We start from the raw sequence: 55,794 nt of genomic DNA, 5'->3' as shown, positions 1-55,794 counted from the left end.
CGAGGGGCCGGAGGCCGAGGCGGAGTGGTTCAACTTCGACGCGCTCAACTTCCTGCCCGACCACCCGGCCCGGCAGATGCAGGACACCTTCTTCGTGCAGGGCCCCAAGGGCACCGAGGAGTCCGGCTCCGGCGTCGTGCTGCGCACGCACACCTCCCCGGTGCAGGCGCGCGCCCTGCTCGACCGTGAGCTGCCGGTCTACATCGTCTGCCCCGGCCGGGTGTTCCGCACCGACGAGCTGGACGCCACGCACACGCCGGTCTTCCACCAGATCGAGCTGCTCGCGGTGGACGAGGGCCTGACGATGGCCGACCTCAAGGGCACCCTGGACCACATGGTGCGGTCGCTGTTCGGCGCGGACATGAAGACCCGGCTGCGGCCGAACTACTTCCCGTTCACCGAGCCCAGCGCCGAGATGGACATGCTCTGCTACGTCTGCAAGGGCGAGTCCGTCGGCAATCCCGACCGTTCCTGCCGCACCTGCTCGTCCGAGGGCTGGATCGAGCTCGGCGGCTGCGGCATGGTCAACCCCCGCGTGCTGCGGGCCTGCGGTGTCGACCCGGAGAAGTACAGCGGCTTCGCCTTCGGGTTCGGCATCGAGCGGATGCTGATGTTCCGCCACAACGTCGAGGACATGCGAGACATGGTCGAGGGTGACGTCCGGTTCACCCGGCCGTTCGGGATGGAGATCTGATGCGGGTCCCGCTTTCTTGGCTGCGGGAGTACGTCGACCTGCCGGCGACGGAGACCGGCCGGGACGTCCAGGCCAAGCTCATTTCGGCCGGTCTGGAGGTCGAGACCGTCGAGCAGCTCGGCGCCGACCTCAAGGGCCCGCTGGTCGTCGGCCAGGTGCTGACCATCGAGGAACTGACGGAGTTCAAGAAGCCGATCCGCTTCTGCACCGTCGACGTCGGCCAGGCCAACGGCACCGGCGAGCCCCAGGAGATCGTCTGCGGCGCCCGCAACTTCGCCGTCGGCGACAAGGTCGTCGTGGCCCTGCCCGGCTCCGTCCTGCCCGGTGACTTCCAGATCGCCGAGCGCAAGACCTACGGCAAGATGTCGCGCGGCATGATCTGCTCCAGCGACGAGCTGAACATGGGCGACGACGGCACCAAGGGCATCATCGTGCTGCCGCCGGAGACCGAGGTCGGCAAGGACGCCGTCGAGCTGCTGGAACTGGTCGACGAGGTCCTCGACATCGCCGTCACGCCCGACCGCGGCTACTGCCTGTCCATCCGCGGCGTCGCCCGCGAGACCGCCATCGCCTACGGCCTGCCGCTGCGCGACCCGGCGCTGATCGACGTGCCCGGCCCGAACGCGTACGGCTACCCGGTGCGGATCTCCGACCCGACCGGCTGTGACCGCTTCACTGCCCGCACGGTCACCGGCCTGAGCGCCGAGGCCCGCTCGCCGATCTGGCTCCAGCGCCGGCTGCAGAAGGTCGGCATGCGCCCGATCTCGCTCGCCGTCGACGTCACCAACTACGTGATGATGGAGCTCGGCCAGCCGTTGCACGCCTACGACCGGTCCCTGGTCCAGGGGACCATCGGTGTGCGCCGGGCCGAGCCGGGCGAGAAGCTCACCACCCTCGACGGCGTGGAGCGCACGCTGGACGCCGAGGACCTGGTGATCACCGACGACCGCGGCCCCATCGGCCTCGCCGGTGTCATGGGCGGCGCCGACACGGAGATCGCCGACCACGACGACACCGAGAACGCCACCGCGGACGTCGTCATCGAGGCGGCGCACTTCGACGCGGTGTCCATCGCGCGCACGGCCCGCCGGCACAAGCTGTCCTCCGAGGCGTCCCGGCGCTTCGAGCGCGGCGTCGACCCGCAGGCCGCCGCCGCTGCCGCGCAGCGCACGGTCGACCTGCTGGTCCTCCTCGCCGGCGGCACCGCCGAGGCCGGCGTCACCGAGGTCCTCGCGCCGAGCGCGCCGCGCACCATCACCATCCCGGCCGACCACCCGGACAAGGTCGCGGGCGTCGCCTACGGCCGCGAGACGGTCGTCCGGCGGCTGCAGGAGATCGGCTGCGACGTGTACGGGCAGGACGAACTCCTCGTCACCGTGCCGTCCTGGCGGCCCGACCTGACCGACCCGAACGACCTGGCCGAAGAGGTCATCCGGCTGGAGGGCTACGAGAACCTGCCCTCCACGCTGCCCAAGCCGCCGGCCGGCCTCGGCCTGACGGACCGGCAGCGGCTGCACCGCCGCGTCGGCCGCGCCCTGGCCGGCGCCGGCTACGTCGAGGCGCTGAACTACCCCTTCATCGGCGAGCCGGTCTTCGACCAGCTCGGCCTGGAGAAGGACGACCCGGCCCGCCGCGTCGTGAAGCTCAGCAACCCGCTCAGCGACGAGGAGCCCGCGCTGCGCACGACGCTGCTGCCGGGCCTGCTCGCCGCGCTGCGCCGCAACGACGGCCGGGGCTCGCACGACCTCGCGCTGTTCGAGTCCGGCCTGGTCTTCCGGCCGCGCGAGGAGCAGCGCATCGCCGCCGTGCTGCCCGTCGACCGCCGCCCGACCGACGAGGAACTCGCCGAGCTGAACGCGGCACTGCCCGAGCAGCCGCGGCACGTCGCCGTCGTGCTCGCCGGTGCGCGCGAGCAGGCCGGCTGGTGGGGCAAGGGCCGTCCGGCGGACTGGGCCGACGCCGTCGAGGCGGCGCGGTCCGTCGCCCGTGAGGCCGGTGCCGAGCTGATCATTCGCAAGGGCCAGTACGGGCCGTGGCACCCGGGGCGGTGCGCGGAGCTGGCCGTGACCGTGGACGGTGCCGAGCGGGTCGTGGGGCACGCCGGCGAGCTGCACCCGCGCGTGGTGAAGGCGCTGGGCCTGCCCGCGCGCACCTGTGCGATGGAGCTCGACCTGGACGCGGTGGAGTCGGCGGGCGACGCCACGGTGGGGGCACCGCGGATCTCCACGTTCCCCGTCGCCACGCAGGATGTGGCCCTGGTCGTCGACGCGTTCGTGCCGGCGGCCGAGGTCGAGACGGCCCTGCGGGAGGGCGCCGGTGAGCTGCTGGAGTCGATCCGGCTGTTCGACGTGTACGAGAACGCCGAGCAGCTGGGCGAGGGCCGGAAGTCGCTCGCCTACGCGCTGCGGTTCCGGGCGGCCGACCGGACGCTGACCGTGGACGAGGCGTCCGCGGCCCGGGACGCGGCCGTCGCCCTCGCCGGTGAGCGCGTGGGGGCCGAGTTGCGGAGTTAGCGCCGTGGGGCTGGCTGTGCGGTGACGTCGGCTGCGGGTTCGTTGCGGCAGATCGCGCAGTTCCCCGTGCCCCTTGCGGGGCGGGTCACCTCACTCGTTCGAGTGGTAAAGGTGGGTGATCCCGCCTTTTCGGGTGGACTGTCCCACAGAATCGGACCGGCCTTCTCGGGCCGGTCCGATTCTGTGTGTCAGGGGCCTGATGGGGGGCCATCGGCATGATCCGCGTCAGGGGCCGGATGCGTTTCCTCGGACTGCCGACGGTGTGGGGCGCGGCGGCCGTCACGTACAAGCTGGCCTGCCCGCTCGCCCAGCAGGACGATCTTCCGGCGCGCATCCTCACCAGCGCCGTCTTCTTCGTGGTCGGCACCGGGCTGATCCTCCACGCGCGCCGGTCGCTGACGCGTGAGCTGCGGCAGCTGCGCCGGGTCGCGGGCGCCGCGCAGAACGCGCTGCTGCGTCCGCCGCCGTCCCACGTCGACGGGCTGGACGTCGCCGCCGCCCAGGTGTCGGCGGAGCGCGGTGCCGCGATCGGTGGCGACCTGTACGAGGTCGTCGCCACCGAGTACGGCGTCCGGGCCGTGATGGGAGACGTCCGCGGACACGGGATCGGAGCGCTCGGCACCGTCGCCGCCGTGCTCGGCTGCTTCCGTGAGGCGGTGCACGACGAAAAGGACCTCGGCGGAGTGCTGCGCCGGCTGGAGCGCGCCCTGGACCGGCACCTGCGTCAGGAGCACCCCACCGGTGACCTCGAGGAGTTCGTGACCCTGCTGCTGGTGGAGATCCGGCCCGACGGCGAGATCCTCGCGCTGAACTGCGGTCACCCGTGGCCGTACCGGCTCAGCGGCACCGAGGTGGAACAACTCGCCGCCGCAGACCCGTATCCGCCCCTGGGGATGTTCCCTCTGCCGGAAACCGACCTGCCCACCGTCGGCCTGGGGTGTCTGCGGCCCGGTGACGGCCTGTTCCTCCACACGGACGGGGCCCAGGACGCGCGGGACGGGCGTGGCCGGTTCTTCCCCCTGCCGGCCGTGCTGGAGAGCGCCGTACGGGACGGGCCGTCCTCGTCGCGGACCGTCCTCGGCCGGGTCTCCACCGCTCTCCGGCACCACACCCGGGGCGCACCACAGGACGACATGGCCCTGCTGGTCCTCACCAACGGCCGGCGCGCGATCCTCAAGGGCGCGGGGAGCCGCGCGGCCGGCCACGAGGGACCCGCACCCGGCAGCGCACCCGGGCGATAGCGACCCGGCCGGCGATGCCGTCCGCCCCGCCACGGAGTGTCGGGCAGGCGGCCGGGCGGACGGCGGAAGCGGGCCGCCGCACTGTGTGAGGGGGAGCCGGCGGCCCGGCCGGCCTCTTGCGAGGCATTTCAGTCAACCGGCCCGCCACGCAGAGCGACAGCGTGCACACAGTGCGGATTCGAGCACTCCGTTCACACCCCGTGTGAACGCGGAACCACTAATCTGTCCGCACCGAGCCACCCGGGGGGCCCACATGCAGCCCAACACTCTGCTGGACGCGATCCTTGACGAGGCGGGGATCTCGCACGCGGGGCTGGCCGCACACGTCAACCAGGCGGGACGGGCACGAGGTCTGTCCCTGCGTTACGAACACACCGCCGTCGCCCGGTGGCTGAAGGGGCAGCGCCCCCGGGGCCAGGTGCCCGACCTGATCTGCGAGGTGCTCGCCGCCCGGCTGCAGCGGCAGGTCACCCTCGACGACATCGGCCTCGGCGTGCCCGGCGAACCGTCCGCCCCGCACACCGGCTCGCTCTCCGGGTTCGTCGAACGGGCCACCGCCCTGTGGCGCTCCGACCAGCAGCAGCGCCCCCACATCCTGGACGCGCCCGCCCTCACGGGCACCCCCGCCGTGATGCCCGTGTGGGAGTGGGAGAACCCGCCCGAGGACGTCGACGTCTCCCGGGGCGGCAGACACCGGGTCACCCCGGGCGACCTGGAGATGCTGCGGGCGGCCCGCACCCACTACGAGCAGATGTACCGCAAGGCCGGGGGTATCGCGACGCGCGCCCGGATCGTCGGCTTCCTCAACGCCGAGGCCGCCCCGCTGCTGCGCGGCAGCTACACCGACGAGACCGGCCGCCAACTGCACCGGGCCACCGGCGGGTTGGTGGCGGTCGCCGGCATCTGCGCCTACGACTCCGACGCGCACGGGCTCGCCCAGCGCTACTTCCACCAGGCGCTGCGTCTCGCCAAGGCCAGCGGCGACCGGGGGCTCGGGGCGTACGTCATCGCCCTGCTGGTCAACCAGTCGCTGTTCATGCGGGAGTACCGGCAGGCGGTGGCCTTCGCGGAGGCCGCGCTGCGGGCGGCCGGCAAGCACATCACCCCGGCGCTCGCCTCCGACCTCTACGCGATGCAGGCCAAGGCGTACGCGCATCTCGGCGACGGCGGCAGCGCCCTGTCCCGCATCCGGCGCGCCGAGCAGGCCGCCGAGCGCATCCGGCGCGGTCACGAGCCCGACGAGACCGGCTATGTCCAGCCGGGCCTGGTCAACGTCCAGGTGGCGGAGGCGCTGCTCAGCCTCGGCGAGATCGCGGCCGCGGGGGAGCACGCCGCGGCGGCCGTCGACAACCCGGCGCACGACCGGGGGCGTGTGCACCGGCTCGCGATGCTCAGCACCATCGAGCTGCGGCAGGGCAACGCCGACAAGGCGGTCGCCATCGCCGTGCAGATGGCCGAGCAGGCCCGCGGCATGGAGTCCCAGCGGTTGCGCGACCGGCTGCGCGCGGTGCGCGAGCACCTGGTGCGCAGTGGGTGCGCCGGCACGACCGATGCCGCCGAACTCATCGACGGAGCCCTGCGCGTACCGTTGTAGATCCCGGGCTGCGTCGCCCGCCTGATCCCGCGCCGCTTCCTGTGCGCCTGCTGTCCCCACGTCCCTGCTGCGATATTGCCCCTTACCCGACGGAAGGTGGCAGAACCGTGCAGTGGACGAAACACAACGAACAAACTGTGTACGCAAACCGCTGGTTCAGCGTCAATCTCGCAGACGTCGAACTGCCGGACGGTCAGCACCTCGACCACTTCCTCATACGGCTGCGGCCGGTCGCCGTCGCCACGGTGGTCAACGGGGCCAACGAGGTGCTGCTGCTGTGGCGGCACCGCTTCATCACGGACAGCTGGGGGTGGGAACTCGCGGCGGGGGTCGTGGAGGACGGCGAGGACATCGCCCGCGCGGCCGCCAGGGAACTGGAGGAGGAGACCGGCTGGCGGCCGGGACCCCTGCACCACCTCATGAGCGTGGAGCCGTCCAACGGGCTCACCGACGCCCGGCACCACGTGTACTGGTCCGACGAGGGCGAGTACGTCGGGCACCCCGTGGACGACTTCGAGTCGGACCGCCGGGAATGGGTGCCCCTCAAACTCGTCCCCGACATGGTCGCCCGCGGCGAGGTCCCGGCCGCCAACATGGCGGCCGCGTTACTTCTGCTGCACCATCTCAGGCTCGGACAGGACCCGTTGCCCTGACCCGGTGTGGCCTACCGTCCGAACGCCTGCCAGATCGCCACGACGAGGGCACCCACGGCGGTGAGGGCGGCTACCGCGGGCAGCGGCCAGCGCGCGTGTTCCAGTGTGTGGATCCGGGTGTTGAGTTCCTCGATCTCCTTGGCGGTCTCCTGGGTGCGGTGACTGAGCAGTGCCAGGCCGCCCTCGACGCGGGCGCACGCCACATCGAGGCGGCGTCGTAACTCTGCGAGTTCTCCATGGACGACGGGATGCTCGGGATCGACGGTCACGAGTCCGCTCCTTTCCGTAGTCATGACACATCCCTGGTACGTGCACAGGAGTCAACTCCCCTGGTGGGTGCCTGGGGAGAGTGTGCGAGGGGCATATGCGAGCCCGGCCCGCACACGGTGTGTGAATGCTGCGGGCCCGGCACCAATCCGGCTGCCGGGCCCGCCGCTTGGCCGAAATCTGACCGTCCGTAATCGGCCTCCGAGGGTACCCGGGACGTCATGACGAAGTGGCAGAAGAACGCGGCGTACGCGCTGGCGCTCTACGCGGTCATGGCCGTGGTGATCCGGTACTCCTCCGGCGGTACGGGATGGGGCACGGCGCTGCTGGTGGCCCTCGTGGCCGCTCCGCTCGCCCTGTGGACGGGATGGCTGCGCGGCCGCCTGAACGAGCAGGCGGTGGAATGGGGACGCCGCCGCGTCCGGCCGTGGCCGGAGGAGCGGCGGCGTTGAGGTGCGGCGCGCGACCGGGCGGTCAGCCGTACGTGTAGAAGCCCGAACCCGTCTTGCGGCCGAGGCGGCCCGCGTCGACCATGCGCTGCAGCAGCGGGGGAGCGGCGTACAGCGGCTCCTTGTACTCCTCGTACATCGACTGCGCGACGGAGGCGACCGTGTCCAGGCCGATCAGGTCGGACAGCTTGAGCGGGCCCATCGGGTGGGCGCAGCCCATCTCCATGCCGTTGTCGATGTCCTCGCGGCTGGCGATGCCCGTCTCGAACATGCGGATCGCGGAGAGCAGGTACGGGATCAGCAGCGCGTTGACCACGAAGCCGGACCGGTCCTGCGCACGGATCGCGTGCTTGCCGAGCAGCTTCTCGGTGAACAGCTGGGCGCGGCTGATCGTGCCCTCGGACGTGGTGAGCGCCGGGATGAGCTCGACGAGCTTCTGCACCGGGGCCGGGTTGAAGAAGTGGACGCCGATGACCTGGTCCGGCCGCGAGGTCGCCACCGCCAGCTTCACCAGCGGGATCGAGGAGGTGTTGGAGGCCAGGATGGCGTCCGGCCGGGTCACGACCTGGTCGAGCACCTGGAAGATCTCGGTCTTGACCTGCTCGTTCTCGACGACCGCCTCGATCACCAGGTCGCGGTCGGCGAACTCGCCGAGGTCCGTGGTGAAGCTCAGGCGGGCCAGCGTGGCCTCCTGCTCCTCCTCGGTGATCTTGCCGCGCTCGGCGGCCTTGGCCAGGGAGGTGAACAGCCGGGTGCGGCCGATCTCCAGGGCTTCTCCGGTGGTCTCGGCGACCATGACGTCCAGGCCGGCCCGGGCGCACACCTCGGCGATCCCCGCGCCCATCTGACCGCAGCCCACGACTCCGACGCGTGCAATGTCTCCCGCTGGGGTGTCCGTCACATCGTCCCTTTCGCTGCTGATCCACGACCGGGCAGGCCGGCCGGGTCCCGGCGCCTGCTCCGTTCGTGCACGTTACCGCCAAGTATCGATGATCGATCGCGGGGGGCGGGTGCGGTTCGGGCATGCTGGGCGCGGAGCGATCCGCGACCGGGCGGATCCGCGGCATTTGGGGCATGCGCATGGGACGAGTCTCACGCAGGGCGTTCGCCGTGGCGGCGCTGTCGGCTTTCGCTATGACGCCCGCGGCATCGGCCGCCCCCGGGCGCAGGGGCGGCGCGCCGGTCCCCGAGATGCGGGGTGTGTGGCTGGCGACGGTGGCCAACCGGGACTGGCCGTCGAAGCCGGGGCTGACCGCGTCGCAGCAGCGCTCCGAGCTCCTCACCCACCTCGACACGGCCGTCCGCAACCGGCTCAACACCGTCGTCTTCCAGGTCCGGCCCACGGCCGACGCCCTGTGGCCCTCGCCGTACGAGCCGTGGTCGCAGTACCTCACCGGCACCCAGGGCAAGGACCCCGGCTGGGACCCGCTGGGCACTGCCGTGGAGGAAGCGCACGCCCGGGGCCTGGAACTGCACGCCTGGTTCAACCCCTACCGGGTCGCCGCCCACGCCGACCCGACCCGGCTCGCCGCCTCGCACCCGGCCCGCCGGAACCCCGACTGGGTGGTCGCCTACGGCGGGAAGCTCTTCTACGACCCGGGGCTGCCACAGGTCAGGGCCTTCGTCGAGGACGCGATGCTGGACGCCGTGGCGCGCTACCCCGTCGACGGGGTGCACTTCGACGACTACTTCTACCCCTACCCGGTGGCCGGGGAGACGTTCGACGACGACGCGGCCTACGAGGAGCACGGCGGCGGGTTCCCGGACCGGGCCGCGTGGCGGCGGGACAACATCGACCGGCTGGTGCGCGAGACCGCGGACCGCGTGAAGGAGACCCGGCCGGGCGTCCGCTTCGGGATCAGCCCCTTCGGCGTGTGGCGCAACGCCTCGACGGACCCGGCCGGTTCCGACAGCCGGGCCGGCGTGGAGACGTACGACGATCTGCACGCGGACACCCGGAAGTGGGTGCGCGAGGGCTGGATCGACTACATCGTCCCGCAGCTGTACTGGAACATCGGCTTCGCCGCCGCCGACTACGCCAAGCTGCTGCCCTGGTGGACGGAGGTGGCGCGCGGCAGCTCGACCCAGCTGTACGTGGGGGAGGCGCTGTACAAGGCCGGCGACCCCGCCCAGGCGGCGCCCTGGCAGGACCCGGCCGAACTGTCCCGGCACCTGGCGCTCGCCAAGGAGCACGCGCAGGTGCGCGGGCACGTGTTCTTCGGCGCCAGGGACGTGGCGGCCGACCGGACCGGGGCGATGGCGAGGGTGGTCGCCGACCACTACGGGCAACCGGCGGAGCCCCCGCGCTGACGTCACGGCCCGGTGGTGGTCTCCCGGTGGCGGATCTCGGTGTCGGGCCCCGGCGAGCACACGCCCTCGTGCCCGTCCTCGAACCGGACGCGGTACGGCGGGTTGCCCTCCTGGCCGAGCACCTCGACGATCTCGCCGACCTTGTCGTGCTGACCGACCACCCTGCCGTGCTGGACAAGCTGGTCGCCCACGGTTGCGCGCATCTGGGGCCTCCTCACAGGGAGCGGAGCAGCGGTCCGTGGCCTCGAAGCCCACGGCCGGGTACGCGGGTCGGCAGGGGCCGTGCACCGCCCTGCTCAGCCGCGCGCCCGTTGTGTCACGGCGATGCAGACGAGCACCGCCGCCGCCGTCAGCGGGGCGGCCACCGTCAGGTGCTCGCCCAGCAGCAGCACCGACCACACCAGTGTGAGCAGGGGCTGAGCGAGCTGCAACTGGCTGGCCTTCGGGATGCCGATGGCCGCCATGCCCCGGTACCAGACGACCAGCCCGAGGAACTGCGAGCCCGCCGCGACCCACAGCAGCCCGGTGACGCTGTGCCCGGTCAGCTGCCACGGTTCGTGGGCCAGCGCGAGCACGGCCACGGGCACGGTCAGCGGCAGGCACAACACCAGCGCCCAGCCGATCACCTGCCAGCCCGGCATGACCCGGGCCAGCCGGCCGCCCTCGGTGTAGCCGGCCGCGCACACCAGCAGCGCCGCGAAGAGGTACAGGTCGGCGGTGGTCAGGGCGCCGCCGCTCTGCTGCACCGTGAAGGCCACCACGGCCGCCGCACCGGCGAGCGCCGCGACCCAGAAGGTGCGCGAGGGCCGGGTGCCGACGCGCAGCGCGGAGCAGAGCGCGGTGGTCAGCGGGAGCAGGCCGACCACCACGGCGGCGTGCGCGGTGGTGGAGGTCCGCAGCGCCAGCGTCGTCAGCAGCGGGAAGCCGAGGACGACACCGGCCGCGACGACGGCCAGACCGGGCCAGTGGCGGCGGGCGGGCAGCGGTACGCGCAGGGCCAGCAGAGCACCGCCCGCGATCAGCGCGGCCAGGACGCTGCGCACGGCGACGAGCGACCAGGGCCCGAACCCCTCCAGACCCCACGCGGTGGCGGGGAAGGTGAGGGAGAAGGCGACGACGCCGAGGGCCGCCTGGAGGGTGCCGAAGCCGGGGCGGTCCCGCTCCGGGGTGGCGACTGCTATCCGGGGTGCGGCAGTAGCGCTACTCTGTGCTCTCATGCATGAGCGTAGCAGCGTGGCTGAACTGGCGGAACAGCTGAGGCGTGAGTTCGACCGCTACTCACCGGGTGGAAAGCTGCCGTCCAGCCGGGCGCTGGTCGAGCGGTTCCGGGTCAGTCCGGTGACGGTGTCGCGGGCGCTGGCACAGCTCGCCGCCGAAGGCCTCGTCGTCACCCGCCCCGGCGCGGGCGCCTTCCGCGCACAGCCCCGCACGGCACCGGCTCCCACCGGCGACACCTCCTGGCAGGAGGTGGCGCTCAGCGCGGACGGCGCCGCCGACCTCGTACCGCGCTCGGTGGACGCCTCCGGGGTGCTGGTGTCGCTGGCCGCGCCGCCGCCCGGCGTGATCGAGTTCAACGGCGGCTATCTGCACCCCTCGCTCCAGCCCGAGCGGGCGATGGCCGCCGCCCTGTCCCGGGCCGGGCGCCGCCCGGGTGCCTGGGGGCGGCCGCCCATGGAAGGGCTGCCCGAACTGCGCGAGTGGTTCGCGCGGGCCATCGGCGGCTCCGTCACCGCCGCCGAGGTGCTGGTGACCGCGGGCGGCCAGTCCGCGCTCACCACCGCCCTGCGCGCCCTCGCCCCGCCCGGCGCCCCCGTCCTGGTCGAGTCGCCGACCTACCCCGGCATGCTCGCCATCGCCCGGGCCGCCGGCCTGCGCCCGGTGCCCGTCCCGGTGGACGCCGACGGCGTGAGACCGGCGCTGCTCGCCGACGCGTTCCGCGCCACCGGAGCACCGGCCTTCGTCTGCCAGCCGCTCTTCCAGAACCCCACCGGCGCGGTGCTCGCGCCCGAGCGGCGCGCCGAGGTGCTGCGCATCGCCCGGGCGGCGGGGGCGTTCGTCGTCGAGGACGACTTCGTGCGGCGGCTCGTGCACGAGGACGCCGGGCCGCTGCCGCGCCCGCTGGCCGCCGACGACCCCGACGGCGTCGTCGTCCACGTCTCCTCGCTGACCAAGGCGACCTCGCCGAGCTTCCGGGTGAGCGCGCTGGCCGCCCGCGGGCCGGTCCTGGAGCGGCTGCGCGCCATCCAGGTCGTCGACACCTTCTTCGTGCCCCGCCCCCTGCAGGAGGCCGCGCTCGAACTCGTCGGCTCACCCGCCTGGCCACGGCACCTGCGGGCCGTCTCCGCTGAGCTGAGGGCGCGCCGGGACGCGATGACCGGCGCGCTCGGGCTGCACCTGCCGGAGCTGGAGCTCGCGCACATCCCGTCCGGCGGCTACCACCTGTGGCCGCGCCTGCCCGACGGCACGGACGAGGCGGCCCTGACGGCGGCGGCCCTGCGCGCCGGCGTCGCCGTCACGCCCGGCCGCCCCTACTTCAGCGCCGAGCCGCCCGCCGCGCACCTGCGGCTGAGCTTCGCCGCGGTCGCCGGGACCGGGGAGATCACGGAGGGGGTGCGGCGGCTGCGCACGGCGTGCGCGGAGGTGCTGGGATAACCGCTCGACCCCGGACAGCTGATTTGCGAGCATCCCGTCATGACCGACACACCGAGCCTGCCCGAGGGCTACGAGATATCCACCGACTCCTCCCGCGTCGACGCCGAGCGCGTGCACCGCTGGCTGTCCATCGACGCCTACTGGGCGCTGGGCCGCCCGCGCGAGAAGCAGGACCGTGCCATCGAGGGCTCGCTCAACTTCGGTGTGTACGACACCGCCTCGGGGGAGCAGGTGGCCTACGCCCGGGTCGTCACCGACCGGGCGACCTTCGCGTGGCTGTGCGACGTGTACGTGGACCCGTCGGTGCGCGGCAAGGGCGTCGGGACGGCGCTCGTGACGGCCGCGCGGGAGGAGGTGCGGTCCTACGGGGTGCGGCGGGTGCTGCTGGCCACGCACGACGCGCACGGCGTGTACGAGAAGATCGGGTTCGCGCCCCTGGAGCGGCCCGAGCACTGGATGGTGCTCCTCTTCGGGCAGTGAGGGCCGCCGCACCCTCGGTAACTCCCAGGCAACACCTCTTGACCTGCGCACTTGCGGCGCCCACGATCGCGGCATGCCACTTCGGGTCACGTTCGTCGCCGCCGCGAGCAGCGCACCGCTGCTCGCCGAACGTTTCGAGGACGACCGGCCCCTGGACCAGGCCGGCTGGGGCGAGGTGGAGCGCGTCGTCCAGGACCTGCTGCCGCTCGCGGCGGCCGAGTTGCGCTACTGCTCGCCTGCCCCGCGCAGCCGGGCGACGGGGGAGGGGCTCGGGTACGCGCCGCTGGTTCAACTGGGGCTGCGCGACTGCGACATGGGCCGGTGGCGCGGGCTGACCCTGGGTGAGGCGATGGCCCGGGAGCCCGAGGCCGTGGACGCCTGGCTCGCCGACCCGCGGGCCACGCCGCACGGCGGTGAGTCCCTGGTGGACTTCATCACCCGCGTCGGCGGCTGGCTGGACACCCGGCCCGTGGAGGACGGCTGCCGGGTGGTGGCGGTGGCCGAGCCGTCCGTGATCCGCGCCGCCCTGGTGTACGCCCTGAAGGCGCCGCCCGCGACGTACTGGAACATCGACGTCCGCCCGCTGTCGACGACCACGGTGACGGGTCGCGCGGGGCGCTGGCATCTGCGGTTCGACGGGGCGGCGGCTCAGCGCTCGCGCGCGTAGTACGTCCGCTCACGCGCAGGTTCCCTTCGGGCGCTCACGCCTCGCGTGCGTACTCCGTGCGCAGCACCAGGTCCTTCGCCGGTCCGCGGACGCGCCACACCGTCCGCCAGTGGCCGGCGTCGCGGACCGTGAACTCGCCGCGATAGAGGTCCGCCGCGCAGGGATGGTCGGCGACGTGCCGCCCGGACGTCAGGTCCAGGTCGTGGAAGGGCCGGCCGTCCGCGAACCGCACGTCCGCCGTGCCGTCCGGACCGGGCAGGAACCGCAGCGTCCGCTCGGCGGGCCGGGCCACGCCCTGCCAGACGAACGTGCCCGATTCCAGGTGCAGCAGCCCTCCGGTCTCCAGCGCCTCGAACCGGGTGCTGCCGGTGAACTCGCCCTCCGCGCCGCTCGCGTGATCCCGCACCGACCGCGTCACGCGCCAGCGCCCGGCCAGATACGCCAGTACGTCCGGCACTGGCCAGAACTCGCCCATCCTGCCCCGCTCTCCGTCCTGTCCGGTGCTGCGCGACCCATTGACGCGCACCTGCCCCCTCCCTATCTTGCCGTTCGAAGTGCTGATCAATGTCTGATATTTCGAACACTCCTCTACCAGAGAGCCGCGGAGTATCCATGCCACGCACCGTCCGCACCCGATGGAGAGCCGGCCTCGCCGTCACCGCCCTCCTGACGGCAGCAGCCCTCGTACCGGCCCCCGCGCACGCCGAGGACGTCACCGACTACGCGATCACCGTCGACCCGTCCGCCCGGGGCGCGACGATCGACGACACGATGTACGGCGTCTTCTTCGAGGACATCAACCGGGCCGCCGACGGCGGTCTGTACGCCGAACTCGTGCAGAACCGCTCCTTCGAGTACTCCACCGCCGACAACGGCTCGTACACGCCCCTGACCTCCTGGGCGGTCGGTGGCACGGCCGAGGTGGTGAACGACTCCGGCCGGCTCAACGAGCGCAACCGCAACTACCTCTCCCTGGGCGCCGGTTCGTCGGTCACCAACGCCGGCTACAACACCGGCATCCGTCTCGAGCAGGGCAAGCGGTACGACTTCTCCGTGTGGGCCCGTGCCGAGGGCGGCAGCACGCTCACCGTCTCCCTGAAGGACGCCGCGGGCGGCCTCGCCACCGCTCGCCAGGTCGCCGTCAGGGGCGGCTGGGCCAAGTACAAGGCCACCTTCACCCCGACGCGCACCAGCAACCGGGGCCGTCTCGCCGTCGCCGCGACGCACGCCGCCGCGCTCGACATGGTGTCGCTGTTCCCGCGCGAGACGTACAAGAACCAGCCCAACGGCCTGCGCGAGGACCTCGCCGAGAAGATCGCCGCCCTGAAGCCCGGCTTCGTGCGCTTCCCCGGCGGCTGCCTGGTCAACACCGGCTCCATGGAGGACTACAGCGAGTCCTCGAACTGGCAGCGCAAGCGCAGCTACCAGTGGAAGGACACCATCGGACCCGTCGAGGAGCGCGCGACCAACGCCAACTTCTGGGGCTACAACCAGACTTACGGCCTCGGCTACTACGAGTACTTCCGCTTCTCCGAGGACATCGGCGCCATGCCGCTGCCCGTCGTCCCGGCCCTGGTGACCGGCTGCGGCCAGAACAAGGCCACCGACGACGACGCCCTGCTGAAGCGGCACATCCAGGACACCCTCGACCTCATCGAGTTCGCCAACGGCCCGGCGACCTCCGAGTGGGGCAAGGTGCGCGCGCGGATGGGCCACCCGAAGCCCTTCCGCCTCACCCACATCGGGGTCGGCAACGAGGAGAACCTCCCGCGCGAGTTCTTCGCCCGCTTCGAGCGGTTCCGGGCCGCCATCAAGGCGAAGTACCCGGACATCACGGTCATCTCCAACTCGGGCCCGGACGACGCCGGCCCGACCTTCGACACCGCCTGGCAGCTCAACCGCGAGGGCAGGGTCGACATGGTCGACGAGCACTACTACAACAGCCCGAACTGGTTCCTGCAGAACAACGACCGCTACGACTCCTACGACCGCCAGGGGCCCAAGGTCTTCCTCGGCGAGTACGCCTCCCAGGGCAACGCGTGGAAGAACGGCCTGGCCGAGGCCGCCTTCATGACCGGCCTGGAGCGCAACGCGGACATCGTCAAGCTGGCCTCCTACGCCCCGCTGCTCGCCAACGAGGACTACGTGCAGTGGCGGCCGGACATGATCTGGTTCAACAACCGGGCCTCATGGAACTCGGCCAACTACGAGGTCCAGAAGCTGTTCATGACGAACGTCGGCGACCGCGTGGTCCCCTCGAAGGCCACGACCACGCCGGACGTCAGCGGCCCGATCACCGGCGCCGTCGGCCTGTCGACGTGGGCGACGAGCGCCGCGTACGACGACGTGAAGGTCACCTCGGCGGACGGCTCGACGCTGCTGAGCGACGACTTCTCCGGTGACGCCTCGAAGTGGCAGCACCGGGGCGCCGGCAGCTGGAGCATCCAGGACGGGCAGTACGTGCAGACCGACACCGCCGCGGAGAACACCATGGTCACGGCGGGCGATCCGGCCTGGAAGGACTACGACCTGCATGTGAAGGCCACCAAGAAGTCCGGCAAGGAGGGCTTCCTCGTCGCCTTCGGCGTCAAGGACACCGGCAACCACTACTGGTGGAACCTGGGCGGCTGGAACAACACCCAGTCCGCGATCGAGCAGGCCGTGGACGGCGGCAAGGGCACCCTGCTGACGAAGGCCGGGTCCATCGAGACGGGCCGCGCCTACGACATCGACATCAAGGTGCGCGGCCGTCAGGTGACCCTGTTCCTCGACGGCGAGTTGTGGGGCGGCTTCACCGACGACAAGCCGGCCGAGCCGTTCCGCCAGGTCGTCACCGAGGACGCCAGGACCGGTGACCTGATCGTCAAGGTCGTCAACGCCCAGTCGGCCCAGGCCCGCACATCGGTCGACCTCGGGGGCGCGAAGGTCGCCTCCACGGCCCGAGTGACCACGCTCGCCGCCGACCCGGACGCGGTGAACACCGAGACGGACACGCCGGTGACGCCGGTGACGTCCACGTTCCGGGGTGCGGCCGAGAAGTTCACCTACACCTTCCCGGCGAACTCCGTGACGTTCCTGCGGATCAAGCAGGGGTGATACCCGTCTCCCCTCGTGGGCCGCTGTCCTCCGGGCAGCGGCCCACTCGCGCGAGACCACCGGACAGGATTGCATAAACGTGCATGGAAACGTATAGTCATGCCCTCTGAGGAGGAGGATTCCATGGCGGTACGAGCGGCAGTGGCCGGAGCGAGTGGATACGCGGGCGGGGAACTGCTGCGTCTGCTCCTGGCCCACCCCGAGGTCGAGATCGGCGCCCTGACCGGCAACTCCAACGCCGGGCAGCGGCTCGGCGCGCTCCAGCCGCACCTGCTGCCCCTGGCCGGCCGCGTGCTGCGGGAGACCACCCCGGAGGCCCTCGACGGCCACGACGTCGTCTTCCTGGCGCTGCCGCACGGTCAGTCCGCCGCCGTCGCCGAGCGACTCGGGCCGGACGTGCTGGTCGTCGACATGGGCGCCGACTTCCGGCTCACCGACGCCGCCGCCTGGGAGAGGTTCTACGGCTCGCCGCACGCCGGAACCTGGCCCTACGGCCTTCCCGAACTGCCGGGTGCCCGCGCCGCTCTGGAAGGGGCCAAGCGCATCGCGGTACCCGGCTGCTACCCGACCGCCGTCTCCCTGGCCCTCGTCCCCGCGTACACGGCGGGCCTGGCCGAGCCCGAGGCGGTGATCGTCGCCGCGTCCGGCACGTCCGGCGCCGGCAAGGCGCCCAGGCCGCACCTGCTGGGCAGCGAGGTCATGGGCTCGATGTCCCCCTACGGCGTCGGCGGCGGGCACCGGCACACCCCCGAGATCACCCAGAACCTCAGCGCCGCCGCGGGCGCGACGGTCTCCGTGTCCTTCACCCCGACCCTCGCGCCGATGCCGCGCGGCATCCTCGCCACCTGCAGCGCGAAGGCCACGGCCGGCGTCACCGGCGAGTCCCTGCGCGCCGCCTACGACAAGGCGTACGCCGACGAGCCCTTCGTGCACCTGCTGCCCGAGGGCCAGTGGCCCGCCACGGCGTCCGTCCACGGTTCGAACGCCGTTCAGCTGCAGGTCGCGTACGACGAGGCCGCCGCACGGATCATCGTGATCAGCGCCATCGACAACCTCACCAAGGGCACCGCGGGCGGTGCCGTCCAGAGCATGAACATCGCCCTGGGTCTCGACGAGACCACCGGACTGACGACGATCGGAGTTGCGCCGTGAGCGTGACGGCAGCGAAGGGATTCACGGCGGCGGGCATCGCCGCCGGGATCAAGGAGAACGGCAACCCCGACCTGGCCCTCGTGGTCAACACCGGGCCGCGCCGCGCCGCCGCCGGCGTCTTCACCGCCAACCGCGTGAAGGCCGCCCCGGTGCTGTGGTCCGAGCAGGTCCTCAGGAGCGGCCAGGTCTCCGCCGTCGTCCTCAACTCCGGCGGCGCCAACGCCTGCACCGGGCCGAAGGGCTTCCAGGACACGCACGCGACGGCCGAGAAGGCCGCCGAGGTCCTCGGGCGGGGCGCCATCGAGATCGCCGTCTGCTCGACCGGCCTCATCGGAGTCCTGCTGCCGATGGACAAGCTGCTCCCGGGTGTCGAGCAGGCCGCCGCGGCCCTGAGCGAGCACGGCGGGGAGAAGGCCGCCATCGCCATCAAGACCACCGACACCGTCCACAAGACGTCCGTCGTGACCAGGGACGGCTGGACGGTCGGCGGCATGGCCAAGGGCGCGGGCATGCTCGCCCCCGGCCTCGCCACCATGCTCGTCGTCCTCACCACCGACGCCGACCTCGGCAACGGAGACCTGGACAAGGCGCTGCGCGCGGCCACCCGCACGACCTTCGACCGCGTCGACTCCGACGGCTGCATGTCCACCAACGACACCGTGCTCCTGCTCGCCTCGGGCTCGTCGGGCGTCACCCCCGCCTACGAGGAGTTCGCCGAGGCCGTGCGGCAGGTCTGCGACGACCTCGGCCGGCAGCTCATCCGCGACGCCGAGGGCGCCAGCAAGGACATCAAGGTCGAGGTGATCAACGCCGCGACCGAGGACGACGCCGTCGAGGTGGGCCGCTCCATCGCCCGCAACAACCTCCTCAAGTGCGCCATCCACGGCGAGGACCCCAACTGGGGCCGCGTGCTCTCCGCGATCGGCACGACCCGGGCCGCCTTCGAGCCGGACCGGCTCAACGTCGCCATCAACGGCGTCTGGGTCTGCAAGAACGGCTCCGTCGGCGAGGACCGCGAGAAGGTCGACATGCGCTACCGCGAGGTGCACATCGTCGCCGACCTCGCCGCCGGGTCCGAGACCGCCACCATCTGGACCAACGACCTCACCGCCGACTACGTCCACGAGAACAGCGCGTACTCGTCATGAGCAGTGGAGCGACACGCAGGCACACCGCGCTGCCCAAGGCCCAGATCCTCATCGAGGCCCTGCCCTGGCTGGTCCGGCACAACGGCAAGACGGTCGTCATCAAGTTCGGCGGCAACGCCATGGTCGACGAGGACCTCAAGGCCGCCTTCGCCCAGGACGTGGTCTTCCTGCACCACGCCGGCCTCAAGCCGGTCGTCGTGCACGGCGGCGGCCCGCAGATCAGCGCCGCCCTCGACCAGCACGGCATCGTCAGCGAGTTCAAGGCGGGCCTGAGGGTCACCACCGAGGACGCCATGGACGTCGTCCGCATGGTGCTGGCCGGGCAGGTGCAGCGCGAACTGGTCGGCCTGCTCAACCGGCACGGCCCGCTCGCCGTCGGCCTGACCGGCGAGGACGCCCACACCATCAGCGCCACCAAGCACCAGCCCGAGATCGACGGCGAACTCGTCGACATCGGGCGGGTCGGCGAGATCACCGCGATCGACACGGGCGTCATCGAGGCCCTGCTCGCGGACGGCCGCATCCCGGTCGTCTCCTCGATCGCCCGCTCCCAGGACGACAGTGATTCGGGGCATGTCTACAACGTCAATGCTGATACGGCGGCTGCGGCACTCGCTGCTGCACTGGGCGCCGAAACCCTCATGGTCCTCACGGACGTCGAGGGACTCTACGAGGACTGGCCGCACAGCGACGAGGTGATCAGCCGCCTCACCGCCTCCGAGCTGGAGCGGCTGCTGCCGGACCTGTCCTCCGGCATGGTGCCGAAGATGGAGGGCTGCCTGCACGCCGTGCGCAACGGCGTGAACACCGCCCGCGTCATCGACGGCCGGGTCCAGCACTCGATCCTGCTGGAGATCTTCACCGACGAGGGCATCGGCACGATGGTCGTGCCCGACGAGAAGGGGGATGCCGTATGACCGCCAACGAGGAACTCGCCGGGCGGTGGCGGGGCGCGCTCATGAACAACTACGGCACCCCGCTGCTGCCCCTCGTCCGCGGTGCGGGCACCACGGTGTGGGACGCCGACGGCAGGTCCTACCTCGACTTCGTGGGCGGCATCGCGACCAACGCCCTCGGCCACGCCCACCCGGCGATCGTCGAGGCCGTGACCCGGCAGATCGGCTCACTCGGCCACATCTCCAACTTCTTCATGGCCGACCCGACCGTGACGCTCGCCGAACGGCTGCTGAGGCTGTTCGGCCGGGACGGCAGGGTCTTCTTCTGCAACTCCGGCGCCGAGGCCAACGAGGCCGCCTTCAAGATCGGCCGGCTGACCGGGCGCACCCACGTCGTGGCCACCGAGGGCGCCTTCCACGGGCGGACCATGGGCGCCCTGGCGCTCACCGGCCAGCAGCCCAAGCGCGAGCCGTTCCTGCCGCTGCCCGGCGACGTCACGCACGTGCCGTTCGGCGACGCACAGGCCCTGGCCGCCGCCGTCACCGAGGAGACCGCGCTCGTCGTCCTGGAGCCGATCCAGGGCGAACTCGGCGTCGTCGTCCCGCCCGCCGGGTACCTCAAGGCCGCCCGGGCCATCACGGCCGCGACCGGGGCACTCCTCGTCCTGGACGAGGTGCAGACCGGCATCGGCCGGACCGGGCACTGGTTCGAGTACCAGGCCCACGAGGGCGTCCTGCCCGACGTCGTGACCCTGGCCAAGCAGCTCGGCGGCGGGCTGCCGCTCGGCGCGACCGTCGCCTTCGGACGGGCCGCGGAGCTGCTGCGTCCCGGCCACCACGGCACGACCTTCGGCGGCAACCCCGTCGCCTGCGCCGCCGGACTCGCCGTCCTCGACACCATCGAGAACGAGGGGTTGCTGGAGAACGTCAAGCGGCAGAGCGAGAAGTTGCGGGACGGAATCGAGGGCCTCGGCCATCAGTTGATCGACTCCGTCCGGGGCGCGGGACTCCTCCTGGGTATCGTGCTCACCGAGCCGCTCGCGCCGCAGGTGCGCCAGGCGGCTCAGGAGGCCGGTTTCCTGGTGAACGCGCCCGCCCCCGACGTCGTCCGGCTGATGCCGCCGCTGAACCTCCGCGACGCCGACGTGGACGCCTTCCTGGGGGCACTTCCCGGCATCCTCCAGGCAGTGCACGGGGACGGACGATCCGGGGAATGAGACGACGATGAGCCAGGCGCAGGACCACGAGCAGCCGGGGGCGAACGGGCCCGCCGTGCCGCAGACCCGCACCGCACGCCACCGCCGGATCGTGGACATCCTCAACCGGCAGCCGGTCCGCTCGCAGAGCCAGCTGGCGAAGCTGCTCGCCGACGACGGGCTGAGCGTCACGCAGGCGACGCTCTCCCGGGACCTGGACGAGCTGAACGCGGTGAAGATCCGCAACACCGACGGGGACCTGATCTACGCGGTGCCGAGCGAGGGCGGGTTCCGCACCCCGCGGGCTCCGCTGGGCGGGTCGGCGAAGGAGGAGCGGATGCGGCGGCTCTCCCAGGAGCTGCTGATCTCCGCCGAGGCCTCGGCGAACCTCGTGGTCCTGCGGACCCCTCCGGGGGCGGCGCAGTTCCTGGCCTCGGCCATCGACCAGGCCGAGCTGCACGACATCCTGGGCACGATCGCCGGGGACGACACGCTGCTGCTGATCAGCCGGGAGCCGACGGGTGGGCAGGCATTGGCGGACCATCTGCTGCGGCTGGCGCAGAACGGGCAGTGAGGTTCGTCGTTCGGGTGCGCGTGGGTGGTGCCTGGCCGCGCGGTTCCCCGCGCCCCGGAGGCCGGTCACCCGAGCCGCGTCGCCAGGCCCCCCGTGCACCGGACCTCGTCACCGGCCGTGATCAGCAGCGCCTCCACGTCGGGCAGCGACTCCAGCCAGGCCAGGCCCTCCCGCGAGCCCATCGCGAACGCCGCCGTCGCCCAGCAGTCCGCCCAGGTCAGCCGGGGCCCCACCACCGTCACGGCGGCCAGGTCGGTCACGGCCGGACGGCCGGTGCGCGGGTCGACGATGTGCGCCCCCCGCTCCGCCGTACCGGACGTCGCCACCGACAGCTCCTCCGCCCCGGCCGCCGAGACGACCGCCGCCAGCCCGCCCGGCCGCAACGGGTCCGACACCCCCACGCGCCACGGCCGGTGCGGCTCCGGCGCCCCCAGCAGCTGCACGTCCCCGCCGCCGTTGACGCTCACCCCGCACACCCCGGGCACCTCCGCCAGCCGCCGCGCCGACCGTTCGACCGCCCAGCCCTTGACGATGCCGGTCGGATCGAGGCGGCCCTGGTACGACGTGCTGAACCAGCCGTCGCTCACCCGCTCGGCCTCGGCCGCCAGCTCCAGCACCTCGGCGACCTCGGGGTCGCACTGCCCGACACTCACCTCACCGCGCCGCAGCCGGGAGACCTGGCTGTCCTCGCGGTAGGTGCTGAACACCTCGTCGACCCGGTGCAGCCCGGCCACGACCTCGTCCAGGGCCGCGCGCACGGCGGCCGATTCCCCGCCGCGGACGTCGAGCGAGAAGACGGTCCCCATCGTCTCCTCCACGTGACGCACCGCGGCGGGAGCCTGTGCGGAGCCGGCCACCGTGTCAGCCACCGGCCTGGTCCAGGGCGGACTGGAGGGACTTCTTGTAGCCGGCGCTGGTGTAGGTGGCTCCGGAGACGGAGTCGATCCGTGCGTTGCCCGCGGCGACGGCGGCCTGGTTGAGGCGGGGGACGGAGGCGGAGGTGATCTGGTCGCTGCGGCCGCCCTTGGGGGCCTGCACCGCCTCGGCCTTGGTGATCTTCCCGCCCGTCACGGTCACCCGCACCTGCACCGGGCCGTACTGCGTCTGCGCCACGCCGCCGGTGAGCGTCCGGGTCCCGGCCTGCTCCCCGCCGCCGCCTCCCGAACCGGCGGCCTGCGAGGAGCCGCCCCGCGCCGGGGGGGCCTGGTCCAGGGCGGACTGGAGGGACTTCTTGTAGCCGGCGCTGGTGTAGGTGGCTCCGGAGACGGAGTCGATCCGTGCGTTGCCCGCGGCGACGGCGGCCTGGTTGAGGCGGGGGACGGAGGCGGAGGTGATCTGGTCGCTGCGGCCGCCCTTGGGGGCCTGCACCGCCTCGGCCTTGGTGATCTTGCCCCCGGCGACGGTGATCCGGACCTGGACCGGCCCGTACTCGGTCTGCGCGACGTCCCCGGTCACCGTCGCGGCGGCGCCCGCGCCCGCGCCTCCGCCCTGCGCGGCGCCCGCCGCGGCCTTCGCCTTGTCCAGGGCGGACTGGAGCGACTTCTTGTAGCCGGCACTGGTGTACGTCGCCCCGGACACGGCGTCGATGTCCGCGCTCTGGGCCGCGACCGCCGCCTGGTTGAGCCGGGGCACGGCGTTGGCCGTGATCTGGTCGCTCCGGCCGCCCTCGGGTGTCCGGACCGCCTCGGCTTTGGTGATCTTGCCGTTGCTCATGGTGACGCGGACCTGCACCGGGCCGTACTGCGTCTGCGCCGCGTCACCGGTGACCGCGCCGTTCACGCCGCCCTGCGGGGCCTGCCCGGCCGCCGCCGGCGGGAGCTGGCCACCCGCAGCCTGGGCGGAGCCCGGGTCGGAGGCCGGCTTCAGCGACAGCAGCAGCACGATCCCGGAGACGGTGGCTGCGCCGGCGAGCACGGCACGCCGGACGGGGTGAGACTTCCTCATCGTTTCCCAAACTCCTGAAGGGCCGTTGATGTCCCGTCGCTCACATCTCGAACGACTCGTGATGGATACGGCGGGCGGGGACTCCCGCGCCGCGCAGTGCCTCGTAGACCGACTGCGCGAAGCCGGGCGGCCCGCACATGAAGACGTCGTGGTCGCCGATGTCCGGGATCTTCCGCTGGAGGGACTCGGCGGAGATGTCGGGGCGTTCCCCGTCCGGGCTGTTGACCGCGTACATCAGCCGCGCGCCGCGCTCGTCGGCGATCTTGGCGAGTTCGCCCCACAGGGCCAGGTCCTGGGTGCTGTTGGCGCGGTAGAGCAGCGTGATGTCACCGGCGGCGCCGGGCAGCGTCTCGAACAGCGCCCGCATCGGGGTGATCCCCACCCCGCCCGCCACCAGCAGCACCTTGCCGCGGCTGCGGCGCTGCGCGGTCAACGCGCCGTACGGGCCCTCCGCCCACACCCGGGTGCCGGGCGTCAGCTCGCGCAGCCTTTCGGTGTGGTCGCCGATCGCCTTGACGGTGATGCGCAGCATGTCCGGACGGGGCGCCGCCGACAGGGAGTACGGGTGGGAGCTGAAGCGCATGCCCGGCGCCATGAACCGCCAGCGGAAGAAGTGCCCGGCCTCCGCGCCCATCCGGTGCAGCTTGCGCCCGCCGATCAGCACGGACACGATGCCCGGGGTCTCCTCGATGACCGCCTCGACGCGCATGCGGTGCCGCACGTTCAGCCGGATCGGGGTGAGGATCCGGTACCAGACCACCAGCGCGGTCACCACGCCGTACAGCCCGTACCAGAAGGTCTTCGCGGTGGGCTCGACGGCGAATTCGTTGCCCGTGGTGATCTGGTGCCAGAACGTCAGGTACACGGCCGCGTAGGTGAGCAGGTGCACGTGGTACCAGGTGTCGTACCCGATCAGCCGGCGTACGCCGCCGATCGACAGGATCCCGATGACGAACAGCAGGCCGGTGCCGATGGCCGCCTTGCCCATGTCCGGCAGCTGGTTGACGGAGTCGACGGTCTGCTGGACGACGTCGCCGAGCCCTTTGCCGGCCTGCAGCGCGTAACCCCACATGATGAGGAAGACGTGGGCGAGGACCAGGCAGAGCGTGTAGCGGCCTGTCATGGCGTGCCAGCGCGCGACCCGGTCGGTGCCCACCCGCCGCTCCAGTGCCGGGACCCGCGCCATCTGGAGCACCACCAGCGCCATCAGATAGCCGGCGAGCAGGCCCGTGATCCGGCCGGCCGCCACGATCTTGCTCGTGGTGTCCGCGAGGGACGGTGTGTTGTCCCACCACAGCCACAGCACGGCCGCCGCACCCGCCCACAGGGCGATCAGCAGCGGTACGGCCGGGGAGCGGCGCGGGCGGATGCGGCGCATCGTCTGGCGGCGGGCGGCACGGCCGCCTGCGAGCGTGGTGGTCACGGTTCCTCCGTGGGGACTTGACCCTTGGCCCACAGATACGCGCCGGGACACGGGAGTGTTCAGCCGCGTACCGATACGTGTGCGGACAGCCGTGACCGCTGGTGACGGCGGCCGTCACCAGCGCGTGACGGCCGTGCTCCCGCTTTGGGTGCCCACGGCGATGTGCGGCCGCCGTGCGGGGTCCGCCCAGGTCAGGATCCGCCGCATCGCGGCCCCGGACACCGACACGCAGCCGGCCGTCGGGCCCCGCCCGTGGACGTGGAGGAAGATGCCCGCACCCCGCCCCCGCACGGGACGCGCGTAGTTGAAGCCGATGACCAGCGCGTGCGCGTACTGCGTCCGGTAGCCGGCCAGGTGCTCGGACTCGGCGGCCCGGCAGTCGGCCGCGCGGGGCTCGCTCCAGCGGTTGTAGGCGCGGGAGTCGTTGTCCTGGCACCACCAGGAGTCCTGGCGCACCCGGCGGTACGGATACGCCGTCCCGCGCGGCGCCGCCTCGATGCCGAAGGCGTACGGCAGGTCGTACAGACCGGCGGGTGTGGTGTCGGTGCCCTGTCTGCGCGCCTCGCCCTCGACGAGCCCGTTCGCTCCGAAGCGCGCGGGCGCGGAACCCGCCTCGACCCACCGGCCGCCCCGGGTCCGGTTCCACCAGGTGACCGTGCCCGTGGTCGAGGTCCTCGCCGGGGCCACCGCGGTGATGAGCTGGGTGCCGCCGCCCGTGTCGGCCATCCGGGCCGGCAGCGGCGGCGCGGGCGGCCCGGCGCCGAGCAGCAGGAGGGCGGAGACGGTGAGGGCGACGGCACCGGGGCGCATGCCTCAGACCGTAGAGGGCGGCAGTGGCAACGGCAGCCCGGGTAGTCCGTCCAGGCTGGTGGCGATGTGCTCCTTCTTGGCGAAGTACGCGCCGAGCGAGGCGTCGTCCTCCCGGGCGAACCGCTTGCCGTGCAGGTCGCGGTCCTCCTCGTACGTCATGAAGGGCACGGCGTAGCCGCAGGTGTCGCGGACGAGTTCGGCGGTGACGACGATGATCGCGCGCAGGCCGTGCGGGGCCGGGTCGATGTCCGGGAAGCGGGCGAGCAGTTCCCCGAACCGGGGGTCGTCGCGGAAGACCGGCTCACCCCTGCCGTGCACCCGCACGATGTTGGGCGGGCCCTGGAAGGCACACCACATCAAGGTGATCCGCCCGTTCTCCCGCAGATGGGCGATGGTCTCGGCGTTGGAGCCGGCGAAGTCCAGATAGGCCACGGTGTGTTCGTCGAGCACCGCGAAGGAGCCCTTGAGGCCCTTGGGGGAGAGGTTGATCGTGCCGTCGGCGGACAGGGGAGCGGTGGCGGTGAAGAAGACCGGCTGCGCCTCGATGAACGAGCGGAGCCGGCCGTCTATGCCCTCATAAGTCTTTCCCATGTCTAACGATTATGGACGCAGGTCCTTCGACTGTCTAAGGAATTGCGGGATCCGGTCACCTCTGCCGGATCCCGCACGTGTCCGTGGCCGCCCCGGCCGGCGCTCCCACGGGGCGGCCACGGCGCCTGTCACCTCACTTGGTGAGCGTGCAGGCGGCCAGGGAGTCCAGGCCGGCCGGGCGCTCGGCCGTGCGGCCGATGGCGGTGGCGATGCGGTTGATCGCGGCGACGCGCTTGTCCTCCAGCGGGCCGAGAATGGCGTTCTGGACGAAGTTGGGGCCGCCCTGGCCGACGGTGTCGACCAGGCGCTTGTTGGCCTCCTGGATCTGGGTGTCCAGCTGGCCGAGGTTGCGGTCGACCTCGGCCTGGGCGGAGGCCGGGACCGCCGGCAGCCGCGAGGCGACGTCCGGGCAGTCGATCGTGCCGGCCCCGGCGTTGCCCGCCTCGCCCGCGCCGCCCTCTCCGGCACCCGCGCCGCCCTCATCGGCTCCGGCTCCGGCACCCGCGCCGCCCTCATCGGCTCCGGCTCCGGCGCCCGCGCTCGCCTCGGCTCCGGCCCCCGCGCCCGCCTCGCCCGCTCCCGCACCGCCGTCGGCGTCGAGCTGACAGGCCGCGAAGGCCTCCAGGCCCTCGGGCTTGGCGGCGGCCCGCCCGATGGCGGTCTCGATGCGGTTGAGGGCGGCGACGCGCTTGTCCTCCAGCGGGCCGAGGATGGCGTTCTGCACGAAGTTGGGGCCGCCCTGGCCGACGGTGTCGACCAGGCGCTTGTTGGCCTCCTGGATCTGCGTGTTCAGCTGGGCCAGGTTGCTGTCGACCTCCGCCCGCGCCGAAGCGGGGACGTCGGGCAGCCGGGAGGTGACGTCCGGGCACGTGATGGTGCCGGGGCCCGCCAGCGTCCGGGCGTTCGTCCCGCCGCTCCCGGACGTCTCCCCGGCGAGCGCGAAACCGGCGATCGCCGTGCCGGACAGCGCCACCGCGGCCGCGCCGCCGATGAACGCGACGCGACGCTTGTCGTACTTCGGAAGAGCCCTGGACATGGGGGTGCCTCACTAGGGGTCGGTGGGTTCGGTGGGTCCTGTGGGTACAAACGCGGCGCCTGCGTTCGCCGAGAGGTACGGGTAAGCGGTTTCCCGCGTTCAATGGGCTCGCGAATTCCCTCGGCGTGACCGGAAACCGGCCCCGGATCGTCCCGTCAGTCGCCTCGATTGACGAATCATGCAGAACTCTGCATAATCATGCAGGACACTGCCCATGGCGGTGCCCATCCCACCCAGTGAGGAGCGCAGCAGGTGAGCAGCAACAGCGGTGACGTCCGGCTCTGGGGCGGCCGTTTCGCCGACGGTCCCGCCGAGGCGCTGGCGAAGCTGTCCGCGTCCGTCCACTTCGACTGGCGGCTCGCGCCGTACGACATCGCCGGTTCCCGTGCGCACGCGCGCGTGCTGCACAAGGCGGGCCTCCTCACGGACGACGAGCTGACCCGGATGATCGCCGGTCTCGACCAGCTGGAGACCGACGTCGCCGACGGCTCCTTCACGGGCACGATCGCCGACGAGGACGTGCACACGGCCCTGGAGCGGGGCCTGCTGGAGCGTCTCGGCCCCGACCTCGGGGGCAAGCTCCGCGCGGGCCGCTCCCGCAACGACCAGGTCGCCACCCTCTTCCGCATGTACCTGCGCGACCACGCCCGGGTCATCGGCGGCCTGATCGCCGAGCTCCAGGACGCGCTGATCGGCCTCGCCGAGGCCCACCCCGACGTGGCGATGCCCGGCCGCACGCACCTGCAGCACGCCCAGCCGGTCCTCTTCGCGCACCACGTCCTCGCCCACGTCCAGTCCCTCTCCCGGGACGCGGAGCGACTGCGCCAGTGGGACGCGCGCACGGCCGTGTCGCCCTACGGCTCGGGCGCTCTGGCCGGCTCCTCCCTCGGTCTGGACCCGGAGGCGGTGGCCAGGGACCTCGGCTTCGAGCACGGCTCGGCGGCCAACTCCATCGACGGCACGGCCTCGCGCGACTTCGTCGCCGAGTTCGCCTTCATCACGGCGATGATCGGGGTCAACCTCTCCCGGATCGCCGAGGAGGTCATCCTCTGGAACACGAAGGAGTTCTCCTTCGTGACCCTGCACGACGCCTTCTCGACGGGCTCGTCGATCATGCCGCAGAAGAAGAACCCGGACATCGCGGAGCTGGCCCGCGGCAAGTCCGGCCGCCTGATCGGCAACCTGACGGGGCTGCTGGCCACGCTCAAGGCCCTCCCGCTCGCCTACAACCGTGACCTGCAGGAGGACAAGGAGCCGGTCTTCGACTCCATCGACCAGCTGGAGGTCCTGCTCCCCGCCTTCACCGGCATGATGGCCACCCTCACCGTCCACCGCGAGCGCATGGAGGAACTGGCCCCGGCCGGCTTCTCCCTCGCCACCGACATCGCCGAATGGCTGGTCAAGCAGGGCGTGCCGTTCCGGGTGGCCCACGAGGTCGCCGGCGAGTGCGTCAAGGCCGCCGAGGCCGAGGGCAAGGAACTGGACGAGCTGACGGACGAGCAGTTCGCGAAGATCTCGTCCCACCTGACGCCCGAGGTCCGCTCGGTCCTCAACGTCCCCGGAGCCCTGGCTTCCCGCGACGGCCGAGGCGGCACGGCCCCGAGCGCGGTGGCGGTCCAGCTGGCCGAGGTGAAGCAGGACGTGGCCGCCCAGCACGAGTGGGCCGTGGCGAAGCGGCGGGGCTGACGGCGACGCCCTCTCCGGGCGCGGGGAACCGCGCGAACAAGCGAAGACGACCCGCACTCGCCGAAACACCGCCAACGGCCGAGCGCTGAGGCGAAGGTCATCGCGGGTTACGTTGGGTCGGAGCCGAACCGGAGCCGAACCGGAGCCGACCGAACGGAGCAGACGATGCCCTTCGCCCGCCTGGCCACAGCAACGACCCCCACCTGCCACATCGGCCTCGGCCTCGCCGCGGTCGGCCGCCCCGGGTACATCAATCTCGGCCGGGACGAGGACCTCGGCGCGGACCGCAGTGTCGAAGCGCTCCGCACCCGCACCCACGAACTCCTCGACGCCGCCTACGCCCAGGGCGTCCGCTACTTCGACGTCGCCCGCTCCTACGGCCGCTCGGAGGAGTTCCTGGCCGGCTGGCTCAAGGAGCGGCCCGGCCTGGACGACATCGTCGTCGGCAGCAAATGGGGCTACACCTACACCGCCGGCTGGTCCACCGACGCCGAGACGCACGAGGTCAAGGACCACACCCTCGCCACCTACGAACGTCAGCGCGCCGAGAGCGACGCGCTGCTCGGCGACCGGCTCGACCTCTACCAGATCCACTCGGTGACCCCGGACAGCCCGGCCCTCACCGACAAGGAACTGCACGCGAAGCTCGCCGAGGCCGCCGCCCAGGGCCTCACCGTCGGCTTCTCCACCAGCGGCCCGGCCCAGGCCGAGGCGATCCGCGCCGCCCTCGCCGTGACGGTCGACGGCGAACCCCTCTTCCGTACCGTGCAGTCCACGTACAACGCGCTGGAGACCTCCGCCGCCCCCGCCCTAGCCGAGGCGCACGACGCCGGCCTCACGGTGATCGTCAAGGAGGGCATGGCCAACGGGCGCCTCGCCGGGCCGCACGCCCCGGCCGTCGTCCAGGAGATCGCCGAGCGGACCGGACTGGGCTGCGACGCCGTCGCCCTGGCCCTCGTGCTGCGGCAGCCCTGGGCCGGTGTCGTCCTCTCCGGCGCCGCCACCACCGCCCAGCTCGCCTCGAACCTGCACGCCGCCGTGGTCGACCTCGACGACGACCAGCTCACCCGCCTCGCCACACTGGCCGAGGACCCGCGCGCCTACTGGGAGCGGCGCGGACAGCTGCCCTGGCACTGATCTCTCCACCGATCCTGAAGCGAGTCGTGAGTCACGCATGCCCGCGATGAGACATGGATGTCTCATATGGGCTATCGTTGTCTCATGGCTGTCGACCTCGATCACGTGCTGCGCTCCGCCGCGGCCCTGCTGACCCGCAGATCCACCGCGACCATGGACGAGGTCGCCAGGGCCGCCGGCATCAGCCGGGCCACGCTGCACCGGCACTTCGCCGGGCGTGACGCCCTCGTCCGCGCGCTGGAGTCGCTCGGCATCGCCGAGTGCGAGGCGGCGCTGGACGCGGCCCGGCTGGACGAGGGCACGGCGAGCGAGGCCGTGCGCCGGCTCGTCGGCGCCCTCGAACCCGCCGCCGGACTGCTCGCCTTCCTCTACAGCGAGAACCAGCTCTTCGAGGGCGAGGAGCAGAACGCGGGCTGGGCCCTGATCGACGACCGGATCTCCGCCCTGTTCCGGCGCGGCCAGCGCGAGGGCGAGTTCCGCATCGACCTCACGCCGGCCTGGCTCACGGAGGCGCTCTACGGCCTGCTGGCCTCCGGCGCCTGGCTGGTGCAGAGCGGCAAGGGCGCCCCCAAGGACTTCCCGCACATGATCGTCGAGCTGCTGCTCGGCGGCGCACTCAGGAGAGAGGAATCATGACCAGCACCCTGCAGCCGACGACCACGACGGAGGCGGTGAAGCGCCCGGGCCGCTGGCTCGCGCTCGGCGTCCTCGTGCTCGCCGTGCTGCTGGTGGCCGTCGACGCGACCGTCCTCGGTCTCGCGACCCCCTACATCAGCGAGGATCTCGAGCCGTCCGGCACCCAGCTGCTGTGGATCGGCGACGTCTACTCGTTCGTCATCGCCGGCCTGCTCGTCTCCATGGGCAGCCTCGGCGACCGCATCGGCCGCAAGCGGATCCTGCTCGCGGGCGCCACGGCGTTCGGCGCGATATCCGTCCTCAACGCCTACGCCGGCACACCCGAGACGCTGATCGTCGCCCGGGCGCTGCTCGGCGTCGCCGGCGCCACCCTGATGCCGGCCACCCTCGCCCTGATCCGCAACCTGTTCCACGATCCGCGCGAGCGCAGCCTCGCCGTCGGCATCTGGGGCGCGACGGCCTCGGCCGGTACGGCCGTCGGGCCGATCGTCGGCGGCTTCCTGCTGGAGCACTTCTGGTGGGGCTCGGTCTTCCTGATCAACCTGCCCGTGATGATCGTGCTGGTCCTCGTCGGCATCAGGCTGCTGCCCGAGTCGCGCACCACGAACCCCGGCCCCTGGGACCTGATCAGCGTCGTGCTGTCCCTGGTCGGCATGATCGGCATCGTCTACGCAGTCAAGGAAGCGGCGACACACGGCTTCGCCTGGAGCACGGCGGCCGCCGGGCTGCTGGGCGCGGCGGCCCTGCACGGGTTCGTCCGCCGTCAGCTGCGGCTCCCCGCACCGCTGCTGGACATGCGGCTCTTCCGCAACCGCGGCTTCAGCGGGGCGGTGCTCGCCGACCTGCTGACCATCCTCGGCCTGTCCGGGCTGGTGTTCTTCCTCTCGCAGTACCTGCAACTCGTGCAGGGCAGGCGCCCGTTCGAGGCGGGTCTGGCCGAACTGCCCGCCGCCGTCGGCGCGGTGGTGGCCGGTCTGGTCGCGGGGCGTGCGGCCCGCCGCCTCTCGGTGCGCGCCGTCGTCTCCGGCGGGCTCGCGGCGATCGGACTCGCGCTGGCCGCGCTCACCGTGATCGGCCAGTCCACCGGCTACCCGCTGCTGGGGGCGGCGTTGCTGGTCGTCGGCGTCGGTGCGGGCTTCTCCTTCACCGTGACCGCCGACGTCATCCTCTCCAGCGTGCCCAAGGAGCAGGCCGGCTCCGCGTCCGCCGTGTCCGAGACGGCGTACGAACTCGGCGCCGCCCTCGGGATCGCCGTGCTCGGCTCGATCGTGACCGGCGTCTACCGCGACTTCACCGGGCCCGCGGGCACACCGGCCGCCGCTCACGAATCGCTGGGCGGCGCGGTCGAGGCCGCCGCGGGCATGCCCGCGCACAGCGCCGCCGTGATGCTGGACGCGGCCCGCACGGCCTTCGTCGACGGGCTGACGCTCGCGGCGGGCGTCGGCGCGGCCGTCCTGCTGGCCGCCTCGGTCGCGGCATGGTTCCTGCTGCGGGGACAGAAGCTGGAAGACGGCCCGACCGGCCACGCGTGACCCTCACTTGCGCAGCCGGCGAACGCCCCTGAGGGCCATGCCCTCAGGGGCGCGGGGAACCGCGCGACAAGCCCACCGCGACCCGCAGCCGCCGACGCTCCATGGCCACCCGAGCCGAAGGCGCCCCCGGAAACCTACGCCGCTTCCTTCGCCTTGCTCGCGTACATGTCCACGTACTCCTGCCCCGACAACCGCATGACCTCGGCCATCACCGAGTCGGTCACCGCCCGCAGCACGTACCGGTCCCGGTCCATCCCCTCGTAGCGGGAGAACTCCATCGCCTCGCCGAAGCGCACGGTGACCTTGCCCGGCCGGGGCAGCCCCGCCCCGCCCGGCTGCAGCTTGTCCGTGCCGATCATCGCGAACGGCACCACGGGCGCCCCGGTCATCAGGGTCAGGCGGGCGATCCCGGTCCGCCCCCGGTACAGCCGCCCGTCGGGCGAGCGCGTGCCCTCGGGGTAGATGCCGAACACCCGCCCCTCCTCCAGCACCCGGCGCCCGGTCATCAGCGCGGCGACCCCGCCCCGGCCCCCGTCACGGTCCACCGGGATCATGCCGACGCCGGTGAAGAACCAGGCCATCAGCCGGCCCTTGAGGCCCTTGCCGGTCACGTACTCGTCCTTGCCGATGAAGAAGACCTGACGGTCGCAGACCAGCGGCAGGATCATCGAGTCGATGAACGTCAGGTGGTTTCCGGCCAGGATGACGGGACCGTCGCCGGGAATGTGCTCCGCGCCCTCCACCTGTGGGCGGAACATCAGGCGCATGACCGGGCCGAGCACTGCCTTGATGAGCGCGAAGCGGGACAACGGACCCTCCGGTGTCAAGGGATTCACTATGAGTCTGTGCAGGTGAGGACGATACTCGCGGGCGTCGGGGTCGCGCACATCGGGCACGGCGACTTCACCGACGCCTTACGCACTGTTGACGCGTGTTTACCTGCGGTGGCGTGTCGCCGACGGTCCGTAACGCGGTCGACATGGTGTGACGCACATCGCCCCCGGGCCTTGCGGGACGCGTTCCCGGAACGGCAGCGCCGAATCGGGCCGGACGCGACAAACCGTCAGTTCCCCGCCCCCGCCGGCCCAGTGACATCCCCCGTCACCCGCGTGTTCCGCGCGCGGTCTCCCGCCGGTCATGTACGCGCCCCTACGATCGGCCCGCACGGACGAGCCGACGGCAGGGAGGGCGCTCATGGGAACGCAGGAGTCGAACGAAATCACGGGTGGGACCGGACGGCGGGCCCTGCTCGGCGCGGCGGTGCTCAGCGCCGGCGGAGCGGTCCTCGGCATGACCGGCACGGCCAGAGCCGACGGGCACGGCGGCGGGGGAGTGCGCAGCCTGCCCAAGCCGACGATCATCGGCCACCGGGGCGCCAGCGGCTACCGCCCGGAGCACACCTTCGGCTCCTACCAGCTGGCCCTCGACATGGGCGCCGACATCGTCGAGGCGGGCGATCTGGTCCCGACGAAGGACGGCCACCTGGTCTGCCGTCACGAGCCGGAGATCGGCGGCACGACCGACGTGGCCGCCCACCCCGAGTTCGCCGACCGCAGGAAGACCAAGCTGCTCGACGGCGTCTCCACCACCGGCTGGTTCACCGAGGACTTCACGCTCGCCGAGCTGAAGACCCTGCGCGCGACCGAGCGCATCCCGGCCAACCGCCCGCACAACACCCTCTACGACGGGCGCTGGGAGATCCCCACCTTCGAGGAGGTCCTGCGCTGGCAGGACGAGCAGACCCGCAAGCGCGGCAAGCAGGTGTGGATCTACCCCGAGCTCAAGCACCCCACCTACTTCCGCAAGCAGGGTTTGCCCCTGGAGGAGCGCGTCGCCAAGCTGCTGCGCAAGTACCGCAAGGACCGGCGCAACTCCCCGGTCATCCTGCAGTCGTTCGAGCCGACCAGCATCGAGCGCCTGAACAAGCTCGTCGACAACCCGCTGGTGGTCCTGCTGTCGTCGGCCGGCTCCCGCCCCTGGGACTTCGTCGAGACCGGCGACCCGCGCACGGTGGCCGACCTGGTCAAGCCGGCCGGCCTCAGGGAGATCGCCTCCTACGCCCAGGGCATCGGGCCGACCCTGGACCTGATCATCCCGCGCGACGCCAAGGGCAACCTCACCCGCCCGACCACGCTCGTCGCCGACGCCCACAAGGTCGGGCTGATCCTGCACCCGTACACCCTGCGCAACGAGAACCCCTTCCTGCCCGCGGACTTCCGCAAGGGCGCGGACCCGGACGCCTACGGCGACGTCTTCGGCGCCTACCGGACTTACTTCGCGACCGGCATCGACGGCGTCTTCACCGACCACCCCGACACCGGCCTGCTGGCCCGGGAGGACTTCCGCAACGGCTGAGCGGCAAGACGTGAGCGCACACCCACCGTTCGAGTGAGGTTCGGCCGCCCGGGCAACCCGCCGCCCGGGCGGCCGCGTCGCTCCGCATATGACGCATGACCTGGTCACCGCCCTGGGCCCCCTGCTCACCGCCGAGGCCTCGGCGGAGGCAGATGCCGCCGGAGCCGAGCCCGGCGATCTGGAGCAGGCGGTCTGGCTCCGCCTGCTGGAGCGCCTCGACGCCGACGGCCCGCCGGCCGACCCCGAGGGATGGCTGCGCCGGGCCGTCCGCTCCGAGGTGCGCCGCAGCCGTCGTACCAGCCGCCTCGAACGGCCGTACGCCCTCGAACCGGTGGACGACGGCGGCCGTGACCCCGAGGAGCTGGCCCTCGCCGCGGCCCGCGGCCGGGTCCTGCGCGAGGCCGTGCGCCGCCTCCCGGGCCGCTGCCCGCGGCTGATGGAGGCCCTGCTGTCGCCCAAGGACCTGACATACCGGGAAATCGCAGGGGAGTTGGGTATCTCACAGGGGAGTCTCGGCCCGGAACGTTCCAGATGCCTGGGATGTCTGCGCAGATTGCTCACACCGGAGGTTGCGGCCCGCTGAGGACGGGGATAGGAGTGAGGAACCACCGGTGATCAGATGAGCGGGAGGCGTGCGCACATGGGCATGAGCGTGACCATCTCTGCGGCGACCGAGCAGGACGCGGAGCAGATCTTCAGGCTGCAGTACCTGTGCTTCCAGACGGAGGCGGCGCTGTACGGGAACTACCGCATCGACCCGCTGGTCCAAACCCTCGACTCGGTCCGCCAGGAGGTCGCCCGGGACTGCGTCTTCGTCGCCCGGCTCGGTGAGGAGGTCGTCGGCTCGGTCCGCGGCTCGGTCACCGAGGACGGCGCCGCCGCGATCGGCAAGCTCTGCGTCCACCCCCGCCTCCAGGGGCACGGCATCGGCGCCCGCCTGCTCCGCGCGGCCGAAGCGGCCCTGGCCGACCGGCACGGCGCGACCCGCTTCCGCCTGCACACGGGCCACCGCAGCGAGGGCAACCTCCGCCTCTACCGCAAGGTCGGCTACGAGACGGTGGGCACGCTGCAGGGCGCGGACGGCGTACCGATGATCGTCCTGGAGAAGCCGGCCGGCACCTACGCGGCGACGGCTTGATCTTCGCCCCTCAGGGGCGCGGAAACCGCGCGAGCGACCACCCACGACCCGCGGCCGCCTGACGAACCTCAGGCGGCATCCCCCCGGGGCACTCCCCTGCGCAACCAGTAGATCGCGGACAGCGGCAAGAGCACGGGGATGAAGAGGTAGCCCATCCCGAAGTCGGACCAGACGGTCGCGTCCGGGAACGCCGACGGCTCGATCAGCGTCCACGTCCCCACCGTCAGCACACCCGCCAACTCGGCGGCACAGCACGCCAGGGCGGCCCTCCGCGCCGTCTCCCCGCCCCGCACCAGCGAGTAGGTGATGAACCCGTACACGACACCGGCCACGGCCGACAGCGCGTACGCCAGCGGGGCCCGGTCGAACTCGGTCGCGATCTGGTACGCGGAGCGCGACACCGCACCCACGACCATCACGCCGTAGAGCCACACCAGCAGCGTCCCCGGGCCGGACGTCAGCCGCCGGCGGCTCACCTCAGCCTCCCCAGATGTCATAGAGCCGCACCTCCAGCACCGCCAGCACCACGCCACCCGCGGCGACCGTCACCGAACCCCACCGGGTCCGCTCGGCCAGCGACATGAACCCCGCGGCCGGCACACACGCGAACGCCCCCAGCAGATACGCCACGAAGATCGTCGTGCCCTGCTCCGGCTTCTCGCCCCGCGCCAGCAGCACGATCCCGACCACCAGCTGGACCAACGACAGCAGGGTGACCACGGCCATCCCGATGAAGTGCCAGTCCTTCGTCGGCTGGTCACGGTAGGCCGCCCAGCCGCACCAGGCGGCGAGCAGCAGCGCGGCGACGCCGGTCACCAGCGTCAGGACAGTGAGCATGCAGCGACCTTATTACGGCCGAAAAGGCCCGATGCTTCCGCCCCTGGCCCGCACCGTAGGGTCGAGGGCATGACGATCCGCGCACACGCCCTGCTGTTCGACAACGACGGAACCCTGGTCTCCTCCCTCGCCTCGGTGGACCGCTGCTGGGCCCGGTGGGCGGCGGAGTACGGGATCACGCCCGAGCGGTTCGCGCGGATCGAGCTGCACGGCCGCCCGGCCGCCGAGATAGCCGCCGACCTGCTGCCGGCCGAGATCGTGCCGGAGGCCGTCGCCCGGATCGAGGACCTGGAGGTCGACGACGTCCCCAACGGCGGTGTGCACCTGCTGCCCGGCACCCGCGCCTTCCTCGACGCCCTGCCGGCCGACCGCTGGGCCGTCGTCACCTCCGCCACCCGGCGGCTCGCCGAGGCCCGGCTCGACGCCGTCGGCATCCTGCCCAAGACGCTCGTCGCCGCCGACGACGTCACCCGGGGCAAGCCCGACCCCGAGCCCTACCTGCTCGCCGCCCGCGCCCTCGGTGTCGACCCCGCCCACTGCGTCGTCTTCGAGGACGCCCCCGCGGGCCTCGCGGCCGGCCGCGCCGCCGGCATGACGACCGTGGCGTTGACCACAACCCACCAGGCCCGCGAACTCCGGGCCGACCTGGTCGTCAAGAACCTGTCGGCCCTGTCCGCACTGGTCACCGAGGAGGGCGTGGAGATCGCCGAGCGCCCCTGACCGACGGCCGCCCCTGTCCACCGCTGTCCAGCATCCGGACAGCGGCGGCTTGTCAGGACCGTACACGTGTTTTACTGACCGCATGACCACGACGAGCGACCGCATTCCCGCGACCGAGGCGACCATGACGCCCGGTGCTCGTTGTATGTGTCGAATGTGCGCCTGCTAGAGGGCCCCCGCACCACCCCCGAGCTCGCGCCCCGAAGCGAGACCGCGGCCCGTCCGCGAGCGCTGAGCGCCGCGTGACACCGAGCCGCCCCGCGCACATGTTCTCTCCGGTTCCACGCCCCAGCGAGAACCGTGCCGCGTCCCCGAACGAACGCACCCGTGCCCGGGACCACCCACGCCCGCGCACTCGACTGTGACGGAAACCCACGTGATCACCACCACGGACCTCACCAAGGTCTACCGTGCACGCGGCCGCGAGGTCACCGCCCTGGACGGCGTCGACCTGCACGTCCGCGAAGGCGAGGTGTACGGCGTCATCGGCCAGTCCGGCGCCGGCAAGTCCTCGCTCATCCGCTGCGTCAACCTGCTGGAACGCCCCACCTCCGGCACCGTGAGCGTCGACGGGCAGGACCTCACCGCCCTGGCCGGCCGCGGCCCGCGCGCCGGGAGGGAACTGCGCCGGGCGCGCAGCCGCATCGGCATGGTCTTCCAGCACTTCAACCTGCTGTCCTCCCGGACCGTCCAGGACAACGTCGAACTGCCCCTGGAGATCCTGGGCAGGACCGGCAAGGAGCGCTCCCGCAAGGCCCTCGAACTGCTCGACCTGGTCGGCCTCGCCGACAAGGCGGGGTCCTACCCGGCCCAGCTCTCCGGCGGCCAGAAGCAGCGCGTCGGCATCGCCCGCGCCCTCGCCGGCGACCCCAAGGTGCTCCTCTCCGACGAGGCCACCAGCGCCCTCGACCCGGAGACCACCCGGTCGATCCTGGCGCTGCTGCGCGACCTGAACCGGCAGCTGGGCCTGACCGTGCTGCTCATCACGCACGAGATGGACGTCGTGAAGTCGGTCTGCGACTCGGCCGCGCTCATGGAGAACGGCCGCATCGTCGAGTCCGGCACGGTCAGCGAACTCCTGGCCACCCCCGGCTCGGAACTGGCCGCCGCGCTGTTCCCGCTCGACGGCGAGGCCTCCGGCGAGAACCGCACCGTCGTCGACGTCACCTTCCAGGGCGAGAGCGCCACCCAGCCCGTCATCTCACAACTCGCCCGCACCTACAACATCGACATCTCGATCCTCGGCGCCGCCATCGACACCGTGGGCGGCCTCCAGGTCGGCCGGATGCGCATCGAACTGCCCGGCCGCTACGAGGACAACGTGGTGCCGATCGGCTTCCTGCGTGAGAAGGGCCTGCAGATCGACGTCCCGGGCCACGAGTCCGCGCTGGTGAAGGAAGGTGCCAAGTGACCTGGTCCGAGATGCAGCCGTTGCTGGAGCAGGCGTGTTGGGACACGCTCTACATGGTCGGCTGGTCCACGCTCATCGCCGTCGTCGGCGGCCTCCCGCTCGGCATCCTGCTGGTCCTCACCGACCGCGGCGGCCTGCTGCAGAACCTCGCCGCCAACAAGGTCATCGGGCAGGTCGTGAACATCGCCCGCTCCCTGCCGTTCATCATCCTGATGGTCGCGCTGATGTCCTTCACCCGCTGGATCACCGGCACGACCATCGGCCGCGAGGCAGCCATCGTGCCGCTCGCCGTCGGCGCCATCCCGTTCTTCGCGCGGCTGGTCGAGACGGCCGTGCGCGAGGTGGACCACGGGCTCGTCGAGGCCGTGCAGGCCATGGGCGGCAACACCTGGACCATCGTCCGCAAGGTCCTCGTCCCCGAGTCCCTGCCGTCGCTGATCTCCAGCACCACCACCACGGTCGTCGCCCTCATCGGCTACTCGGCCATGGCGGGCACGGTCGGCGCCGGCGGCCTCGGCGACATCGCCATCCGCTACGGCTACCAGCGCTTCGAGACCGGCCTGATGTGGATCACCGTCGCGATCCTCGCCGTCGTCATCTCCCTCATCCAGTTCGCCGGCGACTACGCGGCCCGCTCCCTGCACCGGCGCGGCGCCCACTCGGGACCCGCCCCGAAGCTGCGGCTGCTCAAAGCCGCCTCCTGAACCCCCCGTTCACCCACGACGGGGTCGCATCCTCGCAAGGTCATAAGGAAAGGCACTTTTCGTGCGTAACACCGCCAAGATCACCACTGCCGTCCTCGCCGCCGGAGCCCTCACCCTCGGGCTCACCGCCTGCGGCGGCGACAGCTCCTCGGCCACCGACGGACCCCTGATCGTCGCCGCCAGCCCCGTCCCGCACGCCGAGATCCTCACCTACGTGAAGGACAACCTGGCGAAGAAGGAGGGCCTGGACCTCGAGGTCAAGGAGTTCACCGACTACGTCACGCCCAACACGGCGACCCAGGACGGCTCCGTCGGCGCCAACTACTTCCAGAACAAGCCGTACCTCGACGACTTCAACAAGAAGAACGGCACCGACATCGTGCCCGTCGTCACGGTTCACCTGGAGCCGCTCGGCCTCTACTCCCGCAAGGTGAAGAAGGCCGACGACCTGAAGAGCGGTGCGACCGTCGCCATCCCCAACGACACCGTCAACGAGGCCCGCGCCCTCAAGCTCCTCGCCGCCAACGGGCTCATCACCCTCAAGGCGGGCGTCGGCAACGAGGCGACCCCCTCGGACATCACCAAGAACCCCAAGAACCTGAAGTTCAAGGAGCTGGAGGCGGCCCAGACCCCGCGCTCCCTGGACGACGTGGACGCCGCCGTCGTCAACGGCAACTACGCCATCGAGTCCGACCTCGAACCCGCGCAGGACGCCCTCGTCCTGGAGTCGCCGAAGAACAACCCCTACGGCAACTTCCTCGCCGTGAAGAAGGGCAACGAGGACGACCCGCGCGTGAAGAAGCTCGCGAAGCTCCTCACCTCGCCCGAGGTGAAGAAGTTCATCCAGGACAAGTACGCCGGCTCCGTGCTCGCCTCCTTCTGAGCCCGCACCCGGCAGCCGTGAGCACGGGGTCCTCCCTGCCCCGGTGGGGGAGGGCCCCGTGGTGCGGATCAGTGCTTTCATGCTGCATGCTGGGCAGTTCAGCAGGCCCCGAAGGTTCCCGAAGGTTACGGAGCGGCGCATGACGAGCACCTTCCCCAACGTCTCCATCAGCACGGAGCGGTTGGTCCTGCGCCCCTTCGAGGAGCCGGACGTCCAGGCGTTCGCCGACATGATGAACGACGAGCTCGTCACCGCCTGGACCTCCGTCCCGCACCCCTACACCGAGGCACACGCCCGCACCTGGATCACCGAACGGGCCCCCGCCGAACGGACCGAGGGCCGCGGCATCGTCTTCGCCGTCACCGAGTTCCTCACCCAGCGCCTGGTCGGCGTCGTCCACCTCAAGAACACCGACTGGCGCATCCGCTCCAGCGAGATGTCCTACGTCATCGCCCCCTGGGCCCGAGGCGAGGGCTACGCCTCCGAGGCCGCGCTCGTCACCGCGCGCTGGCTGTTCGACGACCAGAAGTTCGAGCGCCTCGAACTGCGCACCGCCGCCGACAACACCGCCTCCCAGCAGGTGGCCCAGAAGATCGGCTGCATCAGCGAGGGCGTGCTGCGCGGCGCCTGGATAGCGCGGACCCGCACCGGCAGCGGGGAGTGGACCGAGATGCGCACCGACCTCATCGTGTGGAGCCTGCTCCCCGAGGACCTGGAGGGCGTCGGCGACCAGCTGCCCGGCGGTTTCACGTCCTTCGGCGACTGGAACTGACCGGAACCACCCGGCGCGCGACGGCGGCGACGGCACCGGCGCTTCCGCCGCAACCTCGACCGGGTACCCTCACGGAGCCCGCACGCGGGCCGCACCCCGACACGACACACAGACGACCTGCGCAAACCCCTGGAGACTGACGACGATGGCCGACCGGGTCACGGTGATCGGCTGGGACGGTTCGCCGCTGACCACCGCGGCACGCGCCGCGCTGGGCGCCGCGACACTCGTGGCGGGCGCCGCCCACCACCTGGCACTCCCCGAGGTACCCGCGGGCGCCGAGCGCATCCGCCTCGGCAGCGTCGCCCTCGCCGCGCGCCGCATCGCCGCCCACCGCGGCACGGCCGTCGTGCTCGCCGACGGCGACCCGGGCTTCTTCGGCGTCGTACGCGCCCTGCGCGCCCCCGAGTTCGGCCTGGAGGTCGAGGTCGTCCCCGGCGTCTCCTCCGTCGCCACCGCCTTCGCCCGCGCCGGCATGCCCTGGGACGACGCGGAAGTGGTCGTCGCGCACCCTCGCACGCTGCGCCGCGCCGTGAACGTGTGCCGTGCCCACCCCAAGGTGGCGGTGCTCACCTCACCGGGCGCCGGCCCCGCCGAACTCGGCCTGCTCCTCGAAGGAGTCCACCGCTCCTTCGTCATCTGCGAGGAGCTCGGCACCGACCACGAGCGCGTCACGATCGTCACCTCCGACAAGGCCGCCGACCACACCTGGCGCGACCCCAACGTCGTCATCGTCCTCGGCGGCCCGACCCGCCCCGACACGGCCGGGGAGACCGGCGGCTGGCTCGCCGGCCGCGACCCCTCCGCCGGTCCGCGCGGCTGGTCCCTGCCCGCCGAGGCCTACGGCGGCGACCTCGGCGAGGGCGAGACCCAGCTGGTGCGCGCCGCCCAACTCGCGCGCCTCGGGCCCCGCGTCGGCGACCTCGTGTGGGACATCGGCTGCGGCAGCGGCGCCTTCGCCGTCGAGGCGGCACGCGCCGGCGCCGCCGTCCTCGCCGTCGACAGCGACCCGGCCGCCTGCGCCCGCACCGACGCGACGGCCCGCCGCCTCGGCGTCCAGCTCCAGATCGTGCACGGCACCGCCCCGCACGTCCTGGAGAACCTCCCCGAACCGGACGTCGTCCGCGTCGGCGGCGGGGGAGCGGCCGTCGTCTCGGCGGCCGCCGACCGGCGCCCGCAGCGCATCGTCACGCACGCCGCCACCCGCGACGCCGCCGAACTCATCGGCCGCGACCTGACGGAGCACGGCTACGGCGTCGAGTGCGCCCTGCTGCAGTCCGTCGAACTCGACACCCGGGCCTGGTCGGAGAAGGAGCGGAGCGTCGCGTTCCTGCTCAGCGGCGTTCTGCCGAAGCGCGGTGCCTGACTCCGCGGACGCCCCCGCGACCGTCCCCGTGATCGGTTTGTCGTACTGCGCGCGGTAGGCTGGCCGATCGCTGCACCGCACGCGGACGTCCGGCAGTTCGTCGGCCAATGTCCGGAAGACCCGCCCGTTTTGGGGTGAGTGTGGTACGGCAGAACCGGAGGACGCGCAACGTGGCGCAGTCCACAGCGGAACCGTCGCGGATCAAGCTGCCGTGAGGGTGCCACGGCCGCAACAATGCCAGTGAATGGCTTTGTCGCCTTTTCCGGGCGGGCCGTTCGTGCCGCTGGGGACGCACGCTCGTTCTTCACTGTGGGGCGGTCGGTGCGCCGTTCCGGGTGAGCTGGTCGTAGGAGCACTAACCGATGGGCGAGGGGTACGCATGACCGACACCGGCCAGGTCCCGGGCGAGGGACTGCCGGAGAACTCAGGCATGGTGGAACAGCCGGGCGCCGCGCACGGTTCGTACACCTACCTCTCCGAGACCCCTGCCGAGGACGAAGACCTCCTGCTGCTGCCGGGTGCCCAGGGCGCCTGGGGCCACGAGGTCGCCCCGCCCGCGCCGGAACCGGTCGTCGAGACCGTGCACCAGCCGGGCCCGCACGAGCTCTCCGGCCGTGACAGCGGCTCCGTCGACCTCGGCGGCGTCCGCCTGCCCGACCCGCCGCCGATCCCGCCCATCACGCCGCGCCGGCCGCTGCACCTCGGGCCGCCACTGCCGGACAGCTCCGCCAGCCCGGTCCGCTCCCTGGCCGACCGCGGCCCCGCGGACGCGCCGGTGCGTCAGCCCGCGCCGACGCCCGGCCCCGAGTACCTCGACACCCCGCGCGCCGCGGAGACGCCCTCCGCCCCGGCGGCGCCCTGGGGCGCACAGCGCGTACCGCAGCCCCAGTCGAGCGCCGGGGCGGCGCCTGCCGAAACGGTTGTTCCGACCCCGGAGCCGGTGGGAGCGGCCCAGGCCGTGGTGACCCGCGTGGCGGCCGAGGCGGGCCGGCCGATCCCGGCACAGGCACGCGAGGCGGACCTGGCGGCTTCCGCGCCGCAGGGTGCCGAGGCGGGGCCCGCGGGCGCCGCGCAGGTGGCCGAGGCGCAGGTGGCCGAGGCGCAGGTGGCCGAGGCCCAGCAGCCGGCTGCCGCGCAGGCGGCTGAGGCGGGGCCCGCGGTTCCCGCTCAGGTGGCGGAGGCGCAGCAGGCCGTGGTCGAGGCTCCGCAGACGGCGGCGGGCCGGGTGGCCGAGGCCGGGCCGGTGGAAGCGGCGCAGGTCACCGAGGCGGGGCTTGCGGCTGCCGCGCAGGTGCCGGAGGCGCGCGTGTCCGAGGCCCCGCAGGCGGTGGCGGCGCAGGTGGCCGAGGCCGGACCAGCGGTGTTCGCGCAGACCGACGAGGCCGGGCAGATGGTGCCCGGGCAGGCCACGACCGAGCAGACGGGGGCCGCCGGGCCGGGCGCCGAACAGACGGTTGCCGCCGCGGCCGGGCAGCCCGCGGCGGTCGCGGCTGTCCCCGCGAGCCCGGAGCCGGAGCAGGCCGCCGGTGCTGAGGCAGCGCAGGTCACGGAGGCCGCGGTTGACTCCGCCGCCCCTTCCCCGGAGGCAGCGGCTCAGCTCGCCGACGCCGCCCCCGCGCAGGACGCGATCCTTGCCGCTCCCGCGCAGGACGCGGTCGTCGCCGCTCCCGCGGTGGGCGTTGGCCCGGACGCGGGACAGGTGGCCGGTGCCGAGTCAGATCAGGGCGTGGCGGTCGCGGACGACTTGGCTGCTGCTTCGCCGGAGGCGGCTCAGGTCGCCGCTCCCGTGCGGGACGCGGTGGTCGCCCCTGCCCCCGCCGCTACGGCTCCGGACGCCCCCGAGGAAATCGGCGTCGAGGCCGCGCAGGCCGTGCCCGCGCAGCCCGTTGCCGGTGAGCCCGCCCCTGCCGGTCCGGACACGGCCGCCCAGCCGGACCCTGCCGAGGTCCCGGACCCTGCCGAGGTCTCCGCCGAGGCTGCCGCTGCCGTGCCCGCGCCGGGACAGGTGCCGGGCGAGGCCGGCGCGGTCGTCAACGGACCGGCCGAGGCCCCCGCCGAGGGCGCCGCCGCCGTTGCCGAGCAGGGCGCGGTGCCCGCCCCCGCGCCGGAAGCCGCACCGGCCCCCGCGGCGGCACAGACCCCTGAGGCGATTCCCTTCCCCGACGCGCCTACCGGACCCGAGCAGGCCGACATGTCGCCGCCGGAGGCCGTGTCCGAGGAACCGGTCGCCGGTGCCGAGGCCGCCGGGCAGGTGCCGAACCCGATGAACCCCGAGGACGCCCGCCCCGCCCCGCAGGCGGACCCCTCCGCGACCCCCGGTGACCCCGACACCCGCGAATCCGCGGCCCCGGCCACTCCCGAGGCCCCCGCACCCACCCCGGCCGCACCCCTCGCCGAAGCCGTGGCGCAGGAACCCGTCGCCCCCGTCGGCGACACCGGCGCACAGCCCCCGGCGCAGCCCGCCCAGCCGGCCGACAGCGAGGCAATCGCACCCCAGCCCGAAATGACACCTTCTCAGACCGCCGCCCCCGCCCCCGAGGCCCCGGGTGACCCGGCGACCACCCCGGCGCCGGCCGCTCCCGTCGCCGAGACCGCCGATGTCACCGAAGCCGTCGAAGCGACCGGCACCCCGGCCCCCGCCGAAACCGCCCACCCGACCGCACCCACCGAGACGGCGCCTCAGGCGGAACCCGCCCCGGCAGCGGTCCCCGGGGCGACGACGCCCGAGGCGACCACCCCCGCCGCGGCGGAGCCGACGGCTCCACACCCCCGGACCCCCGAGCCCGAGCCGGTCACCCAGGCCCCCGCCTCCCAAGCCCCGGCTGCGACCGCGGCTCAGGCCCCCGAAACCCCCGGTCCGTCCGCCGGGCAGGACGTCACCGTCGTCCTGCCCACCCCGACCGCCGACGAGCGCAGCGGTCAGCCCGTCCAGGGCCCGCAGCAGTCCCGGCCCGCGCAGCCCGGGGCGGAGCCCGTCGCCCTCGTCCCCGCCCCCCGTGACGGTGACGCCGCACCCGCGCAGAACGCCGACGACCTGGACACCCGGGCCGCCGAACAGGAAGACCTGGCGGACCAGGAACGTCTACAGGGAGAGGGCGCGCCCGCAGTGACAGAGGCACGAGAGTCCACCGGACCGGCCGCACCCCCCTACGACCCCGCCGAGCGCGAGGCCGTCCTGAAGGTCATGCGCGAACGCCGCGACATCCGCAACGGCTTCCGCAGCGACCCCATCCCGCACGAGGTGCTGCTCCGTGTCCTGGAGGCCGCTCACCACGCGCCCTCCGTGGGCCACTCGCAGCCCTGGGACTTCGTCGTCATCCGCTCCGCCGACACGCGGCGCGCGATGCACGAACTGGCCATGCGCCAGCGCGACGCGTACGCGAAGTCCCTCCCCAAGGGCCGGGCCAAGCAGTTCAAGGAACTGAAGATCGAGGCCATCCTCGACACGCCGGTGAACATCGTCGTCACCGCCGACCCGACCCGCGGCGGCCGCCACACCCTCGGCCGCCACACCCAACCCCAGATGGCCCCGTACTCGGCCGCCCTGGCCGTGGAGAACCTCTGGCTCGCCGCCCGCGCCGAAGGCCTCGGCGTCGGCTGGGTCAGCTTCTTCGACGAGCGCGAGATGGTGCGCGCGCTCGGGCTGCCCGAGCACCTCGAGGTCATCGCCTACCTGTGCGTCGGTTACGTCGACGAGTTCCCGGACGAGCCCGAACTGCTGCAGGCGGGCTGGTCCAAGCGCCGCCCGCTGTCGTGGGTCGTGCACGAGGAGACGTACGGCCGACGCGCACTGCCCGGAGAGGAACCGCACGACCTGCTCGCCGAGACCGTCGCGCAGATCCGCCCGCTGGACGCCAAGGCGCTCGGCGAGGCGTGGGAGCGCCAGAAGCGCATGACCAAGCCGGCCGGTGCGCTGGGCATGCTGGAGATCATCTCCGCCCAGCTGTCCGGGCTGTCCCGCCAGTGCCCGCCGCCCATCCCGGAGCCCGCGGCCGTCGCGATCTTCGCCGGCGACCACGGTGTCCACGCGCAGGGGGTCACCCCCTGGCCGCAGGAGGTCACGGCCCAGATGGTGGCCAACTTCCTCGGCGGCGGCGCCGTCTGCAACGCCTTCGCCACCCAGGTCGGCGCCGAGGTGTGCATCGTCGACGTCGGGGTCGCCGCCGACCTCCCGGCCACGCCCGGCCTGCTGCCCCGCAAGATCCGGGGCGGCACCTCCGACATGACGACCGGCCCCGCCATGACCCGCGAGGAGGCCAGGCAGGCCATCGAGGTGGGCATCGAGACGGCCCGCGACCTGGTCGCGGCCGGCAACAGGGCCCTGCTCACGGGCGAGATGGGCATCGGGAACACCACCGCCTCCGCGGCCCTGATCTCCGTCTTCACGGGCGCGGACCCGGCCGAGGTCACGGGCCGGGGCACCGGCATCAACGACGAGACCCTCGCCCGCAAGACCGAGGTCGTCCGCCGGGCCCTGGAACTGCACCAGCCGGACCCGGCCGACCCGATCGGCGTGCTCGCCGCGATCGGCGGCTTCGAGCACGCCGCCATCGTCGGCCTCCTCCTCGGCGGCGCGTCCCTGCGTACGCCGGTGATCCTCGACGGCGTCAGCGCCGGTGCCGCCGCCCTGGTCGCCCGCGCGATCGCCCCGGAGGTCCTGGCCGCGTGCATCGCGGGTCACCGCAGCGCCGAGCCGGGCCATGTGGCGGCCCTGAACAAGCTGGGCCTGCGTCCCCTGGTCGACCTCGACCTGCGCCTCGGCGAGGGCACGGGCGCCCTGCTGGCCCTGCCCCTGGTCCAGAGCACGGCCCGGGCGATGCACGAGGTGGCGACGTTCGACTCGGCGGGAGTGACCGAGAAGTAGGAGGCCGGCCGCCCGCAGGGATCCGTGCCCACCCGTTCCGCGCGGCGGAGCGGGTGGGCACGGACCGTGTCCGGCCCCGGCTGTCCTGCCCAGCCACCGGACCGCCGGGGCCGCCCTTCCGCCCGCCCATTAAAATCCGCACGTCAGGGCTACCGCACCGCCGTCAACAGGAGCCGCTCCCTCATGGCCGAACACCCCGCCTACCCCGTAGGCCTCCGCCTCACCGGCCGCCGCGTGGTGGTCCTCGGCGGTGGCCAGGTCGCCCAGCGCCGCCTCCCGGCGCTCGTCGCCGCCGGCGCGGACGTCCTCCTCGTGTCCCCGGAGGCCACCCCCTCGGTCGAGGCGATGGCGGACGCCGGCGAGATCACCTGGCACCGGCGCCCGTACCAGGAGGGCGACCTCGCCGACGCCTGGTACGCCCTGATCGCCACCAGCGACACGGAGGCCAACACCCGGGCCTCGGCCGAGGCGGAACGCCACCGCGTCTGGTGCGTCCGCTCCGACGACGCCGACCAGGCCACCGCCTGGACCCCGGCCACCGGCCACAGCGAGGGCGTCACGGTCGCCGTCCTCACCACCGACGCGCGCGGCCGCGACCCCCGCCACACCGCCGCCATCCGCGACGCGGTCGTCGAGGGCCTGCGCGACGGCACACTGGTCGCCCCGCACCACCGCACCCGCACGCCCGGAGTCGCCCTGGTCGGCGGCGGCCCCGGCGACCCGGACCTGATCACCGTGCGCGGCCGCCGCCTGCTCGCCGAGGCCGACGTCGTCATCACCGACCACCTGGGCCCGCGCGACCTGCTCGCCGAGCTCTCCCCGAACGTCGAGGTCATCGACGCGGCGAAGCTCCCGTACGGCAGGTTCATGGCCCAGGAGGCCATCAACGACGCCCTGATCGAGTACGCCAGGCAGGGCAAGTCCGTCGTACGGCTCAAGGGCGGCGACCCCTTCGTCTACGGGCGTGGCATGGAAGAGGTCCAGGCACTGGCCGACGCCGGCATCCCGTGCACGGTCGTGCCCGGCATCTCCAGCTCCATCTCGGTCCCGGGCGCCGCCGGGATCCCCGTCACCCACCGGGGCGTCGCCCACGAGTTCACGGTCGTCAGCGGCCACATCGCCCCCGACGACGAGCGCTCCCTGGTCGACTGGCCGTCCCTCGCCAAGCTGACCGGCACGCTGGTGATCCTGATGGGCGTCGGCACGATCGGGAAGGTCGCCGAGACGCTCATCGCCCACGGCAAGTCCCCGGACGCGCCCGTCGCCCTGATCCAGGAGGGCACCACGGCCGGCCAGCGCCGCGTCGACGCCACCCTGGCGACCGTCGGGGAGACCGTGCGGACCGAGGACGTGAAGCCCCCGGCGGTCATCGTCATCGGCGAGGTCGTGAAGGTCGGCCCGCCGACCGCCGCACCCCGCGAGTAACCCCGGGTAACCCAACCCCCGTACTGAGCCGTTGGCACCGCACCCAGGACAAGGCAGTATCACCCTGTGGCCGATCTCATCACCGTCGAGGACCCCGACGACCCGCGCCTGCGCGACTACACCGGTCTGACCGACGTGGAGCTGCGCCGCAAGCGCGAACCCGCCGAGGGCCTGTTCATCGCCGAGGGCGAGAAGGTCATCAGAAGGGCCAGGGAGGCGGGCTACGAGATGCGGTCCATGCTGCTCTCGGCCAAGTGGGTCGACGTCATGCGCGACGTCATCGACGAACTCCCCGCCCCGGTCTACGTGGTCAGCCCCGAACTCGCCGAGCGGGTCACCGGCTACCACGTGCACCGCGGCGCCCTCGCCTCCATGCAGCGCAAGCCCCTGCCCACGGCGGCCGGCCTGCTGCGCACCGCCCGCCGCGTCGTCGTCATGGAGTCGGTCAACGACCACACCAACATCGGCGCGATCTTCCGCTCCGCCGCCGCCCTCGGCATGGACGCGGTCCTGCTCTCCCCGGACTGTGCCGACCCTCTGTACCGCCGCAGCGTGAAGGTCTCGATGGGCGCGGTCTTCTCCGTCCCGTACGCCCGGCTCGACATCTGGCCGAAGGGCCTGGAGTCGGTCCGCGAGGCGGGCTTCACACTCCTCGCCCTCACCCCCGACGAGAAGGCCCGGTCCCTCGACGAGGCCGCGCCGCACACCATGGACCGGGTGGCCCTCATGCTCGGCGCCGAGGGCGACGGCCTGTCCACGCAGGCCCTGGTCGCCGCCGACGAATGGGTGCGCATCCCCATGTCCCACGGCGTGGACTCGCTCAATGTGGGCGCGGCGGCCGCCGTCGCCTTCTACGCGGTGGCCACCGGCCGCCCCCGGAACTAGGGCCCGCCCATGGAGCAGCGTGACGCCGTCGTCGCCGTACTCCTGCGCGGCGAGCGCCTGCTGGCGATCCGGCGCGGCCCCCGTGTCGCGCGCCCCGGCTACTGGCAACCGCTCAGCGGCAAGGTCGAACCGGGCGAGACCCAGGAGCAGGCGGTCGTCCGGGAGGTCCGCGAGGAGGTCGGCCTCACCGTCGTACCCCTGCGCAAGGTCTGGGAGTCGGAGACCGACGACCTCCGCTTCCGCCTCCACTGGTGGATCGCCCGCGCGGACACGGGAGAGGTGGTCCCCGACCCGGACGAGGTCGCCGGCACGCGCTGGGTCACCCCCGAGGAGTTCCTGGCCCTGGACCCGGTGTTCGATGGCGACCGCGCGTTCTTCGAGCGGATCCTGCCGGGACTGTGACGGCCCACGGGCCCGTGTCCACGGCCCGTGCCCGCACACTGCGGCCCGTACCCGCGCTGCGGCCCGTACCGTCCCCGCCCTACGGCCCGTACCCGCGCGGCCCGGAGTCCGGCTGCACGTGCTCCTGCCGTACACCCGCCCCGTCGCCGCCGAGCCCCCGCGCCGGGCCCTGGCAGCCCTGCACCAGGGCGATGCCGACCGCCACCAGCAGCGTGACCACGACGAACACGAAGAGCCGCTGGCGCAGCAGCCGCGGATTGGCGGGCCGCAGCCCGGTCCCCGTGTTCCTGGGCGCCGGGCGCCCGGTACCGCTGTGCGGCGCTGACCGGCTGCCGCTGCCCGGCCGGGTGCCGTTGCGTCCGGTGGGCGTCGGCCGCGCACCCGAGCGCGACGGGGTGCCGCCGCGTGCGGTGCCGGCACCGCGCACCGGGGTCCGGCCCCGCCGGCCGTCGCCCGACGGCCGGTTCCCGGTGCCGGAGGCCCGCGACGCGCCCCGCGCGCCGGATCCGCCCTGGGACGCCGGACCACCGTCCGGCGGCCCGGCACCGTCCCGCGCCGGAGCGGCACCCCGTGGCGGGGGAGTGCCCCGGCCGCGCTGCCCCCCGGACGTGCCCTGGCCCTGCCGGCCCCGGCCGCGGTCGGGATAGGTGTCGGCGGGCCGCTCGGACTCGGCGCCGCGCGGCGCGGGCGACCGCACCCCGGCGAGGTCCTGGGACTCGCGGGCCGCGATCTCCTTGAGCCGCAGCGACAGTTGGAGCGTGCTGGGCCGCTCCTCCGGGTCCTTCGCCAGACACGCCCGGATCAGCGGGGCCAGCGCGTCGGGCACGCCGTGCAGCTGTGGCTCCTCGTGCACCACGCGGTACAGCATCACCTCGGAACTGCCGTGTCCGAAGGGCGAGTCGCCCATCGAGCAGTAGGCGAGGGTGGCACCGAGCGAGAACACGTCCGTGGCCGGTGTGACGGCGGCTCCGCGCACCTGCTCCGGTGCGAGGAAGCCCGGCGAGCCGACGGCCGTGCCGACGTGGGTCAGGGTCGAGGCGCCGGTCGCCCAGGCGATGCCGAAGTCGATGATCCGCGGCCCCTTCGGGGACAGCAGGATGTTCGACGGCTTCAGGTCCCGGTGGACGACCCCGGCCTCGTGCACCGCGACCAGGCCCTCCGACAGGGCGGCCCCGACGGCGGCGACGTCGGCCGCGCCGAGCGGTCCCTCGGCGGCGACCTTGTCGTGCAGGGAGGGGCCGGGCACGTACTGGGTGGCGAACCAGGGCCGCTCCGCGTCGAGGTCGGCGGCCACGAGCCGTGCCGTGCACCCGCCGCGAATCCGTCTGGCCGCCGAGACCTCACGGGCGAACCGCGAGCGGAACTCCTGGTCCTCCGCGAGATCGGGCCGGATGACCTTGAGCGCGACCCGCTGCCCCTTCTTGTCGGAGCCGAGGTAGACCACGCCCATCCCGCCCGCGCCCAGCCGTCTGTGAAGCTTGAACGAGCCGACGACGCGCGGGTCCTCGCGCCTCAGGCGCATCATCGCCATGTTCATCCCCGCTGCCCGGTCCTGTGACGAGCCACAGCTTACGTTTCCACGGCCGCCCGCGCGCAGAGGCCGCGCCCTCTCCGAGTGATGGATTGTCAGTGGCCGGGGGAGACTTGAAAGGTGGTCAGGGAGGGCGCGAGGAGGCGCACTTCGCGCCGTTGGTGGTCCCAACCACTCGTCACAGAAGGGGGATTGGTCCCTTGAAGGGTGATCGCGTGGAGATGGTCGTGGATGCCGGGACACGACGCGCACCGACGAGGTGGTGGCGGGCCGAGCCGGACGCAGGGTGGAGACGGTGGTGCGTCGAGGCGTCGTGGAAGTGAGCGAAGTCACGCGTGGAGGTTCCCCCATGCCGTTCATGCGGTGGGGGAGGGACAGTCATACGTACGGCGCGGTTCATGGCGAACCGGGTGCCGGCGCCGGCGGAGCAGCCCGTTCCGGGGGAGGGGGCTCGGAGAAAGCAGGATGATCCGGGCGCCCCGTCGGGGAAGACCCTGAGACCGGCGCCGGCGTCTCCACCCAGGGGAGTACATCGCGGGGGGCGGCTCATCCTCCGGGAGGCCGGGCAATCGGTACGAGGGCATGACGCCCGGGAAGGGCCGCCCGCCTAGATTTGAGGTCAAGCGGCGGGTGCAGCACTCGTCCCCCGAGGTCAGACACTCGCCGCTGTCAACGACAACAAGAACGGTCAGGAGAGGGACCATGGCCCACACGGCACCGCGGACACTGATCCGCGAGGAGGGACGCAAGGTGTACGCCGCCGCGTTCCCCCGCCGCCAGGGCCGTCGCCACCCCGTGGTGGCGACGCTGATGGCCCTTCCCCTGGCGGTCCTGCTCCTCCTCGTCTTCGACGGGTGGGAGACAGTGGCCACACAGGCGTCGTCCGTGGGAGAGATGCTGGGGCGCTGAGCGGCGACCCCAGGCCCGGAAGAGCGGTCCGGGCGGGGACATCCACCCATGAAACCCCGTGGGGACGGGGGTGCGGCGGACGGCACAAATGCCGGCGCAGCTGGGGAGCTGCGCCGGCATTGCTCTTCCCCGGCGCACGGTTCACCCGGCTGCGGGCCATCCTGCAGCCAGGAGCGCCACGGGCGGGCGCCGCGGTACCTCGGCGCCGGGCTGCACACCCACCCGCCCCCGGCACCGAGTACAGGAAGACCCGCCCCCGGCACCCGGGCGTACCCTCACCCCGTGACACCCGCCCCGGACCAGCTCATACCCGCCCTCACCGCCAGGGCGCGGGCCACCGCACACGCCCGTCCCGCACCCTGCCCCTGCGGCGCGGCCACCCTCGCGGACCGCCCCGACGGCACCGTCGTACGCCACGGCGACACCGTCGCGAAGGCGCACCCCCCGGGCACCGGCCCGGCCGAGCTGACCAGCCGCCTCGCCGTCGCGGCGAGCCACCCCGGCATCCTCCTGCCGCCGCTCACCCCGGCCCCCCTCGACCTGCACGGCCGCCTCGTCACGCTCTGGCCCTACGGCACTCCCGTCGACCCGAACGACCCGGACGCCGCCCCCTGGGAAGCCGCCGCCACCCTCCTCGCCCGCCTCCACCGCACCCCGGCCCCCGAGGGCCTGCCGCCCATGCGCGGCCCGGTCAAGGCGGCCCAGGCCATCACCCGCCTCCGCAAGACGACCACCGCGCCCCCCGGGACCGACCCGCACGCCGCTGCCGGCCCTCACCCCGCGGCCGCCCCCGTCCTGCGCGCCTGGGACACCCTCCCCGCCTGGGCCCGCGCCGAGGCCCCCATGCCGGACAGCACCACCCTCTGCCACGGCGACCTCCACCTCGGCCAGCTCGTGCGCCACCCCGCCCCCGGCGGCCCCTGGCTGCTGATCGACGTCGACGACCTCGGCGCCGGCGTCCCGTCCTGGGACCTCGCCCGCCCCGCCGCCTGGTACGCCTGCGGTCTGCTCCCGCCCGGCGCCTGGGCCCGTTTCCTCGCCGCCTACCGCGACGCGGGCGGCCCGGCCGTGCCCGCCGACGGCGACCCCTGGCCCGCCCTGGACGTGCCGGCCCGCGCCCTCACCGTGCAGACCGCCGCCCGGGCCGTCGCCAAGGCGGTCGCGGCCGGGCGGCCCCTGGACGAGGTGGAGCAGGCGGTCGTGGACGCCTGTGACCGAATGTCCGGCGTCCCGCCGCAGTTGAGGCAGGACCACGCGAAGTAGGGTGCAACCGACCACAGCGGGCAAGAGTCTGTCCTGGTGAGACGCGAAGCAGGACCGACCGGCGAGGAGTTGAACGACCATGCAGTGTCCGAAGTGCCGTGCGCCGATGCACACGTACAACCGCAACGGTGTCCAGATCGAGCAGTGCAGCGGCTGCCGAGGGATCTTCCTCGACTACGGCGAGCTGGAGTCGCTGACCCGGCTGGAGGCCCAGTGGTCCCAGTCGGCCCCACCGCCCCCGCCGCAGGCGTACCAGGCCCCGCCGCAGGCCTACCCGGCCCCCGCCTGGGGCGCCCCGCACGGAGGCCACGGCCACCACGGTCACCACCGCAACAAGGGCTTCGGGCACATGCTGTTCTCGTCCTGAGACGGCTCACGCACGACGGAGCCCCCGGCCGCGACGGCCGGGGGCTCCGGTGTGGTGTGGACGATACTGGGATTGAACCAGTGACCTCTTCCGTGTCAGGGAAGCGCTCTCCCGCTGAGCTAATCGTCCTCGGGACCATGACCACCGCATGCGGCGGATCATGAGCACTGCGTGCGCGATACTGGGATTGAACCAGTGACCTCTTCCGTGTCAGGGAAGCGCTCTCCCGCTGAGCTAATCGCGCGGGGGATCTTTCGAGAAGATCCAGTGGACGATACTGGGATTGAACCAGTGACCTCTTCCGTGTCAGGGAAGCGCTCTCCCGCTGAGCTAATCGTCCTTGGAGGTGGAGACGGGATTTGAACCCGTGTAGACGGCTTTGCAGGCCGTTGCCTCGCCTCTCGGCCACTCCACCAGGAGTGCAGGGGGCCGGGAAGCCCCCTCTTCCTTCGAGCGGACGACGAGGTTCGAACTCGCGACCTCAACCTTGGCAAGGTTGCGCTCTACCAACTGAGCTACGTCCGCCTGTCGGTTCGGCCCGCTCTCGCGGCCCGGCGACGTGTTGAACTCTAGCGGATTCCGGTGCCAGTACAAAAACGCGTTTGCGCAGCGTGCTGCGCTTGCCCTGCTCAGGGGCGCCGGGAGCACCCCGGAGGGGACATCACCCGGTCACCCGCCGGACACCCGCCATAGACTCGACAGCGTGCTCGACCTCCCTCCTCTCGCCCGCTTCGGCGACCGTGTCGCCACCGGGCTCCTCGACGTCACCGACGACCCCGAAGCCCTGGAATCCAGCGGTTTCTGGGCCGTGTGCGCCGACTTCGAGGGCCGTCTGACCTGTGCCCGCTTCGCTCAGGTGCGCACGGCGGAGGTGCCCGCGCCCGTGCCGGGCGCGTGGCACGGACCGGCGGCGGGTGACTGGACGTCGTCGCTCGACCGCGCCACGTACACGGCCGCGGTGCGGCGGATCCGCGAGCACATCGCGGCCGGCGAGGTCTACCAGACGAACCTGTGCCGGGTGCTGTCCGCGCCCGTCGCACCCGGCGCCGACGTCGACGCCCTCACGGCACTGCTGGCCCGCGGCAACCCGGCCCCCTACGCAGGAACGATCCGCCTGCCCGGGCACGGGGTGGAGATCGCCACCGCGTCCCCCGAGCTGTTCCTGCGCCGCGACGGACGAGTCGTCGAGTCCGGCCCGATCAAGGGCACCGGCCGGACCGAGGCGGACCTGCTGGAGAAGGACTACGCCGAGAACGTGATGATCGTGGACCTCGTCCGCAACGACATCGGGCGGGTCTGCGCCACGGGCAGCGTCACCGTGCCCGACCTGTGCGCCGTCGAGAAGCACCCCGGGCTGGTCCACCTGGTCTCGACGGTCCGCGGTGAGCTGGCGGAGGGGGCCGGCTGGGCCGGGCTGCTCGGCGCCGCCTTCCCGCCCGGCTCGGTCACGGGCGCGCCCAAGTCCAGTGCCCTGCGGATCATCGACGCGCTCGAGACGGCGCCCCGCGGCCCGTACTGCGGCGGCATCGGCTGGGTCGACGCCGACCGGGGCACCGGTGAGCTGGCCGTGGGCATCCGCACCTTC

The 55,794-nt window shown here is 72.7% G+C and carries 52 protein-coding genes, 5 tRNA genes and 1 pseudogene (2 of these 58 running past the window's edge); 38 read left to right on the top strand and 20 right to left on the bottom strand.

Translation table 11 applies throughout. The annotated features are described in order from the left end of the window. The 5 genes from pheS to ABTZ58_RS25970 all read left to right on the top strand — a co-directional run. Positions 1–694, top strand: partial view of a phenylalanine--tRNA ligase subunit alpha gene (gene pheS / locus ABTZ58_RS25990; protein WP_351361235.1) — the 3' portion only. It extends 434 nt beyond the left edge of the window; only the last 694 of its 1,128 coding nucleotides appear in the window; the start codon falls outside the window, past its left edge; its stop codon occupies positions 692–694. Then, complete coding sequence (gene pheT, locus ABTZ58_RS25985) at positions 694–3,207, top strand: phenylalanine--tRNA ligase subunit beta (protein WP_351361232.1); 2,514 nt, start codon at positions 694–696, stop codon at positions 3,205–3,207. Before pheS ends, pheT begins: the two co-directional genes overlap by 1 nt. Positions 3,208–3,422: 215 nt before the next feature. Beyond that, on the top strand, positions 3,423–4,448 hold the full coding sequence (locus tag ABTZ58_RS25980) for a PP2C family protein-serine/threonine phosphatase (RefSeq protein WP_351361230.1): 1,026 nt from the start codon (positions 3,423–3,425) through the stop codon (positions 4,446–4,448). Positions 4,449–4,701: 253 nt separating this feature from the next. Continuing rightward, the gene (locus ABTZ58_RS25975) at positions 4,702–6,042 is read left to right on the top strand and encodes an NsdA family TPR-like regulatory protein (protein WP_351361227.1); all 1,341 of its coding nucleotides are present in this window, start codon (positions 4,702–4,704) and stop codon (positions 6,040–6,042) included. Between the two features lie 107 nt (positions 6,043–6,149). Then, positions 6,150–6,695, top strand: coding sequence for an NUDIX hydrolase (locus ABTZ58_RS25970; RefSeq protein ID WP_351361224.1), 546 nt, complete (start codon positions 6,150–6,152; stop codon positions 6,693–6,695). Between the two features lie 11 nt (positions 6,696–6,706). Here the strand turns inward: ABTZ58_RS25970 and ABTZ58_RS25965 are convergent, their stop codons facing one another. Continuing rightward, positions 6,707–6,964 carry a hypothetical protein gene (locus ABTZ58_RS25965; RefSeq protein ID WP_351361221.1) on the bottom strand — a complete coding sequence of 86 codons (258 nt, stop codon included), beginning with the start codon at positions 6,962–6,964 and terminating at the stop codon, positions 6,707–6,709. A gap of 219 nt (positions 6,965–7,183) precedes the next feature. Here ABTZ58_RS25965 and ABTZ58_RS25960 point away from each other — a divergent pair, with 219 nt between their 5' ends. Further along, positions 7,184–7,414 carry a hypothetical protein gene (locus tag ABTZ58_RS25960; RefSeq protein WP_351361218.1) on the top strand — a complete coding sequence of 77 codons (231 nt, stop codon included), beginning with the start codon at positions 7,184–7,186 and terminating at the stop codon, positions 7,412–7,414. 22 nt (positions 7,415–7,436) lie between these two features. On the opposite strand, the gene ABTZ58_RS25955 is transcribed toward ABTZ58_RS25960, so the two are convergent. Beyond that, on the bottom strand, positions 7,437–8,312 hold the full coding sequence (locus tag ABTZ58_RS25955) for a 3-hydroxybutyryl-CoA dehydrogenase (RefSeq protein WP_351361215.1): 876 nt from the start codon (positions 8,310–8,312) through the stop codon (positions 7,437–7,439). Between the two features lie 233 nt (positions 8,313–8,545). Between ABTZ58_RS25955 and ABTZ58_RS25950 the strand changes: the two genes are divergently transcribed. After that, positions 8,546–9,721, top strand: coding sequence for a glycoside hydrolase family 10-like protein (locus ABTZ58_RS25950; RefSeq protein ID WP_351361212.1), 1,176 nt, complete (start codon positions 8,546–8,548; stop codon positions 9,719–9,721). A gap of 2 nt (positions 9,722–9,723) precedes the next feature. Here ABTZ58_RS25950 and ABTZ58_RS25945 read toward each other — a convergent pair whose 3' ends face one another. Both ABTZ58_RS25945 and ABTZ58_RS25940 read right to left on the bottom strand, forming a co-directional pair. Beyond that, on the bottom strand, positions 9,724–9,924 hold the full coding sequence (locus tag ABTZ58_RS25945) for a DUF1918 domain-containing protein (RefSeq protein WP_010045242.1): 201 nt from the start codon (positions 9,922–9,924) through the stop codon (positions 9,724–9,726). A gap of 93 nt (positions 9,925–10,017) precedes the next feature. Next, positions 10,018–10,938 carry a DMT family transporter gene (locus tag ABTZ58_RS25940; protein WP_351361209.1) on the bottom strand — a complete coding sequence of 307 codons (921 nt, stop codon included), beginning with the start codon at positions 10,936–10,938 and terminating at the stop codon, positions 10,018–10,020. Between ABTZ58_RS25940 and ABTZ58_RS25935 the strand changes: the two genes are divergently transcribed. The 3 genes from ABTZ58_RS25935 (at position 10,937) to ABTZ58_RS25925 (ending at position 13,520) form a co-directional block, all read left to right on the top strand. Further along, complete coding sequence (locus tag ABTZ58_RS25935; RefSeq protein ID WP_351361206.1) at positions 10,937–12,373, top strand: aminotransferase-like domain-containing protein; 1,437 nt, start codon at positions 10,937–10,939, stop codon at positions 12,371–12,373. The two genes, ABTZ58_RS25940 and ABTZ58_RS25935, sit on opposite strands and share 2 nt — an antisense overlap. Before the next feature lie 39 nt (positions 12,374–12,412). Continuing rightward, positions 12,413–12,853, top strand: a complete 441-nt coding sequence (locus tag ABTZ58_RS25930) for a GNAT family N-acetyltransferase (protein WP_351361203.1) — start codon at positions 12,413–12,415, stop codon at positions 12,851–12,853. A 73-nt stretch (positions 12,854–12,926) separates the two neighbouring features. Continuing rightward, positions 12,927–13,520 (top strand): histidine phosphatase family protein, encoded by a 594-nt coding sequence (locus ABTZ58_RS25925; RefSeq protein WP_351361200.1) that lies wholly within the window; start codon positions 12,927–12,929, stop codon positions 13,518–13,520. Positions 13,521–13,554: 34 nt separating this feature from the next. Here ABTZ58_RS25925 and ABTZ58_RS25920 read toward each other — a convergent pair whose 3' ends face one another. After that, complete coding sequence (locus ABTZ58_RS25920; RefSeq protein WP_351361197.1) at positions 13,555–13,995, bottom strand: DUF6314 family protein; 441 nt, start codon at positions 13,993–13,995, stop codon at positions 13,555–13,557. Between the two features lie 137 nt (positions 13,996–14,132). Between ABTZ58_RS25920 and ABTZ58_RS25915 the strand changes: the two genes are divergently transcribed. The 6 genes from ABTZ58_RS25915 (at position 14,133) to ABTZ58_RS25890 (ending at position 21,582) form a co-directional block, all read left to right on the top strand. Then, positions 14,133–16,616, top strand: a complete 2,484-nt coding sequence (locus tag ABTZ58_RS25915) for an alpha-L-arabinofuranosidase family protein (protein ID WP_351361194.1) — start codon at positions 14,133–14,135, stop codon at positions 16,614–16,616. 123 nt (positions 16,617–16,739) lie between these two features. Beyond that, on the top strand, positions 16,740–17,768 hold the full coding sequence (gene argC / locus ABTZ58_RS25910; RefSeq protein WP_351361191.1) for an N-acetyl-gamma-glutamyl-phosphate reductase: 1,029 nt from the start codon (positions 16,740–16,742) through the stop codon (positions 17,766–17,768). Further along, on the top strand, positions 17,765–18,916 hold the full coding sequence (gene argJ / locus ABTZ58_RS25905; RefSeq protein WP_351361188.1) for a bifunctional glutamate N-acetyltransferase/amino-acid acetyltransferase ArgJ: 1,152 nt from the start codon (positions 17,765–17,767) through the stop codon (positions 18,914–18,916). Before argC ends, argJ begins: the two co-directional genes overlap by 4 nt. Further along, entirely contained in the window at positions 18,913–19,833 is a 921-nt protein-coding gene (argB, locus tag ABTZ58_RS25900) for an acetylglutamate kinase (protein WP_351361185.1), read from the top strand. Before argJ ends, argB begins: the two co-directional genes overlap by 4 nt. Beyond that, on the top strand, positions 19,830–21,029 hold the full coding sequence (locus ABTZ58_RS25895) for an acetylornithine transaminase (RefSeq protein WP_351361182.1): 1,200 nt from the start codon (positions 19,830–19,832) through the stop codon (positions 21,027–21,029). The genes argB and ABTZ58_RS25895 overlap by 4 nt, the downstream gene beginning before the upstream one ends. Before the next feature lie 7 nt (positions 21,030–21,036). After that, the gene (locus ABTZ58_RS25890; RefSeq protein WP_309096230.1) at positions 21,037–21,582 is read left to right on the top strand and encodes an arginine repressor; all 546 of its coding nucleotides are present in this window, start codon (positions 21,037–21,039) and stop codon (positions 21,580–21,582) included. A gap of 65 nt (positions 21,583–21,647) precedes the next feature. Here the strand turns inward: ABTZ58_RS25890 and ABTZ58_RS25885 are convergent, their stop codons facing one another. The 6 genes from ABTZ58_RS25885 to ABTZ58_RS25860 all read right to left on the bottom strand — a co-directional run bounded on the left by ABTZ58_RS25885 (position 21,648) and on the right by ABTZ58_RS25860 (position 27,386). After that, entirely contained in the window at positions 21,648–22,388 is a 741-nt protein-coding gene (locus ABTZ58_RS25885) for an FAD:protein FMN transferase (RefSeq protein ID WP_351361321.1), read from the bottom strand. A gap of 55 nt (positions 22,389–22,443) precedes the next feature. Continuing rightward, complete coding sequence (locus tag ABTZ58_RS25880; RefSeq protein WP_351361179.1) at positions 22,444–23,526, bottom strand: FMN-binding protein; 1,083 nt, start codon at positions 23,524–23,526, stop codon at positions 22,444–22,446. Positions 23,527–23,566: 40 nt separating this feature from the next. Then, positions 23,567–24,949 (bottom strand): ferredoxin reductase family protein, encoded by a 1,383-nt coding sequence (locus tag ABTZ58_RS25875; protein ID WP_309096228.1) that lies wholly within the window; start codon positions 24,947–24,949, stop codon positions 23,567–23,569. A 114-nt stretch (positions 24,950–25,063) separates the two neighbouring features. Beyond that, a complete protein-coding gene (locus ABTZ58_RS25870; RefSeq protein ID WP_351361176.1) occupies positions 25,064–25,759 on the bottom strand; it encodes a L,D-transpeptidase family protein in 696 nt (231 codons plus the stop codon). Between the two features lie 3 nt (positions 25,760–25,762). Then, complete coding sequence (locus tag ABTZ58_RS25865) at positions 25,763–26,350, bottom strand: pyridoxamine 5'-phosphate oxidase family protein (RefSeq protein WP_351361173.1); 588 nt, start codon at positions 26,348–26,350, stop codon at positions 25,763–25,765. A gap of 133 nt (positions 26,351–26,483) precedes the next feature. Continuing rightward, positions 26,484–27,386, bottom strand: coding sequence for a hypothetical protein (locus tag ABTZ58_RS25860; protein WP_351361170.1), 903 nt, complete (start codon positions 27,384–27,386; stop codon positions 26,484–26,486). Positions 27,387–27,638: 252 nt separating this feature from the next. Here ABTZ58_RS25860 and argH point away from each other — a divergent pair, with 252 nt between their 5' ends. The 4 genes from argH to ABTZ58_RS25840 all read left to right on the top strand — a co-directional run bounded on the left by argH (position 27,639) and on the right by ABTZ58_RS25840 (position 32,377). Next, entirely contained in the window at positions 27,639–29,072 is a 1,434-nt protein-coding gene (gene argH / locus ABTZ58_RS25855) for an argininosuccinate lyase (RefSeq protein WP_351361167.1), read from the top strand. Positions 29,073–29,237: 165 nt separating this feature from the next. Beyond that, on the top strand, positions 29,238–30,209 hold the full coding sequence (locus tag ABTZ58_RS25850) for an aldo/keto reductase (RefSeq protein WP_351361164.1): 972 nt from the start codon (positions 29,238–29,240) through the stop codon (positions 30,207–30,209). An 84-nt stretch (positions 30,210–30,293) separates the two neighbouring features. Continuing rightward, entirely contained in the window at positions 30,294–30,845 is a 552-nt protein-coding gene (locus ABTZ58_RS25845; protein WP_309096222.1) for a TetR/AcrR family transcriptional regulator, read from the top strand. Next, entirely contained in the window at positions 30,842–32,377 is a 1,536-nt protein-coding gene (locus ABTZ58_RS25840; protein WP_351361161.1) for an MFS transporter, read from the top strand. Before ABTZ58_RS25845 ends, ABTZ58_RS25840 begins: the two co-directional genes overlap by 4 nt. Before the next feature lie 134 nt (positions 32,378–32,511). On the opposite strand, the gene ABTZ58_RS25835 is transcribed toward ABTZ58_RS25840, so the two are convergent. Next, positions 32,512–33,186: a lysophospholipid acyltransferase family protein gene (locus tag ABTZ58_RS25835; RefSeq protein WP_094057175.1), complete on the bottom strand. Its 675-nt coding sequence runs from the start codon at positions 33,184–33,186 to the stop codon at positions 32,512–32,514. A gap of 385 nt (positions 33,187–33,571) precedes the next feature. On the opposite strand from ABTZ58_RS25835, the gene ABTZ58_RS25830 reads away from it, so the two are divergent. From ABTZ58_RS25830 to ABTZ58_RS25820, 3 genes are all read left to right on the top strand, one after another. Then, the gene (locus tag ABTZ58_RS25830) at positions 33,572–34,732 is read left to right on the top strand and encodes a glycerophosphodiester phosphodiesterase (protein ID WP_351361158.1); all 1,161 of its coding nucleotides are present in this window, start codon (positions 33,572–33,574) and stop codon (positions 34,730–34,732) included. An 88-nt stretch (positions 34,733–34,820) separates the two neighbouring features. Beyond that, a complete protein-coding gene (locus ABTZ58_RS25825; RefSeq protein WP_351361156.1) occupies positions 34,821–35,315 on the top strand; it encodes an RNA polymerase sigma factor in 495 nt (164 codons plus the stop codon). Between the two features lie 57 nt (positions 35,316–35,372). Next, positions 35,373–35,870 (top strand): GNAT family N-acetyltransferase, encoded by a 498-nt coding sequence (locus ABTZ58_RS25820; RefSeq protein WP_351361318.1) that lies wholly within the window; start codon positions 35,373–35,375, stop codon positions 35,868–35,870. A 68-nt stretch (positions 35,871–35,938) separates the two neighbouring features. On the opposite strand, the gene ABTZ58_RS25815 is transcribed toward ABTZ58_RS25820, so the two are convergent. Beyond that, positions 35,939–36,367 carry a hypothetical protein gene (locus ABTZ58_RS25815; RefSeq protein WP_351361153.1) on the bottom strand — a complete coding sequence of 143 codons (429 nt, stop codon included), beginning with the start codon at positions 36,365–36,367 and terminating at the stop codon, positions 35,939–35,941. After that, a complete protein-coding gene (locus tag ABTZ58_RS25810) occupies positions 36,348–36,707 on the bottom strand; it encodes a hypothetical protein (protein WP_351361150.1) in 360 nt (119 codons plus the stop codon). Before ABTZ58_RS25810 ends, ABTZ58_RS25815 begins: the two co-directional genes overlap by 20 nt. 69 nt (positions 36,708–36,776) lie before the next feature. Between ABTZ58_RS25810 and ABTZ58_RS25805 the strand changes: the two genes are divergently transcribed. The 10 genes from ABTZ58_RS25805 to ABTZ58_RS25760 all read left to right on the top strand — a co-directional run bounded on the left by ABTZ58_RS25805 (position 36,777) and on the right by ABTZ58_RS25760 (position 50,139). Then, positions 36,777–37,427 carry an HAD-IA family hydrolase gene (locus ABTZ58_RS25805; RefSeq protein ID WP_351361147.1) on the top strand — a complete coding sequence of 217 codons (651 nt, stop codon included), beginning with the start codon at positions 36,777–36,779 and terminating at the stop codon, positions 37,425–37,427. Between the two features lie 376 nt (positions 37,428–37,803). Continuing rightward, positions 37,804–38,838 carry a methionine ABC transporter ATP-binding protein gene (locus ABTZ58_RS25800; protein WP_351361144.1) on the top strand — a complete coding sequence of 345 codons (1,035 nt, stop codon included), beginning with the start codon at positions 37,804–37,806 and terminating at the stop codon, positions 38,836–38,838. Further along, positions 38,835–39,542: a methionine ABC transporter permease gene (locus tag ABTZ58_RS25795; RefSeq protein ID WP_311684267.1), complete on the top strand. Its 708-nt coding sequence runs from the start codon at positions 38,835–38,837 to the stop codon at positions 39,540–39,542. Before ABTZ58_RS25800 ends, ABTZ58_RS25795 begins: the two co-directional genes overlap by 4 nt. A gap of 61 nt (positions 39,543–39,603) precedes the next feature. Further along, positions 39,604–40,425 carry a MetQ/NlpA family ABC transporter substrate-binding protein gene (locus ABTZ58_RS25790; protein WP_351361141.1) on the top strand — a complete coding sequence of 274 codons (822 nt, stop codon included), beginning with the start codon at positions 39,604–39,606 and terminating at the stop codon, positions 40,423–40,425. A 139-nt stretch (positions 40,426–40,564) separates the two neighbouring features. After that, positions 40,565–41,197: a GNAT family N-acetyltransferase gene (locus ABTZ58_RS25785; protein WP_351361138.1), complete on the top strand. Its 633-nt coding sequence runs from the start codon at positions 40,565–40,567 to the stop codon at positions 41,195–41,197. A gap of 145 nt (positions 41,198–41,342) precedes the next feature. Further along, positions 41,343–42,563 carry a precorrin-6y C5,15-methyltransferase (decarboxylating) subunit CbiE gene (gene cbiE, locus ABTZ58_RS25780; RefSeq protein ID WP_351361135.1) on the top strand — a complete coding sequence of 407 codons (1,221 nt, stop codon included), beginning with the start codon at positions 41,343–41,345 and terminating at the stop codon, positions 42,561–42,563. A 379-nt stretch (positions 42,564–42,942) separates the two neighbouring features. After that, positions 42,943–47,427 carry a nicotinate-nucleotide--dimethylbenzimidazole phosphoribosyltransferase gene (gene cobT, locus ABTZ58_RS25775; RefSeq protein WP_351361133.1) on the top strand — a complete coding sequence of 1,495 codons (4,485 nt, stop codon included), beginning with the start codon at positions 42,943–42,945 and terminating at the stop codon, positions 47,425–47,427. A 183-nt stretch (positions 47,428–47,610) separates the two neighbouring features. Continuing rightward, positions 47,611–48,852, top strand: a complete 1,242-nt coding sequence (cobA, locus tag ABTZ58_RS25770; RefSeq protein WP_351361130.1) for a uroporphyrinogen-III C-methyltransferase — start codon at positions 47,611–47,613, stop codon at positions 48,850–48,852. Positions 48,853–48,918: 66 nt separating this feature from the next. Further along, the gene (locus ABTZ58_RS25765; RefSeq protein ID WP_351361127.1) at positions 48,919–49,737 is read left to right on the top strand and encodes a TrmH family RNA methyltransferase; all 819 of its coding nucleotides are present in this window, start codon (positions 48,919–48,921) and stop codon (positions 49,735–49,737) included. A 9-nt stretch (positions 49,738–49,746) separates the two neighbouring features. Next, positions 49,747–50,139: an NUDIX domain-containing protein gene (locus ABTZ58_RS25760; RefSeq protein WP_351361124.1), complete on the top strand. Its 393-nt coding sequence runs from the start codon at positions 49,747–49,749 to the stop codon at positions 50,137–50,139. Positions 50,140–50,218: 79 nt separating this feature from the next. Here ABTZ58_RS25760 and ABTZ58_RS25755 read toward each other — a convergent pair whose 3' ends face one another. Next, entirely contained in the window at positions 50,219–51,676 is a 1,458-nt protein-coding gene (locus ABTZ58_RS25755; RefSeq protein ID WP_351361121.1) for a serine/threonine protein kinase, read from the bottom strand. Between the two features lie 194 nt (positions 51,677–51,870). Here ABTZ58_RS25755 and ABTZ58_RS25750 point away from each other — a divergent pair. From ABTZ58_RS25750 to ABTZ58_RS25735, 4 genes and pseudogenes are all read left to right on the top strand, one after another. Next, a pseudogene (locus tag ABTZ58_RS25750) lies at positions 51,871–52,143 on the top strand (DUF8836 family protein); the annotation flags it as partial. 229 nt (positions 52,144–52,372) lie between these two features. Further along, positions 52,373–52,579: a hypothetical protein gene (locus tag ABTZ58_RS25745; protein ID WP_351361118.1), complete on the top strand. Its 207-nt coding sequence runs from the start codon at positions 52,373–52,375 to the stop codon at positions 52,577–52,579. A 282-nt stretch (positions 52,580–52,861) separates the two neighbouring features. Then, entirely contained in the window at positions 52,862–53,842 is a 981-nt protein-coding gene (locus tag ABTZ58_RS25740) for a phosphotransferase family protein (protein WP_351361115.1), read from the top strand. A gap of 79 nt (positions 53,843–53,921) precedes the next feature. After that, on the top strand, positions 53,922–54,209 hold the full coding sequence (locus ABTZ58_RS25735; protein ID WP_309095341.1) for a TFIIB-type zinc ribbon-containing protein: 288 nt from the start codon (positions 53,922–53,924) through the stop codon (positions 54,207–54,209). Between the two features lie 57 nt (positions 54,210–54,266). Here the strand turns inward: ABTZ58_RS25735 and ABTZ58_RS25730 are convergent. From ABTZ58_RS25730 to ABTZ58_RS25710, 5 genes are all read right to left on the bottom strand, one after another. Next, positions 54,267–54,338: transfer RNA gene (locus ABTZ58_RS25730), tRNA-Val, on the bottom strand. A 43-nt stretch (positions 54,339–54,381) separates the two neighbouring features. Further along, a tRNA-Val gene (locus ABTZ58_RS25725) sits at positions 54,382–54,453 on the bottom strand. A 24-nt stretch (positions 54,454–54,477) separates the two neighbouring features. Then, positions 54,478–54,549, bottom strand: a tRNA-Val gene (locus ABTZ58_RS25720). A 1-nt stretch (position 54,550) separates the two neighbouring features. Further along, positions 54,551–54,624: transfer RNA gene (locus tag ABTZ58_RS25715), tRNA-Cys, on the bottom strand. 37 nt (positions 54,625–54,661) lie between these two features. Then, positions 54,662–54,734, bottom strand: a tRNA-Gly gene (locus ABTZ58_RS25710). A gap of 178 nt (positions 54,735–54,912) precedes the next feature. On the opposite strand from ABTZ58_RS25710, the gene ABTZ58_RS25705 reads away from it, so the two are divergent. Then, positions 54,913–55,794 carry the 5' portion of a chorismate-binding protein gene (locus tag ABTZ58_RS25705; RefSeq protein ID WP_351361112.1) on the top strand. 162 nt of this gene lie beyond the right edge of the window, so only the first 882 of its 1,044 coding nucleotides appear in the window; the start codon lies at positions 54,913–54,915; its stop codon lies off the right edge, out of view.

The organism is Streptomyces sp. NPDC094143 (genome assembly GCF_040303825.1).
In the GTDB taxonomy this organism is placed as follows: Bacteria; Actinomycetota; Actinomycetes; order Streptomycetales; family Streptomycetaceae; genus Streptomyces.
This window is presented reverse-complemented; position numbering and strand designations above follow the sequence as displayed.

Bases quoted from the DNA above. Each gene is read 5' to 3' on its own strand.
- ABTZ58_RS25785 (WP_351361138.1), top strand. From the start codon at position 40,565: ATGACGAGCACCTTCCCCAACGTCTCCATCAGCACGGAGCGGTTGGTC.
- ABTZ58_RS25885 (WP_351361321.1), bottom strand. From the start codon at position 22,388: ATGGGGACCGTCTTCTCGCTCGACGTCCGCGGCGGGGAATCGGCCGCC.
- ABTZ58_RS25850 (WP_351361164.1), top strand. From the start codon at position 29,238: ATGCCCTTCGCCCGCCTGGCCACAGCAACGACCCCCACCTGCCACATC.
- pheT (WP_351361232.1), top strand. From the start codon at position 694: ATGCGGGTCCCGCTTTCTTGGCTGCGGGAGTACGTCGACCTGCCGGCG.
- ABTZ58_RS25980 (WP_351361230.1), top strand. From the start codon at position 3,423: ATGATCCGCGTCAGGGGCCGGATGCGTTTCCTCGGACTGCCGACGGTG.
- ABTZ58_RS25915 (WP_351361194.1), top strand. From the start codon at position 14,133: ATGCCACGCACCGTCCGCACCCGATGGAGAGCCGGCCTCGCCGTCACC.
- cbiE (WP_351361135.1), top strand. From the start codon at position 41,343: ATGGCCGACCGGGTCACGGTGATCGGCTGGGACGGTTCGCCGCTGACC.
- ABTZ58_RS25870 (WP_351361176.1), bottom strand. From the start codon at position 25,759: ATGCGCCCCGGTGCCGTCGCCCTCACCGTCTCCGCCCTCCTGCTGCTC.
- ABTZ58_RS25895 (WP_351361182.1), top strand. From the start codon at position 19,830: ATGACCGCCAACGAGGAACTCGCCGGGCGGTGGCGGGGCGCGCTCATG.
- ABTZ58_RS25935 (WP_351361206.1), top strand. From the start codon at position 10,937: ATGCATGAGCGTAGCAGCGTGGCTGAACTGGCGGAACAGCTGAGGCGT.
- ABTZ58_RS25930 (WP_351361203.1), top strand. From the start codon at position 12,413: ATGACCGACACACCGAGCCTGCCCGAGGGCTACGAGATATCCACCGAC.
- ABTZ58_RS25805 (WP_351361147.1), top strand. From the start codon at position 36,777: ATGACGATCCGCGCACACGCCCTGCTGTTCGACAACGACGGAACCCTG.
- ABTZ58_RS25945 (WP_010045242.1), bottom strand. From the start codon at position 9,924: ATGCGCGCAACCGTGGGCGACCAGCTTGTCCAGCACGGCAGGGTGGTC.
- ABTZ58_RS25865 (WP_351361173.1), bottom strand. From the start codon at position 26,350: ATGGGAAAGACTTATGAGGGCATAGACGGCCGGCTCCGCTCGTTCATC.
- ABTZ58_RS25845 (WP_309096222.1), top strand. From the start codon at position 30,294: ATGGCTGTCGACCTCGATCACGTGCTGCGCTCCGCCGCGGCCCTGCTG.
- ABTZ58_RS25940 (WP_351361209.1), bottom strand. From the start codon at position 10,938: ATGAGAGCACAGAGTAGCGCTACTGCCGCACCCCGGATAGCAGTCGCC.
- ABTZ58_RS25810 (WP_351361150.1), bottom strand. From the start codon at position 36,707: ATGCTCACTGTCCTGACGCTGGTGACCGGCGTCGCCGCGCTGCTGCTC.
- ABTZ58_RS25840 (WP_351361161.1), top strand. From the start codon at position 30,842: ATGACCAGCACCCTGCAGCCGACGACCACGACGGAGGCGGTGAAGCGC.
- ABTZ58_RS25925 (WP_351361200.1), top strand. From the start codon at position 12,927: ATGCCACTTCGGGTCACGTTCGTCGCCGCCGCGAGCAGCGCACCGCTG.
- ABTZ58_RS25745 (WP_351361118.1), top strand. From the start codon at position 52,373: ATGGCCCACACGGCACCGCGGACACTGATCCGCGAGGAGGGACGCAAG.
- cobA (WP_351361130.1), top strand. From the start codon at position 47,611: ATGGCCGAACACCCCGCCTACCCCGTAGGCCTCCGCCTCACCGGCCGC.
- ABTZ58_RS25830 (WP_351361158.1), top strand. From the start codon at position 33,572: ATGGGAACGCAGGAGTCGAACGAAATCACGGGTGGGACCGGACGGCGG.
- ABTZ58_RS25890 (WP_309096230.1), top strand. From the start codon at position 21,037: ATGAGCCAGGCGCAGGACCACGAGCAGCCGGGGGCGAACGGGCCCGCC.
- argB (WP_351361185.1), top strand. From the start codon at position 18,913: ATGAGCAGTGGAGCGACACGCAGGCACACCGCGCTGCCCAAGGCCCAG.
- ABTZ58_RS25755 (WP_351361121.1), bottom strand. From the start codon at position 51,676: ATGAACATGGCGATGATGCGCCTGAGGCGCGAGGACCCGCGCGTCGTC.
- ABTZ58_RS25975 (WP_351361227.1), top strand. From the start codon at position 4,702: ATGCAGCCCAACACTCTGCTGGACGCGATCCTTGACGAGGCGGGGATC.
- ABTZ58_RS25920 (WP_351361197.1), bottom strand. From the start codon at position 13,995: ATGGGCGAGTTCTGGCCAGTGCCGGACGTACTGGCGTATCTGGCCGGG.
- ABTZ58_RS25880 (WP_351361179.1), bottom strand. From the start codon at position 23,526: ATGAGGAAGTCTCACCCCGTCCGGCGTGCCGTGCTCGCCGGCGCAGCC.
- ABTZ58_RS25950 (WP_351361212.1), top strand. From the start codon at position 8,546: ATGACGCCCGCGGCATCGGCCGCCCCCGGGCGCAGGGGCGGCGCGCCG.
- ABTZ58_RS25815 (WP_351361153.1), bottom strand. From the start codon at position 36,367: ATGACATCTGGGGAGGCTGAGGTGAGCCGCCGGCGGCTGACGTCCGGC.
- cobT (WP_351361133.1), top strand. From the start codon at position 42,943: ATGACCGACACCGGCCAGGTCCCGGGCGAGGGACTGCCGGAGAACTCA.
- argC (WP_351361191.1), top strand. From the start codon at position 16,740: ATGGCGGTACGAGCGGCAGTGGCCGGAGCGAGTGGATACGCGGGCGGG.
- ABTZ58_RS25760 (WP_351361124.1), top strand. From the start codon at position 49,747: ATGGAGCAGCGTGACGCCGTCGTCGCCGTACTCCTGCGCGGCGAGCGC.
- ABTZ58_RS25820 (WP_351361318.1), top strand. From the start codon at position 35,373: ATGGGCATGAGCGTGACCATCTCTGCGGCGACCGAGCAGGACGCGGAG.
- ABTZ58_RS25825 (WP_351361156.1), top strand. From the start codon at position 34,821: ATGACGCATGACCTGGTCACCGCCCTGGGCCCCCTGCTCACCGCCGAG.
- ABTZ58_RS25960 (WP_351361218.1), top strand. From the start codon at position 7,184: ATGACGAAGTGGCAGAAGAACGCGGCGTACGCGCTGGCGCTCTACGCG.
- ABTZ58_RS25860 (WP_351361170.1), bottom strand. From the start codon at position 27,386: ATGTCCAGGGCTCTTCCGAAGTACGACAAGCGTCGCGTCGCGTTCATC.
- ABTZ58_RS25735 (WP_309095341.1), top strand. From the start codon at position 53,922: ATGCAGTGTCCGAAGTGCCGTGCGCCGATGCACACGTACAACCGCAAC.